Origin of the sequence: Allobosea eneae (assembly GCF_042657265.1) — a bacterium.
Taxonomy (GTDB): Bacteria; Pseudomonadota; Alphaproteobacteria; order Rhizobiales; family Beijerinckiaceae; genus Allobosea; species Allobosea eneae.
On record NZ_JBHSLW010000005.1, the window covers coordinates 168,223 to 222,371 of the forward strand.

The following is a 54,149-nucleotide window of genomic DNA, read 5'->3' on the forward strand; positions in this document are numbered from 1 at the left end:
GGCTTTGCTCGCAGCCGTGCGCGGTTTGACGCGTGAAGTGCTGGCGATCGCCTCCTGGGCGGCGGCGGCCGTCGTCGCCTGGATTTTCCATCCGCAGCTGCTGCCGCTGGCGCAGCAATACATTCCCAACAAGACCGTCGCGCTGGTCGCGGTGATCGCGGCGCTCTTCCTCGGCACGCTGATCGTCGTTTCGCTGATCACGGCCCGGATCTCGGATTTCGTGCTCGATTCGCGCATCGGCGCGCTCGACCGCACGCTCGGCTTCGTCTTCGGCGCCGCCCGCGGCCTGCTGCTCGCGGTCGTCGGCTATCTCTTCTTCACCGCGCTGGTGCCGGAGAAGATGCAGCCGGCCTGGGCGCGCGATTCGCGCTCGAAGCCACTGCTGGAGGAAACCGGCCGCAGCCTGCTGACAATGCTGCCGCAGGATATCGATTCCGAGTTCGTCAAGAAGCTGCTGCAGCCGAAGCAGGCCGAGCCGACCGAAGCGCCGGCCGAAGAACCGCGGACTCCGGGCGCCACGCCGCCCGCTGGCACCGCCCCGGCCGACCCGCAGCGCCGTACCCAGGCGCCCGCCACCGACCGGCAGGCGTTGCAGCGCGTGATCGATTCGACCGCTCCGGCCACCACCGGCGCAACGCCCGCGCCGGCGCAACGCCGGCCCTGAGTGGAACCTGAGCATGGTCCCATCACAAAAACGGCATCCGTTCTTGTGATGAGGCGATGCTCCAACAAGTAGTTGGCAAATTCTTCCCGTTAGGCCGGCCCGGCTGAACGGAGAGCGTACCGAAGCCGCGATGGAGCCTGCGATGAGCCTGATCCACGATGCCGACGCCGTGTTCGATCCGAATGCCGATCGCCTGCGCGAGGAGTGCGGCGTTTTCGGCATCTTCGGGCATGAGGACGCGGCGGCGCTGACCGCGCTCGGCCTGCACGCTTTGCAGCATCGTGGCCAGGAGGCGACCGGCATCGTCTCCTTCGACGGCAAGCGCTTCCACACCGAGCGTCAGCTTGGCCTGGTCGGCGACGTCTTCTCCGACGCCAGCGTGATCGAGAAGCTCAAGGGCAAGCAGGCGATCGGCCATGTCCGCTACTCGACGACCGGCGAGACCATCCTACGCAATGTCCAGCCGCTGTTCTCCGAACTGCATGGCGGCGGCTTCGCGGTCGCTCATAACGGCAACCTGACCAACGGCCTGACGCTGCGGCGCAACCTCGTCCGCGACGGCGCGATCTACCAGTCGACTTCGGACACCGAGGTCGTGCTCCACCTCGTCGCCCGCAGCCGCAAGCCGAAATTCATCGAGCGCTTCATCGATGCGCTGCGCCAGATCGAGGGCGCCTACGCCTTCGTCGGCATCACCAACAAGAAACTGGTCGGCGCGCGCGATCCGCTCGGCATCCGCCCGCTCGTGCTCGGCGAACTGAACGGCTGCCCGATCCTGACCTCCGAGACCTGCGCGCTCGACATCATCGGCGCCAAGTTCGTCCGCGAGATCGAGAATGGCGAGGTCGTCGTCATCTCCGAGCAGGGCATCGAGAGCCACAAGCCCTTCCCGCCCGTGCCGGAGCGGCCTTGCGTCTTCGAATACATCTACTTCGCCCGGCCGGATTCGATCGTTAAGGGCCGCAGCATCTATGAGCGGCGCAAGGCGATGGGCGCACAGCTCGCGCTGGAAGCCCCGACCGAGGCCGACGTAATCGTGCCGGTGCCGGATTCCGGCGTGCCGGCGGCACTCGGCTATGCCCAGGCGAGCGGCATTCCGTTCGAGCTCGGCATCATCCGCAACCACTATGTCGGCCGCACCTTCATCGAGCCGACGCAGAAGGTGCGCGAGCTCGGCGTGCGCCTGAAGCATTCGGCCAATCGCAGCGTGGTCGAGGGCAAGCGCATCGTGCTGGTGGACGATTCAATCGTGCGCGGCACCACCTCGCTGAAGATCGTCAAGATGATGCGCGAGGCCGGAGCGCGCGAGGTGCATTTCCGCATCTCCTCGCCGCCAATCACCCATCCCGACTATTACGGCATCGACACGCCCGACCAGGCGAAGCTGCTCGCCGCGACGCATACGCTCGAGGAGATGCGCCAGTTCGTCGGCGCCGATTCGCTCGCCTTCATCTCGGTCGACGGGCTCTACAAGGCGATGGGCCATGAGCGGCGCGACCCGGCCCGGCCGCAATTCACCGACCATTGCTTCACCGGCGAATACCCGACCTCGCTGACCGATGTCGTCGGCGAGAGCGCCAAGCAAGAGATGTCGCTGCTGGCCGCCGGCTGAGCCTTTCGATGGGACTTCAATGAGCAAGCCTCTGGAAGGGCGCATCGCGCTCGTCACCGGTGCGTCGCGCGGCATCGGCCGCGCCGCTTCTCTCGCCTACGCCGAGGCCGGCGCCCACGTCATCGCCCTGGCGCGCACCACGGGCGCGCTGGAAGAGCTCGACGACGAGGTCCGGGCGATCGGCGGTAGCGCGACTTTGGTGCCGGTCGACCTCGCCGACGCCGCCGCGATCGAAAAGTTGGGCCCTGCCCTGCTGGAACGCTGGGGCCGGCTCGACATCCTGCTCGCCAATGCCGGCATCCTCGGCCCGCTGGCGCCACTGACCCATGTCAGCCCCAAGGAATGGTCCGAGGTCTTCGACATCAATGTCAGCGCCAATTGGCGGCTGCTGAAATCGGTCGAGCCGGCGCTGAAGGCCTCCGAATCCGGCCGCGCGATCTTCCTGTCGTCCGGCGCGGCGCATAAGGGTCTGGCCTACTGGGGACCCTATGCGGTCTCCAAGGCGGCGCTCGAGGCGATGGCGCGCAGCTACGCCGACGAGACCCGGAGCACCAATCTGCGGGTCATGCTGGTCAACCCGGGCCCTCTGCGGACCCGCATGCGGGCCCAGGCGATGCCGGGTGAGGATCCGATGACGCTGAAGACGCCTGAAGATCTGGCGCCGCATCTGGTCGAAATCGCCGCGCCGGGCTGGAGCGAGACCGGCAAGATCTTCGACTTCCCGCAGGGCAAGGTCCTGACGCCGCAAATGCCGGCGTAAGCATGCCCTGACAATCGGCTGAACGAGGCGAGCACCAGGACAAATGCTGCAACGCGCTCTCTCGCCGCTGCCCGCCCTCGCCGCTTTCGGTTTATCGATCGTCGTGATGACGGCGGGGCACGCCGTAGCGGACAGCACTCGCATCAGCCCCGATCCCGCTCTGGCCGAGGAACTGCGCCGAACCTGTCGCTCGGGCGGCGCGTTGTCGTTGGCCGGCCCCCCGGCCGATGCGCAGGAGATCATCACGCGTCACGATAACGCTGTCGCAGCCTGCACGCGGCTGATCGACAGCGGGAGGCTCACGGGCCGCGAGCTCGCTGCCGCTCTCCTCGATCGCGCAGATCTTCTGGCGCCGGGGACAGGCGACGCTTACACCCGGGCGCTCGCCGATTACGACCGGGCCATCGCCCTCGAGCCGACGGTGGCCATTGCATTCTCCAAGCGCGGGAAGGCCCATCTGCTGTATGCGCGAAACCTCAAGCTCGCGCTACGCGATCTCGATGCCGCCATCCGCCTCGACCCGTCGCAGGCGGACTTCTTTGTCACGCGCGCATCGATCCAGGCCTGGCTCAAACAGCCAGACAGGGCTCTTGCCGATCTCGATCGAGCCGTCGCCCTTGCGCCCACGTCCGAGAAGGCCCGATCCGTTCGCGGCCTGACCCATCTCGACCAGGGTCGATTTGCCAAAGCCATCGCCGATTTCGATGAAGCCATTCGCCTGGCGCCGAACGCCGGCGAGAATTTCAGCTTCCGCGCTGCGGCCAGACGTGCGGCAGGCGATCCGGACGGGGCGCGCTCGGACGAGGCCCAAGCACGCGCGCTGACGTCTTCAGGCCAGACTCCGGCACAGCGCTGAGCGACGGCGGATCTCCCGGCGCCTCAAGCGACCTCCTCCGGCAAGGGGGGACGGGAAGCGGCGCGAGCATGATGCAGCTCTACCTTACAGCCGCATACTCCCGCACCACCGCGATCAGGTCCGGAACCGTTAAATTCGGCAGCGCCGCCATCTCGTCGAGCGAAAACCAGCCGATCCGGACATGCTCGTCGGTGAGGTTCTCCGCCTCGCCGCCGTCCCAGCCCGAGACGACGTAGATATGGTGCAGGGCCGCGCCGTTGCGCGCGGGGAAACGTTCCTCGGCGGAGAGCATCAACCGGTAGGTCGTTGGCGTCAGCCCAACCTCCTCTCGGCATTCGCGGACAAGCGCGGCATCCAGCGCCTCGTCCTGCTCAACCCGGCCGCCGATCGCATCCCAGTGGTCCGCCCAGGCGCGCTTCCAGGAGGCGCGCAGGGCCAGCAGCACCCGCCCGTCGGCGCGCAGGAAGAGCGCGCTGACGGTCTCGAGCATCAGCCCTTTGCCTTGTCGTACGGGTTGTTGCCGCCGCGGGTATGGAGCCGCACAGGCGTTCCCGGCAGCTCGAAGGCCTCGCGCAGATTGTTGGTCAGATAGCGCAGATACGACACCGGCAGATGCTCGAGCTGGTTGCCGAACAGCGCGAAGGTCGGCGGACGCGCCTTGGCCTGCGTCATGTAGCGAATCTTGATGCGGCGACCAGCGACGGCCGGCGGCGGATGGGCCGAGAGCACGCCTTCGAGCCAGCGATTGATCCTCGCCGTCGAGACGCGGCGGTTCCAGACGTCATAGGCGCGGAAGACCGCCTGCATCAGCCGGTCGATGCCCTCGCCGGCGATGCCGGAGAGCGGCACGATCTCGACGCCGCGGATCTGCGCCAGCAGATGGTGCGCCTTCTCCTTGAGCTCGGCGAGCAGGCCCTGCTTGTCGGCGACGAGGTCCCATTTGTTCAGGCCGATGACGACCGCACGGCCCTCGCGCTCGGTCAGGTCGGCCAGCGCAAGGTCCTGCTTCTCGAAGGGGATGGTTGCGTCGAGCAGCACCACGACCACCTCGGCGAAGCGGATGGCGCGCAGCGAATCCGCCACGGCGAGCTTCTCCAGCTTCTCGTCGATACGGGCGCGCTTGCGCATGCCGGCGGTGTCGAACAGCTTCACCGGCCGGCCGCGCCACTCCCATTCGACCGAGATGGTGTCGCGCGTGATGCCGGCCTCGGGACCGGTCAGCAGGCGCTCCTCGCCGATCATCCGGTTGACCAGGGTCGACTTGCCGGCATTGGGGCGGCCGATGATGGTGACGCGCAGCGGCCGGTTGGGGTCGACATCCTCATCGTCCGCAACCGCGGCAGGCGCATCGGCCCAGGCTTCTTCTTCGTCTTCCTCCGGCTCGTCGGAAATGTAAGGTGCCAGGGCCTCCAGCAGATCGGCCGTGCCCTCGCCATGCTCGGCCGAGAACGGCACGGGATCGCCCAGGCCGAGCGAATAGGCCTCCATGACCCCGTCCTTGCCCTTGTTCCCCTCGGCCTTGTTGGCGAGGAGGATCACGGGCTTGCCTGAACGGCGCACCAGGTCGGCAAAAGGCTGGTCCATCGGCGTCAGGCCGAGCCGGGCGTCGATCATGAACAGGATGACGTCGGCCTGCTCGATCGCGGTTTCGGTCTGGGCGCGCATGCGGCCCGCGAGCGAATCCTTCTCGGCCTCCTCGAGGCCTGCGGTATCGATCACGGTGAAGTTGAGATGGCCGAGGCTGGCCTCTCCCTCGCGGCGGTCGCGCGTGACGCCGGGCTGGTCGTCTACCAGTGCCAGCTTCTTGCCGACGAGCCGGTTGAACAGGGTCGACTTGCCGACATTGGGCCGGCCGACGATGGCGATGATAGCGCTCATGATCCGTCTTTAATGCAGCATCGGACCCGCGCCGAAAAGTGGCCCTCCACTTTCCGGAGCGAATCCGATGCTTTTGCTTTGGCGAGTCCGTCGACTGCGACGGCCCCGATGTCAGTTCTTGATGGTGACGGGCCCGCCGCGCACCAGCGTCAGATAGAGCTCGACGCGCTGGCGCAGCACCTGCGGCGACTGCGGGTCGGCGACGACGGCGTCGAACCAGCGCCCGGCATCCTCGAAGAGATTGGCTTTGAGCGCTGAAATGCCGAGGAATTCGCGGGCCGAATGGCGCCAGAGCCCGGTCGGCGTCGCCAGCGGCTCGAGTTCCTTGCGCAGTTCGGCGTAAGGAACGAGGTCGACGCGCAGCAGGCCGGCGCGTAGGCGGGCGAGATCGCGATAATACTGGTCGAGCGAAGCGTCGTTGGCGAGGGCGTCGAAGGCGGCCGCGCCCGCGGTCGCATCGCGCTTGCCGACCTCGGCTGCGAGGCGGAAACGCGAGAGCTGGCGATAGCCGGCGGGCGCATTGGCGGCGAGCTCGGTCAGCGTCGCCTCGGCGGTCGTGGCGTCATTGTCGCGCGAGGCGCGCACCGCCGCTTCGAACCTGGCGCCGACGGCCTCGGCCTTCTTGCGCTCCTGCTGCTGCCAGAACTGCCAGCCGCCGACGCCGGCGACCGCCAGCACGGCGATGGCGATGAAGACATTGCCATATTTCTTGAGGATGGCGCTCGCCTTGTCGCGGCGAACCTCCTCGTCGATCTCGCGGAAAATATCGGACATGACGCCTCGAAACTGATTTCGCCTGCCGGGTAGCACCTTTGCCGGCAGAATGCGAGCCGGAACGGCCGCACAGAGCCGTCAGCGCCGGCTTATTGCTGCGGAAGCACCGGAGCCGCCAGGCCAGCGAGCACGGTATCGATCAGCTTCCGCCATTCGCCGGAGTCGGCACCACCGGCAATGGCGAGCGCAGCGCGGTCGTAAGCCGCGCCGAGCAGCTGGGAAGTCGGTGCCAGCGGCAACTCCCGCAACGCACCGGCCTGCATCGCCGCCGCGAGCCCTTCGCGCAGGGTCCGCCCGCCATGGCGCGCGTCGATGGCGTCGAGTTCCTCACGGCCGAGCACGGCGGCAGCATCGATCAGCAGCAATTGGGTCCGGCCCGGGACCTGCATCGCCTCCAGAAAGGCCGCACCGCCCTTGCTGAGCGCCTTCAGCGGCGCCAGGCCAGGCCGGGCCGCGCTCTCGATCTCATGCGCGACCGCCGCCGACTCCGCTTCGACCACGGCCCGGAACAGCGCCCGCTTGTCGGCGAAGTGATGGTAGAGCGCGCCGCGCGTCACGCCCGCCTCGGCGACGAGCTCCGGCGTGCCGGTCTCGGCATAGCCGCGGCTGACGAAGAGCTTGCGCCCCGCCGCGATCAGCGCGGCGCGGGTCGCTTCGGAGCGGTCCTTGTTGGATCGGCGCGTCGCCCATTGCATACGTGCAGCCTGTATGTTAATTCACTGAAACATGCAGATTGTATGTTTATGATGAAAGGCAGGCAAGCCCATGAAAGTCACCAGCTATTACCCGGTGATCATGACCGAGAAGGTCGCGCAGACCGCCGCCTTCTATATCGCGCATTTCGGTTTCGAGGCGCTGTTCGAGGCCGACTGGTACGTCCATCTGCAGTCGACGGTGGACGAGCGGGTGACGCTGGCGGTGCTGGACGGCAGCCATGAGACCATCCCCCTCCCCGGCCGCGGACGCGTTTCGGGGCTGATCCTGAATTTCGAGGTCGACGATGTCGATGCCGAACATGCACGCCTCAGGGCCGCCGGCTTGCCGATCCTCCAGGACCTGCGTGACGAATGGTTCGGCCAGCGCCACTTCATCACCGCCGATCCGAGCGGCGTGCTGATCGACGTGATCAAGCCGATCCCGATGAGCGCGCCGCCCGAAGGCCATGCTTGATCGGGCTGTCCAAGGAATGGCAGAGGCACAGTGCCGCCGCGTCCGGCGAAGCAGCGCTCAGGCTCCAGCGTCGGCCCGGAACAGCAGGCTGCCATCGCCATAGGAATAGAAGCGATAACCCTCGGCGATGGCGTGGGCATAGGCGCGTTTCATCACATCGAGCCCGCTGAAGGCGCTGACCAGCATGAACAGCGTCGAACGCGGCAGGTGGAAATTGGTCATCAGCAGGTCGACGGCGCGGAAGCGATAGCCTGGTGTGATGAAGATCGCGGTGTCGCCCGAGAACGGCTTGATGATGCCGTCCTCAGCCGTCGCGCTTTCGAGCAGGCGCAGCGAAGTCGTGCCGACTGCAACGATGCGGCCGCCGGCGGCGTGAACCGCATTGAGCGCGTCGGCCGTCGGGGCGCTGACCGTGCCCCATTCGGCGTGCATGCGGTGTTCGTCCGTGTCCTGCGCCTTGACCGGCAGGAAGGTGCCGGCGCCGACATGCAGTGTGACGAAATGGCTGGAGACGCCGCGCTGCCTCAGCGCCGCGAACAGCTCCGGCGTGAAATGCAGGCCTGCGGTCGGCGCGGCGACGGCGCCCTCCTCGCGGGCATAGGTGGTCTGGTAGTCGCGGGCATCGGCCTGATCGGTCGCGCGCTTGCCGGCGATATAGGGCGGCAGCGGCAATTCGCCGAGCCGGGCGATCGCCTCGTCGAGATAGGGGCCGCTCAGCGAGAAGCGCAGGCCGATATCGCCGCCCTCGCCCTTGTCCTCGACCTCGGCCTGCAAGCGGGCGAGTTCGCAGGCATTGCCGGCGCCGTCGCTGTCGAAGACGATCGTCTCGCCGATGGCGAGCTTCTTGGCCGGACGGGCGAAAGCGCGCCAGCGATCACCCGCCGCGCGCTTGTGCAGCATGACCTCGATGCGGGCCGAGGCCTCGCCGCGATGGCGCCGACCCCAGAGCCGGGACGGGATGACGCGGGTGTCGTTCAGCACCAGCGCGTCGCCCGGCTGGAGCAGTTCGACGAGGTCGCGGATGCCGCGATCCGCGAAAGGCTCGGTCGCGCCGGGGCGGACGACGAGCAGCTTCGCCGCATCGCGCGGGCTCACGGGCCGCAGCGCAATGCGCTCCTCGGGCAGGTCGAAATCGAAGAGGCCGACGTCCATGGACCGTTTCCCGTCATTGCGAGCGCAGCGAAGCAATCCAGGAAGACGTAGAGCTCTGCCGCTCCTGGATTGTTTCGTCGCTACGCTCCTCGCAATGACGAAGGCTCGGAACGCCTCAGGCGTCCGCCTGAACCTTCAGCGAGACGATGGAGTCGGGATCGCGCACCGGCTCGCCGCGCTTGATCCTGTCGATATTCTCCATGCCCTCAACGACCTGGCCCCAGACCGTGTACTGCTTGTCGAGGAAGCGGGCGTCGTCGAAGACGATGAAGAACTGGCTGTTGGCCGAGTTCGGGTTCTGGGCGCGCGCCATCGAGCAGACGCCGCGGACATGCGGTTCGGCGTTGAATTCCTGGGCGAGGTCCGGATAGCTCGAGCCGCCGGTGCCGGTGCCGTGCGGGCAGCCGACCTGCGCCATGAAGCCGTCGATGACGCGGTGGAAGACGATGCCATCATAGAAGCCCTCGCGGGCGAGCAGCTTGATGCGCTCGACATGGTTGGGGGCGAGGTCCGGCCGCAGCTTGATCACCACGCGGCCCTTGGTGGTCTCCATGACGAGGGTGTTCTCGGGATCGAGCGACATCAGACTGATCTTTCGTTGGTCGGCACACGGCCGAAGAAGCGGATTGTAATCGGGCGGCCTGCGATACTCCCTCCAAGCCCCGGCGACAACCTCATCGGCGTACAATCGCGCACGGCGCGCATCAGCGTGTCGGTGAAGCGCTCGCGCAGGCCGGGCGGCGAACGCCGCATCTCCCAGGTGACGCGCGGCTGGCCGAAGAGCGTGCCGTCGCGGCGCAGGCTGAAACGGACGCTGGCGGCCGCGCTGTCGCCGGCCTGAAGCGCCGGCGGCTTCCAGCAGCGCCGCAGCGCCGGGCCGATCTGATCGAGCCGGTCGACGGTCTCTTCGCCGAGACCGATCGTCTCGGGGTTGACGGTGCCGATGACGCCGCGATCGACGCCGGGAGTCGGCGACGGCCCCGCCGGGCGGCGGGCGCCCTCGCCGAAGGGGCCGCCGATGCCCGGCATGTAGCGCTGGCCCGATTGCGGAGGCAGCACCGGGTTTTGCGAGCCGGACGGCGGCGGCAAGACGGGGTTCTGGAAGCCGGAGGCCGGCGGCAGGCCAAGATCGCGCGTATCCTGCGCCCGCGCCATGCCGCCGGCAGAGGCCAGAAGCAGGAGAACTAGCACAGGAACGCGCGAGCACCGCATCGGCTTACTTGGCGTCGGCCAGCAGGCGCATGCGGATGATCTTGTCCGGACCGCTCACCGCGCCATTGTTGGCGCTGCTGCCCTTCTTGATCTTGCGCACGGCGTCCATGCCGGAGACGACCTCGCCGAACAGGGTGTATTGGCCGGTCAGCGAGCCGCAGCCTTCGAAGCAGATGAAGAACTGCGAATTGGCCGAGTTCGGGCTCTGCGAACGGGCCATGCCGACCGAGCCGACCTTGTACGGGGTCGGGGTGAACTCGGCCGGGATGTTCGGCAAGTCGGAGCCGCCGGTGCCGTCGCCCTTCGGATCGCCGGTCTGGGCCATGAAGCCATCGATGACGCGATGGAAGACGATGCCGTCATAGAAGCCACGCTTGGTCAGGGCCTTGATCTGCTCGACATGCTTGGGCGCCAGGTCCGGCCGCAGGCGGATGGTGACGCGCCCGTCCTTGGTGTCGAGCGCCAGGGTGTTCTGCGGATCGAGATTGGCCGGTGCGGGAGCCTGAGCGTGAGCCAGGCCGATCGAAGCGGAAACTGCCAGCGCGGCGAACGTGGTGCGAAGCATCGAAAAACCTCTCCTGACCGCCGGAACGGCCCGGCGCATCTCAGCCAGCGAGGTAGCGGCATCCTATGACTGGAACAAGGCGCTGAATCTCTGCCGGAGCACAATGTTGCACCGCACAAGAGCAATCTGGAATAAATTTGCAAAAAGTTCGATCGCGAGCTGCCTAAACAGGTGACAACATTATTGCAATCCGCTAATCAATTCAGCGCTGGGCTCGCCCGACCGTTTTCCGGGCGCCGCGGACCAGGTCTCGGGAGGAACAAACAGCTGCTAGTATATGAGTGCGCGGGAATAACGGCGCGCCGATACTACAGTAAAAAACAGACTTTCAAAGGCAGGGCGCGAGCCTTGCCTTTTGTTTTGGTTGATACACTGGATTGTACTTGACCCCGTTCAGATATCGAACTGGGTCCAGATATACCAGACGATGCCGAAAACGATCGCAGCGATGACCGTCGTCGCGACCGCCTTCTTGGCGAGGCCGGGCAGGACCGGCGCTCCGGGGTCGGTCCCCGTCTCGACAGAGCCGCTTTCCGCCTGGCTGCGCACGCCGAAAGGCAGCGTCACGAACAGCACCGTCCACCAGATCACGAAATAGACCGCGAGCCCGCCGCCGATCGTCATGACGGCCTGTCCTCGTCAGCCAGGGCAATGCACGCGAACGCGACCTTGGCATCGGTCGGCACGCCGAAGCGCGCCGTGTGCCGAGCCGGCAAGCCATTCGGGAAATGCTTCACATATTCGGCGTTGCAGGCGGCATAGTCGCCGGGATCGGTGATCAGCATCGTCATCTGCACGACGCGCTCAAGGCTGCTGCCGGCCTCGGCCAGGATGGCGGCGACATGCGCCAGCGCCTGCCGCACCTGCTCGGCCGGCGTCTCTCCCCGCACGATACCCTTCGCCGGCTCATGGGGCGCCGACTGGCCGGAGACGAAGACGAGGCCGCCGGCCCGCGTCGCGAGGCTGAAGGGACGCGGTGAGCCGGGTTCCGGCTCGCCGAAGAATGCGATCTCGGAGATCATGGCTCAGGCCTGCTCCAGCTCGACGAGCGTGCCGCAGAAATCCTTGGGGTGCAGGAAGAGCACAGGCTTGCCATGGGCGCCGATGCGCGGCTCGCCCGAACCGAGCACGCGCGCACCCTGCGCTTTCAACCGCTCGCGCGCCGCGAGGATGTCGTCGACCTCGTAGCAGATGTGGTGGATGCCGCCGTCGGGATTGCGCTCGAGGAACTTGGCGATCGGCGAATCCGCGCCCATCGGCTCCAGCAGCTCGACCTTGGTGTTCGGCAGTTCCACGAACACGACGGTGACGCCATGCTCCGGCTGCGGCAGCGGCTGCGAGACCCGCGCGCCGAGCGTGTCGCGATAGAGCGCGGTCGAGGCGGCGAGATCCTTCACGGCGATGGCGACGTGGTTGAGGCGTCCGATCATTCCCAGAGCTCCGTTCAGGCGCAGCGTTCAGCGGGCGATATGCCCGATCCTACACCGCGATCACCAGTGCGTTCACCAGCGGCTTCTTGCCCCACTCCTCGTTGACGGCGCTACGAACCCCGCGTTCGAGTGCATTGCGCACGGCCTCGGGATCGCGGCGCTTGCCCCTGGGCATTCCCTCGATCAGGTCCTCGACCGCATCGGCGACGATATCGTCGAAGGGCGTGCCGTCCTTGGCATTGAGCGGCAGGCCGATCAGCGCGACCTCCGGGTCGCCGGCAAGTTCGCCTTTCTCGTCGAGCGCGACCGCGATCGAGATCACCCCGGCAAAGGAGAGCTTGCGGCGCTCGGGAATGGTGCGGTCGAGCGCGCCAATCAGGAGCTCGCCATCCTGGTAGAGCCGGCCGTGCTGGACTTCCGAGAGCTTGCGGGCGCCGTCCTCGGCGATCACAACGACATCGCCATTGCCTGCGCGCAGCACATGCTTGACGCCGAGGCTGCGGGCGAAGGTGGCGTGCTCGGTCAGGTGCAGGTCCTCGCCATGGGCGGGGATCGCGATCTTCGGCTTCAGCCAGCCATAGAGCCGCGCCAGCTCCTCTCGCCGGGGGTGGCCTGAGACGTGCACCAGATGAGTGCGGTCGGTAATGATCTCAATGTTGTCGCGCGCCAGCCGATTGAGGATGGCACCGACCGCCTTCTCATTGCCGGGGATGGTGCGCGAGGAGAAGATCACCCGGTCGCCCGGCGAGAGCGCGATCTCGGGATGGTCGTCGGCAGCAATCCGCGAGAGCGCGGCGCGCGGCTCGCCCTGGCTGCCGGTCACGAGCGCGACGACCTTGTCGCGCGGCAGATAGCCATAGGTCTCGACGCCGCGGAAAGCGGGAATGCCGTCGAGGAAGCCGCATTCGCGGGCGACGTCGATGACGCGGTCCATGGCGCGGCCGACAACGACAACCTCGCGCTGATTGGCCATCGCAGCCTCGGCGACGGCGCGCAGACGCGCCACATTCGAGGCGAAGGTGGTGACGGCGACGCGGTTCGGGGCGGAGGCGACCAGCTCCTTCAGCTTCGCCGCGACATCGGCCTCGCTCGGGCTGATACCGTCGCGCAGGACGTTGGTGGAGTCGCAGACCAGCGCCAGCACGCCCTCCTCGCCAAGCTCGCGCAGGCGGGCCTCGTCGGTCGGCAGGCCGACGCGCGGCGTCGGGTCTATCTTCCAGTCGCCGGTATGGACGACGAGGCCGGCAGCGGTGCGGATCGCCAGCGCGTTCGATTCCGGGATCGAGTGGGCGACCGGCACGAACTCGATGTCGAAGGGCCCAAGCGTGAAGCGCCCACCCTGGGCAACGATGTTCATCTCGACCTTGGGCGCACCCGGCTCCGACAGGCGCCGGGTCGCCAGGAGGCCGGCGGCAAAGCGCGTGCACCAGACCGGCACGCGCAGCGAGGGCCAGAGCGCGGCGAGCGCGCCGATATGGTCCTCATGGGCGTGGGTGATGACGATGCCGAGCAGGTTGGCCCGATCCTGGATGATGTAGCTGAGGTCGGGCAGGACGATGTCGACGCCCGGCGCCTCCGGCCCGGCGAAGGAGAGCCCGCAATCGACCAGGATCCATTTGCGCTTCTTTTCCGGCCCGAAGCCGTAGAGCGCGGCGTTCATGCCGATCTCGCCGAGGCCGCCGAGCGGAACGAAGACAAGCTGGTCGCTGGAACGGGTCACTGGCAATCCTAACGTTCTATGCTGAAGCTGGCGAGGCGGCCGGCGGCAGGCCTAGCATGCTCTCTGGCGCGCCTCCATAGCGGCAGGAGCAGGCAGAAGCGTTGCCTCAACCTGTCGGGGCGCCGGACATGGGCGCCGTGCCGAAATAGAGGTCGCCGGCATCGATCAGCCGCCGGCCGGCTTCGGTTTCGAGTTCGAGCCGCCCGGAGGCATCGAGGCCGAGGAAGCGGCCGGAGACCGGCCCCTCCGGCAGGCGCATGGTGATGGTCTCGCCGAGATAGGCAGCGCGCTCCAGCCAGGCGGCCCGGATCGGGCCGAAGCCGCCCGGCAGCGACCAGGCCGAGAAGCGCTGGTGCCAGGCATCCGAGAGTGCTGCCAGCAGGCGCTCGACGGTCGCCTCGGCCGCATGCGCGGAAAGGTGGGCGGCGGGGTAAGGCGTCCCCTCCGGCGCAGAGGCCACGTTGACGCCGAAGCCGATGACGACGCTGAAGCGCCCTGCCCGGTTCTCGCCCTCCAGCAGCAAGCCCGAGGTCTTGGCGCCGCCGATCAGCAGGTCGTTCGGCCATTTCAGGGCGAGCGCCGGATAGGACAGGCCGGTCACGGCGGCAGCCGCATCGTGCAAGGCAAGGCCCGCAACGAAGCCGAGCTGCGGCGCCAGCGCCGGCTCGCAGGGAGTGGCCAGCAGCAGGCTGGCATAGAGATTGCCGGGCGGCGAACCCCAATGCCGGCCATGCCGGCCGCGGCCGGCGTTCTGACTTTTCGCGACGATCCAGAGCCGCCCTGGATCGCCATCGCCGAGCGCCCGCCGCGCCTCCTCCATGGTGGAGGCGACCTCGTCGCGGACGATCAGGCGATAGCCGGCGGCGCGAGCGCCTTCGCCGAGCACCAAGGCGCTCAGAACAGCGACTTCGCCGCCGCGGCAGCGGAGTCGAACAGCGGCGCCGGCAGGAAGGACAGCACCAGCACGAACAGCGCCGAGATCAGCAAGACGCCGCCCACGCCGGCGTCGCCCTTGTCGAAGGCCGGCTTGGCGTCGTCGAAATAGATCACCTTGACGATGCGCAGATAGTAATAGGCGCCGACGACGCTGGTGATCACGCCGACGACGGCGAGCACATAGAGCTTGGCCTCGATCGCGGCGAGGAAGACGTACCACTTCGCCCAGAAGCCGGCGAGCGGCGGGATGCCGGCGAGCGAGAACATCATCATCGACATCGCGAAGGCCATCCAGCCATTGGTGCGGGACAGGCCGGCGAGCTCGCCGATATCCTCGACCGGCTTGCCGTTGCGATTCATCATCAGCACGCAGGCGAAGGCGGCGAGCGTGGTGGCGAGGTAGATCGCCATATAGGTCATCACGCCCTGGACGCCGGCCGGGGTGCCGGCAGCGAGGCCGACCAGCGCGTAGCCCATATTGGCGATCGAGGAATAGGCGAGCAGTCGCTTGATATTGGTTTGGCCGATCGCGGCGAAGGCGCCGAGGGCCATCGAGGCGATCGCCATGAAGACGATGATCTGCTGCCAGTCATGCAGCGCGCCCGGGAAGGCGCCGACGAAGATGCGCACGGTCATCGCCATCGCCGCCATCTTCGGCGCCGAGGCGAAGAAGGCTGCGACCGGGGTCGGGGCGCCCTCATAGACGTCCGGCGTCCACATATGGAACGGCACGGCCGAGATCTTGAAGGCGACGCCGGCGGCGACGAAGACGAGGCCGATGATCAGGCCGATGCCGGGATGGCCGCCCTTCACCGCTTCGGCGATGCCGGCATAACTCACCGTGCCGGTGAAGCCGTAGACCATCGACGAGCCGTAAAGCAGCATGCCCGAGGAGAGCGCGCCGAGAACGAAGTACTTCAGGCCGGCCTCGGTCGAGCGCGGATTGTCACGGTCGAAGGCAGCGACGACGTAGAGCGCGAGCGATTGCAGCTCCAGGCCAACGTAAAGACCGATCAGGTCATTGGCCGAGATCATCATCATCATGCCGATGGTGGCGAGGACGACGAGGATCGGGAATTCGAAGCGCATGGCCCCATCGCGGCGCAGGAAATCGGCCGAGAGCACGATCGCGGCCGCGGCGCCGATCAGCGTCAGCACCTTCATGAAGCGGCCGAAGCCGTCGGCGATGAAGGCGCCGTTGAAGGTGACGACCTTGCCCTCGCCGCGCAGGACGAGCACCAGCGCCAGCGCGAAAAGCGCGAGCGCCGCGATCTCGAGCGTGCGCGTCGAGCGCTCGCCCTGGATTGCACCGTAGAGCACCATGGCGATGGCGCCCAGCGCCAGGATGATTTCCGGAAGCGCGGGACCGAGAGCGGGCAAGGTGGTCATCGGAGCAGCCTTACTGGACGACCAGCATCGCCGTCTTCGCGGCGGTGATGGCGGCCTGATAGTTCTTGATGAGGGCTTCGGTCGGCGCCGCGAAGGCGTCGAGGATCGTGCCGGGCGCGATGCCGTACCAGATCGTCAGCAGGACGAGCGGCACGAAGATCGCGATCTCGCGGGCGTTGAGGTCGGTGATGTCCTTGAGCTCGGGCTTCGTGAGTTCGCCGAAGACGACGCGGCGATAGAGCCAGAGCGCATAGCCCGCCGACAGGATCACGCCGGTGGTCGCCAGGAACGCCACCCAGGGATTGGCCTTGAAGGCGCCCATCAGCGTCAGGAACTCGCCGACGAAGCCGGCGGTGCCGGGCAGGCCGACATTCGCCATGGTGAAGATCATGAACACCACCGCATAGAGCGGCATCCGGTTGACCAGGCCGCCATAGGCGGCGATCTCGCGGGTGTGCATGCGGTCGTAGATCACGCCGACGCAGAGGAAGAGCGCGCCCGAGACCAGGCCGTGGCTGACCATCTGGAACATGGCGCCCTGGATGCCCTGCGGCGTCAGGGTGAACAGGCCCATGGTGACGAAGCCCATATGCGCCACCGAGGAGTACGCGATCAGCTTCTTGATGTCCTCCTGCATCAGCGCCACGAGCGAGGTGTAGATGATGGCGATGACGGAGAGCGCGAAGACCAGCGGCGCGAACATCGCCGAGGCGTCCGGGAACATCGGGATCGAGAAGCGGATGAAGCCGTAGCCGCCCATCTTCAGCAGGATCGCCGCCAGGATGACGGAGCCGGCGGTCGGCGCCTCGACGTGCGCGTCGGGCAGCCAGGTGTGGACCGGCCACATCGGCATCTTCACCGCGAAGGAGGCGAAGAAGGCGAGCCAGAGCCAGGGCTGCATCTGGACCGGGAACTTGTGCGCGAGCAGCGTCGGGATGTCGGTCGTGCCCGCGTTCCAGTACATCGCCATGATGGCGAGCAGCATCAGCACCGAGCCGAGCAGCGTGTAGAGGAAGAACTTGTAGGAGGCGTAGACCCGGCGCTTGCCGCCCCAGATGCCGATGATCAGGAACATCGGGATCAGGCCGGCTTCGAACAGCAGGTAGAACAGCACGAGGTCGAGCGCGACGAAGACGCCGATCATCAGCGTCTCGAGGATCAGGAACGCGACCATGTACTCGCGCACCCGCTTCTCGACCGAAGCCCAGGACGCCAGGATGCAGAACGGCATCAGGAAGGCGGTCAGGACCACGAAGGGGAAGGAGAAGCCGTCGACGCCGAGCTTGAACTTGATGATGTCCGAGACCCAGGCATGGCTCTCGACCATCTGGAAGCCGGGATTGGCCGGGTCGAACCGGCCCCAGGCGACCAGCGCCAGGATGAAGGTCGCGACCGTCGCGATCAGCGCCGCCCAGCGGGCGTTGGAGTTGACCGAAGCCTCGTCGCCGCGCTGCGCCAGGATGAAGGCGGCGCCGACCAGCGGCAGGACCAGGAGACCGGTGAGGATACCGAAGCCGAACATCATCTCACCCGCGGGCCATGAGGTACCAGGTCACCAGCCCGGCGACGCCGATCAGCATGGCGAAGGCATAGTGGTAGACATAGCCGGTCTGCAGCCGCACGACCCGGTTGGTCACGTCAACGACACGGGCCGAGACCCCGTCCGGGCCGAGACCGTCGATGACGGCGCCGTCGCCCTTCTTCCAGAGGAAGCGGCCGAGCCACATCGCCGGCTTCACGAACAGGAAGTCGTAGATCTCGTCGAAATACCACTTGTTGAGCAGGAACTTGTAGAGAACCGGATTGGCAGCGGCGAGCTTGCCGGGGACGTCCGGGCGCAGCACGTACATGTAGAGCGCCAGCAGAAAGCCGATCAGCATCGCGACGAAAGGCGACCAGACCACCCATTTCGGCACTTCGTGCATGGCGTGCAGGATGTGGTTGTCCTTGCCGGTGAACAGCGCCGTTTTCCAGAAGTGCTCGTAGTCATGGCCGATGAACGCCTCCTTGAAGGCGAAGCCGGCGGCGACGGCGCCGAGCGACAGCACGGCGAGCGGGATCAGCATGACGAGCGGGCTCTCATGCGGCGTGTGATCGTGACCATGGCCGTGGCCGTGATCATCGTGGCCGTGCGCGGCATGGGCGTGATCGTCAGCCTTGTGGCCATGCGCGTGGTCGTCGTGGCCGTGCGCATCGTGCCCGTGGCCGCCCCAGCGCGGCGCGCCCTCGAAAGTCATGAAGTAGAGGCGCCAGGAGTAGAACGAGGTCATCAGCGCGGCGACGACCAGCAGCACGAAGGCATAGGAGCTGGCGAAGCCGCCATGCGGCACTGAGGCATAGGCGCTCTCGATGATCGCGTCCTTGGAGAAGTAGCCGGCGAAGAACGGGAAGCCGGTCAGCGCCAGCGTGCCGATCGTCATCGCCGCCGCGGTCAGCGGGATGTGCTTCCTGAGGCCACCCATGTTCCGCATGTCCTGCTCATGGTGCATCGCATGGATGACCGAGCCGGCGCCCAGGAACAGCAGCGCCTTGAAGAAGGCGTGGGTGAACAAATGGAAGATGCCGGCCGAGTAGGCGCCGACACCCATCGCCACGAACATGTAGCCGAGCTGCGAGCAGGTCGAATAGGCGATGACGCGCTTGATGTCGTTCTGCACCAGGCCGACGGTCGCGGCGAAGAAGGCGGTGGTTGCGCCGATGACGACGACGACGGTCAGCGCGACCGGCGCGTATTCGAAGATCGGCGACAGGCGCGCCACCATGAAGACGCCAGCGGTGACCATGGTCGCGGCATGGATCAGCGCCGACACCGGGGTCGGGCCTTCCATCGCGTCCGGCAGCCAGGTGTGCAGCAGGAACTGCGCTGATTTGCCCATGGCGCCCATGAACAGCAGCAGGCAGGTCAGCGTCAGCGCGTTCCAGTCATAGCCGAGGAAGCGGAAGCTGCGCTCCGTGAGACCGGCGATCTGCGGGAAGATGCTGTCGAAGGCGACCGAGCCGGTCAGCACGAAGACCAGGAAGATGCCGAGCAGGAAACCGAAATCGCCGACGCGGTTGACGACGAACGCCTTGATCGCCGCGGCGTTGGCCGAGGGCTTCTGGTACCAGAAGCCGATCAAGAGGTAGGAGGCGAGACCGACGCCTTCCCAGCCGAAGAACATCTGCACGAGGTTGTCGGCCGTCACCAGCATCAGCATGGCGAAGGTGAACAGCGACAGGTACGCGAAGAAGCGCGGCCGCGACGGGTCCTCGTGCATGTACCCGATCGAATAGAGGTGCACGAGCGAGGAGACGGTGTTGACGACGACCAGCATGACCGCGGTCAGCGTGTCGATGCGGAAGGCCCAGTCGACGCGCAGGTCCGCCGAGGCCAGCCAGGTCGCGACCTGGACGCGTGTGGTGCCGGAACCAAAGCCGACCTGGATGAAGGCGACCCAGGACAGCGCCGCTGAGATCAGCAGCAGCGTGGTGGTGACGATCTCCGAGGCGCGCGCGCCGATCAGCCGGCCGAAGAGGCCGGCGATCAGGAAGCCGATCAGGGGGAGGAAGACAATCGCTTGATACATGGCAGGTTACGGGCGCGTCGCCGCGCTCAGCCTTTCATCATGTTGATGTCTTCCACCGCGATCGTGCCGCGGTTGCGGAAGTAGACGACGAGAATGGCGAGCCCGATCGCGGCCTCGGCAGCGGCGACGGTCAAAACCAGCATCGCGAAGACCTGGCCGACGATGTCGTTCAGGAAGCTCGAGAAGGCGACAAAGTTGAGGTTGACCGAGAGCAGGATCAGCTCGATCGACATCAGGATGACGATGACGTTCTTGCGGTTGATGAAGATGCCGAGCACGCCAAGCGTGAACAGGATCGCGGCGACTGCCAGATAAGAGCCAAGCCCGACCATCACGCCATCTCCTCGGGAACGCCGGCGCGCGACGGCACCTGCTTCACATCCATCGCCGCAGCCTTGGTGCGGGCGTTCTGCGTCGGGATATCCTGGCGCTTGATGCCCTTGCGATCGCGCAGGGTCAGCACGATCGCGCCGATCATCGCGACCAGCAGCACGAGGCCGGCCGCCTGGAAATAGTAGATGTACTTGGTGTAGAGCACCTGGCCGAGCGCGGCGGTGTTGGTGACGTTGGCCGGGATCGCCGCGACGGGCGTACGCACGATCTGCGGATCGATCACCCAGGCGCCAACGACCAGCAGCAATTCGACCGCGAAGATCAGGCCGATCAGGCCGCCGATCGGCAGATACTGCAGGAAGCCCTGGCGCAGCTCGGCGAAGTCGACGTCGAGCATCATCACCACGAAGAGGAAGAGCACCGCGACCGCGCCGACATAGACGACGACCAGCAGCATCGCCAGGAACTCGGCCCCGAGCAGCAGGAACAGGCCCGCCGCGTTGACGAAGGCGAGGATCAGGAACAACACCGAATGCACCGGGTTGCGCGCCGAAATCACCATCAGCCCCGAGGCGATGGTGACGCCTGAGAAGAGATAGAAGAAAGCCGCTGCGGCATTCATCTTCGCCAGCCTTTCCGCCCTTTCGGGCGGCCCTCGTTTCATCAAGCGGCGGGCCCGAGTCCCGCCGCAGTTTGGAGCGTCTATAGTCAGGCCCGCCCAGCGCGACAACCGCGCGACAGGCCGCAATCCTCAGCGATACGGCGCGTCCATCGCGATATTGCGCGCGATCTCGCGTTCCCAGCGGGCGCCGTTATCGAGCAGCTTGTCCTTGTCGTAGAACAGCTCCTCGCGCGTCTCGGTGGCGAACTCGAAATTCGGGCCCTCGACGATGGCGTCGACCGGGCAGGCCTCCTGGCAGAAGCCGCAATAGATGCACTTGGTCATGTCGATGTCGTAGCGGGTCGTGCGGCGGGTGCCGTCATTGCGGCGCGGGCCGGCCTCGATCGTGATCGCCTGCGCCGGGCAGATCGCCTCGCAGAGCTTGCAGGCGATGCAGCGTTCCTCGCCGTTCGGATAGCGGCGCAGCGCGTGCTCGCCCCGGAAGCGCGGCGAGAGCACGCCCTTCTCGAAGGGATAGTTCAGCGTCGCCTTCGGCTTGAAGAAATAGCGCATCGACAAGGCGAACGCGCCGACGAACTCCTTGAGGAGCAGTCCCTTGGCGGCTTGCGCGAGTGACATCCGTCTCGTCCTTCTCGTCTCAGCCGAACAAGGCCCGGCCGATAAAGTAACCGACGATGGGCAGCCCGCCCACCGATAGCACCAGCACCGCCGCCTTGAGCAGGCGGATGCGCCGTTCGTAATCATCCTTCTCGGCCGGCGTCTTCGAGCTGTCGGTGCGACGTAAGCTCGCAACCACAACACCCGTGACGAGCCGATACTCGATCAGGCCGACGACGAAGCCGATCAGGGCTCCGATCAGGCCGGCCTGACCCGCCATCAGGGAGCGGGGCCCCAACCGGTGATCTGCAGCACCGCCGCCACGATCACGACGCAAGCCAGCGACAGCGGCAGGAAGACCTTCCAGCCCAGCCGCATCAGCTGGTCATAGCGGTAGCGCGGCACGAAGGCCTTCACCATCGCGAACATGAAGAAGACCAGCATGACCTTCAGCACGAACCAGACCACGCCCGGCAGCCAGGTGAAGGGCGCGATCGGGAACGGTGGCAGCCAGCCCCCAAGGAAGAGGATCGTGGTCAGCGAGCACATGGTCATGATCGCCACGTATTCGCCGAGCATGAACAGCAGATACGGGGTCGAGGAGTACTCGACCATGAAGCCCGCAACGAGCTCCGATTCCGCCTCGGCCAGGTCGAAGGGTGGCCGGTTCGTCTCGGCCAGCGCCGAGATGAAGAAGACGATGAACATCGGGAAGAGCGGCAGCCAGTACCAGCCGAACATGCCGGCCCTGGTGTTCTGTGCCTCGACGATCGCCGACAGGTTGAGCGAGCCGACGCAGAGCAGCACGGTGACGATCACGAAGCCGATCGAGACCTCGTAGGACACCATCTGCGCCGCAGAGCGCAGCGCGCTGAGGAACGGGTACTTCGAGTTCGAAGCCCAGCCGCCCATGATGATGCCGTAGACGCCGAGCGAGGAGATCGCGAAGATGTAGAGCACGCCGACATTGATGTCGGCGATCGCCCAGCCTTCTGCGATGGGGATCACCGCCCAGGCCGCAAGCGCGAGCAAGCAGGTGACCAGCGGCGCCAGCAGGAACACGCCCTTATTGGAGCCCGACGGGATGATCGGCTCCTTGAAGACGAATTTCAGGAGGTCGGCGAAGCTTTGGAACAGGCCGAAGGGCCCGACGACGTTCGGGCCGCGCCGCAGCTGCACCGCAGCCCAGACCTTGCGGTCGGCCAGCAGCATGAAGGCGATGAAGATCAGCAGCGCGACCAGGAGCAGCAGGCTCTTGCCGGCGATGATCGCAAGATCGAGGACGAGGTCCCAGTTCATCGAGGCTTACTCCGCCGCCTGGCGCATGCGGCCGGAGGCCAGCGCCGAGCATTCCGCCATCACCGCCGAAGCGCGGGCGATGGGGTTCGTGGTGTAGAAATCGGCGACCGCCGGAACGAAACCGGCCTTCTCGGTCGCGCCGCCCTGCCCCGCCAGCTTCGCCAGCCCGGCGCGATCGCTCTGCGCGACCGTATCGACCGCAGCGAAATGCGGATGGGCGGCGTAGAGCTCGCGGCGCAGCGCGGAGAGCGAGTCGAAGGGCAGCGGCTTGCCGAGCGAAGCGGAGAGCGCCCGCAGGATCGCCCAGTCCTCCTTGGCATCGCCGGGCGGGAAGGTGGCGCGGGCCGCCATCTGCACCCGCCCTTCCGTGTTGACGTAGGTGCCGGACTTCTCGGTATAGGCCGCGCCCGGCAGGATCACGTCGGCGCGGTGGGCGCCCTTGTCGCCATGGCTGCCCTGGTAGATCACGAAGGCGCTCGCCGGCACCTCGATCTCGTCGGCGCCGAGCAGGAAGAGCACGTCGAGCGCGCCCGCCGCCGTCATGCCCGCGACATCGAGGCCGCCCTCGCCGGGGACGAAGCCGAGATCGAGGGCACCGACGCGGGCAGCGGCCGTGTGCAGCACGCCAAAACCGTTCCAGCCGTCTTTGAGCGCGCCGAGCACCTCGGCCGCCTTGGCCGCAAGCGAGAGCACGGCGGAGCCGTCCTTGCGTGACAAAGCGCCCTGCCCGACCAGCACCATCGGCCGCTCGCCGGCCGCACCGGCGCGCTTGACCAGATCGGCCAGCGTCTCCGGGCCGGCGCCGAGATAGTCATAGGCATAGGTCAGGTCGACCTGCTCGCCGATCAGCGAGACCTTGAAATCGCCGCGCAGCCAGCGCTTGCGGATGCGGGCGTTGACGATCGGCGCCTCGCGGCGCGGGTTCGAGCCGATGATCAGCAGCGAAGTGGCATCCTCGATCCCGGCGATGCCGGTGTTGAGGATGTAGCTAGCCCGGCCGAAGGCCGGCTCGAGCTTCGCCCCGTCCTGGCGGCAATCGAGATTGGCCGAGCCGAGGCCGGCGATCAGCGCCTTGAGCGCATAGATCTCCTCGACCGCGGCGAGGTCGCCGGCGATCGCACCGATGCGCTCGGGCTTGGCAGCCTTGAGCCTGGACGCGACCAGCGCGAGCGCCTCGGTCCAGCTCGCGGCGCGCAGGGCGCCGTTCTCGCGGATGTAAGGGCGGTCGAGACGCTGGGTCCGGAGGCCGTCGGCGATGTGGCGGGTCTTGTCGGAGATCCACTCCTCGTTCACCGCCTCGTTGATGCGCGGCAGAACGCGCATCACCTCACGGCCGCGCGAGTCGACGCGGATCGCCGAGCCGACCGCGTCCATCACGTCGATGGATTCGGTCTTGGTCAGCTCCCAGGGCCGGGCCTTGTTCTGGTAGGGCTTGGAGGTCAGGGCGCCGACCGGGCACAGGTCGACAACGTTGCCCTGCAGCTCCGAGCTCATCGCGTGCTCGAGATAGGTGGTGATCTCCATGTCCTCGCCGCGGCCGATCGCGCCAAGATCCGAGGCTCCGGCGACCTCGGTGGTGAAGCGGACGCAGCGCGTGCACTGGATGCAGCGCGTCATCGAGGTCTTGACCAGCGGGCCGATATACTTGTCCTCGACGGCGCGCTTGTTCTCGGCATAGCGCGAGGTGTCGACGCCGTAGGCCATGGCCTGGTCCTGCAGGTCGCACTCGCCGCCCTGGTCGCAGATCGGGCAGTCGAGCGGGTGGTTGATGAGCAGGAACTCCATCACCCCTTCGCGCGCCTTCTTGACCATGGGCGACTTGGTCATGACGACCGGCGGCTCGCCGTTCGGGCCGGGACGCAGGTCGCGCACGCCGATGGCGCAGGAGGCCTGGGGCTTGGGCGGGCCGCCCTTCACCTCGACCAGGCACATGCGGCAATTGCCGGCGATCGAGAGCCGCTCATGGAAGCAGAAGCGCGGCACCTCGGCGCCAGCCGCCTCGCAGGCCTGGAGCACGGTGTACTCCGGCGGGACGTCGACCTCGATGCCGTCGATCAGAAGCTTGGTCATGGTCTCACTCCGCCGCCATGAGCCTGACCGGCTCGCCATGCGGGTTGGCGGCATAGTCGTCGATGCGCTGCTCGATCTCGTGACGGAAATGGTTGATCAGGCCCTGGATCGGCCAGGCGGCAGCGTCGCCCAGCGCGCAGATGGTGTGGCCCTCGATCTGCTTGGAAACGTCGAGCAGCATGTCGATCTCGCGCTTCTGGGCGCGCCCTTCCGCCATGCGGTTGACGACGCGCCACATCCAGCCGGTGCCCTCGCGGCAGGGCGTGCACTGGCCGCAGCTCTCATGCTTGTAGAAATAGCTGATGCGGGCGATGGCGCGGATGATGTCGGTCGACTTGTCCATGACGATCACCGCCGCCGTGCCGAGGCCCGACTTCAGCTTCGAGAGCGAGTCGAAATCCATCGGCGTATCGATGATCTGCTCGGCCGGCACCATGCGCACCGACGAGCCGCCGGGAATGACCGCCTTGAGATTGTCCCAGCCGCCGCGGATGCCGCCGCAATGGCGATCGATCAGCTCGCGGAAGGTCAGGCCCATCGCCTCTTCGACATTGCAGGGCTTGTTCACATGGCCCGAGACGCAGAACAGCTTGGTGCCGACATTGTTGGGCGTGCCGATCGAGGAGAACCAGCTGGCGCCGCGGCGCAGGATGGTCGGCGCGACAGCGATCGACTCGACGTTGTTGACGGTGGTCGGGCAGCCATAGAGGCCGACATTGGCTGGGAAAGGCGGCTTCAGCCGCGGCATGCCCTTCTTGCCTTCGAGGCTCTCCAGCAGCGCCGTCTCTTCACCGCAGATATAGGCGCCGGCGCCATGATGCACATAGAGATCAAAGGGATAGCCATGCTTGTTGTTCTTGCCGATGAGGTTAGCCTCATAGGCCTCGTCGACGGCGCGCTGCAGGGCCTCGCGCTCGCGGACATATTCGCCGCGGATATAGATGTAAGCGGCGTGCGCGCCCATGGCGAAGGAGGCGATCAGGCAGCCCTCGACCAGCGTATGCGGGTCGTTGCGCATGATCTCGCGATCCTTGCAGGTGCCGGGCTCCGACTCGTCGGCGTTGACGACGAGGTAGTGCGGGCGCCCGTCGCTCTGCTTGGGCATGAACGACCATTTCAGCCCGGTCGGGAAGCCGGCGCCGCCGCGCCCGCGCAGGCCCGACTTCTTCATCTCGTCGATGATCCAGTCGCGCCCCTGATCGAGCAGGAACTTGGTGCCGTCCCAGGCTCCGCGCTGGATGGCGCCCTTCAGCCCGGCATCGTGCAGGCCATAGAGGTTGGTGAAGATGCGATCGCGATCAGCGAGCATGGCTCTCTACCTCACTCTTCCGACTTGGGCTTGGCAGCCCGCTTGCGCGCCGGAGCCTTGGCGGGGGTATCCTTGATCGCTTCGCTCGTCGCGGACGGCGTGTCCTGCGCTGCGCCGGCGGGCTGTTTCGGCTCGGAGGGCTCGGGGCGCCCAGGCGTGGCCGCTTCCGGCGGCGGCGCGGTCTTGACGTCGGTCGGGCCGGCCTTGGCGGTCGCGGCGGCGGTCTCGGCTTCCGCCTTGGCCTTGGCCTCGGCCGCGGCCTTCTCGCTGGCGATCCTGATCGCGTCTTCGCGCTGGGTCGTAATGCGCTTCTGCCAGTCGCCCAGGCCGATCATCGAGCCGTCGAACAGGGCCGGATCCTTCAGCGTCTCGCCACCGCCGAGCGGCTCCGAGCAGGAGCGGTCGACCTGCGGGCCGGGCTTGGTCGGGCGGCCGTGGCGCAGATCGTCCAGCAGCTTGCGGAAATTCTCGGGCGTCAGGTCTTCGTAATAGTCGAAATTGATCTGCGCCATCGGGGCGTTGCAGCAGGCGCCAAGGCATTCGACCTCGAGCCAGGACAGCTTGCCGTCGGCCGTGACGGTCGATTGCGGGCCGATCACCTCCTCGCAGACCTTCTTCAGCGCCTCGGCGCCGCGCAGCGCGCAGGGCGTCGTGCCGCAGAGCTGGACGAAGTGCTGGCCCACCGGCTGCAGGCTGAACATGGTGTAGAAGGTCGCGACCTCCAGCACCCGCATCGGCGCCATGCCGAGCTTGTTCGCGACCGTCTCGATCGCGGCGCGCGGCAACCAGCCGTCATGCTGCTCCTGCGCCTTCCACAGGAGCGGGATCACGGCCGAGGCCTGGCGGCCTTCCGGGTATTTGGCGATCTGCTGGTCGGCCCAGTTCTCGTTCGCCGCAGTGAAGGCGAAGGTGGCAGGCTGAACGTGATCGGGCGCGAGACGACGGACGGACATCAGCGGTCCACCTCACCAAAGACGATATCGAGGGAGCCGAGGATCGCGGAGACGTCGGCGAGCATGTGCTTGCGGCACATGAAATCCATGGCCTGGAGATGGGCGAAGCCCGGCGCCTTGATCTTGCAGCGATAGGGCTTGTTGGTGCCGTCGGAGACGAGATAGACGCCGAACTCGCCCTTGGGCGCCTCGACAGCGGCGTAGACCTCGCCCTCGGGCACCTTGTAGCCCTCGGTGTAGAGCTTGAAGTGGTGGATCAGCGCTTCCATCGAGCGCTTCATCTCGCCGCGCTTGGGCGGCACCATCTTGCCGTCGAGCGAGGAGACCGGGCCACCGCCATCGGCCGAAAGCAGCTTCTCGCAGCACTGCTTCATGATCCGCACCGACTGGCGCATCTCTTCCATGCGGATGCAGTAGCGGTCGTAGCAGTCGCCGTTCTTGCCGACGGGGATGTCGAATTCCATCTCCTCGTAGCACTCGTAGGGCTGCGACTTGCGCAGGTCCCAGGGCGCGCCGGAGCCGCGCACCATCACGCCCGAGAAACCCCATTTCCAGCAGGTTTCGAGATCGACGACGCCGATGTCGACATTGCGCTGCTTGAAGATGCGATTGTCGGTGAGCAGGCCTTCGAGGTCGTCGCAGACCTTGAGGAACGGGTCGCACCACTCGCCGATGTCGTGGATCAGCGAGGTCGGCAGGTCCTGGTGGACGCCGCCCGGCCGGATATAGGCCGCATGCATGCGCGCGCCGCAGGCCCGCTCATAGAAGATCATCAGCTTCTCGCGCTCCTCGAAGCCCCAGAGCGGCGGGGTCAGCGCGCCGACGTCCATCGCCTGCGTGGTGACGTTGAGGATGTGCGAGAGGATGCGGCCGATCTCGGAATAAAGCACGCGGATGAGCTGGCCGCGGCGCGGCACGGTCACGCCCATCAGCTTCTCGACGCCGAGCGCGAAGGCATGCTCCTGGTTCATCGGCGCGACATAGTCGAGCCGGTCGAAATAGGGCACGGCCTGGAGATAGGTCTTGTGCTCGATCAGTTTCTCGGTGCCGCGATGCAGCAGGCCGATATGCGGGTCGACGCGCTCGACGATCTCGCCGTCCAATTCCAGCACCAACCTGAGAACGCCATGCGCTGCAGGATGCTGGGGACCGAAGTTAATCGAGAAATTGCGGATGTTGTGCTCTGACATCGCCCAGTCCGATCAGGCCGTCTTGGCCTTTTCATCGCCCGGGAGGACGTATTCCGTCCCTTCCCAGGGCGAGAGGAAGTCGAAGTTACGGAATTCCTGGTTCAGCTTAACCGGCTCGTAGACGACGCGCTTCTGCTCGTCGTCATAGCGGACCTCGACGAAGCCGGTCAGCGGGAAGTCCTTGCGCAGCGGATAGCCCTCGAAACCGTAATCGGTGAGGATGCGGCGCAGGTCCGGGTGGTTCGCGAACAGGATGCCGTAGAAGTCGTAGGCCTCGCGCTCATACCAGTTCGCCGCCGGGAACACCTCGATCACGGACGGGACCGGGGTCGCCTCATCAGCCTGAACCTTGACGCGGATGCGCCGGTTATGGCGCGGCGAGAGCAGGTGATAGATGACCTCGAAGCGCTTCTCGCGCTGCGGATAGTCGGCGCCGGCGATGTCGGTGAAATTGACGAAGCGGAAGCGCGGATCGTCGTAGAGGGTCTTCAGCACCCGTACGATCTCGGACACCTCGGCCAGCACCGTGATCTCGTCGAAGGCGACGACGATATCGGTCACCGCGCCGGGCAGCGCCGCCTTGATCTCTTCGCCCAATGTCACGAGCGCTTCGCTCATCGCATCACCTTCGCAAGCCACCGGTCCACGCGCGCCTCAGCGCTCGATCGTCCCGGTTCGCCGGATCTTCTTCTGCAGCAGCAGCACGCCGTAGAGCAGCGCTTCCGCGGTCGGCGGGCAGCCCGGCACATAGACGTCGATCGGCACGATGCGGTCGCAGCCGCGCACCACCGAATAGCTGTAGTGATAATAGCCGCCGCCATTGGCGCAGGAGCCCATCGAGATGACGTAGCGCGGCTCCGGCATCTGGTCGTAGACCTTGCGCAGGGCCGGAGCCATCTTGTTGGTCAACGTGCCGGCGACGATCATCACGTCCGACTGGCGCGGGCTGGCGCGCGGGGCGAAGCCGAAGCGCTCGACATCATAGCGCGGCATGGAGAGCTGCATCATCTCGACCGCGCAGCAGGCGAGGCCGAAGGTCATCCACATCAAAGAGCCGGTGCGGGCCCAGTTGATCAGGTCGTCGCTTGCCGTGACGAGGAAGCCCTTGTCGGCCAGCTCGTTGTTGATCTCGACGAAGTAGGGATCGCGGGCGCCGAGCGGCTTGCCGTCCGGGCCGAGCAGGCCTCTGGGTGCCTGCGCGACGAGCGGATCACCGCGATCGATCGCTGTCATGGCCATCAGTTCGAACCTTTGGGTTTCGTCGAATGTAAGAATACGGACAGGAGCGTATCAGGTCTCTGCGACAAAGCGATCAGTCCCACTCGAGCGCGCCCTTGCGCCACTCGTAGACGAAGCCGACCGTCAGCACGCCGAGGAAGACCATCATCGACCAGAAGCCGAGCCAGCCGAGACCGCCGAAGGCGACCGCCCAGGGGAAGAGGAAGGCGACTTCGAGATCGAAGATGATGAAGAGGATGGCGACGAGATAGAAGCGCACGTCGAACTTCATGCGCGCATCGTCGAAGGCGTTGAAGCCGCACTCATAGGCGGAGAGCTTTTCGGCATCCGGCTTGGAATAGGCCACGGCGAAGGGCGCGATCAGCAGCGCCAGGCCGATCACCAGCGACAGGCCGATGAAGATCACCAGGGGCAGATAGTCCGACAGCAGGGACTGCACAGGAAGAGCTTGCATCTGTCACCCCGCTTCAACCCGGCGCCGCGACTGGCGCCCTCAATCTCGCCAGTCGATTAGACCCTGCTTTAGAATCACGCAAGGGTTCGCCGCGCCGCACAACGCGGCTGTCGCCATGTCTTTGCCGCATATCTGGAGCCAACCAGCGAAACTGTCACGATTCCCGGCCGTTTCGGCTCCGATTTTCGCGATCGGCGACGCGGGGCGCAAGGCGGTTGTCGCGGCGCGCCGAAGCATGGCAAACCGGGACGGAATGTCAGTCTTCGGCGCCGGCACGATTCGTCGGCAAACACTGCCGATGCGTCAGGAGAGCCGTTGCGGAACATGCTGAAGCCGACAACGCATCGTGATCGCGCATCGCTCGCTTCTGCCCCGCCATCGGCCGCCGACGCTGCATGAGCGCGATGAGACGGGTCGTGCTGGTCGGGTCCTGTGCCGCTGCGATGGCGCTAAGCGCTCCGGCGGCGGCGCAGATGATGCTCGCGCCATTGCCGCCGGAGCGCCCGTTCGATCTCGACCTGCAGATCAAGCCGGGCGCGCCGCCGATCGTCGTCGTCCCGGCGCCTCCAGTCGAAGCCAGCCTGGCGACGAAGCCAGGGCCGGCGCCTACCCTCGCCCAGCCCGAGCCCGATGACGACGAGGGGCCGGAGTGGCCGCAGCGCACCCCAGGACAGACCGCCGAGGAGCCCCCCTTCGACCCCAATGAGAAACCTGACAGGCCGGGCATCTCGACCGATCCGGGAACCTCGATCGTCTGCCTGCCGCCGGTACTGAAGGCGATCCTCGTCAAGATCTCCGACAAATACGGAGCGGTGAAGGTGACCTCGACCTGGCGGCCGCCCTGGCGGGCCAGGCGCGGCTCCTATCACAAACGTTGCGAGGCGATGGATTTCCGCGTGCCCGGCGTCAGGCCGCGCGCCGTGCTGGAATGGGCCCGGACGCTGCCCGAGGTCGGCGGCCACAAGGTCTACTGGAACGGGCTAATCCACATCGATACCGGGCCGCGCCGGCCCTGGTGATCGGCTGCGGCAGCACGCGTCGGTTTCAACACGTTCGGGCTCGAAAATCGCGTTCGTTCGGACGCTTGGTGATCTAGGCCAGCCGATTGCGCCAATCGCGCAGCGCTTCAAGAAGCTGGCGGATGAAGCCGGCCGTGGCCTCGTCGGTCAGCTTGCCAGCCTCGTCGAATTTGGTCTGAGCGGCGCCGATCATCACCTCAGGCTTGTTCAGCGGGAAGGCGTTGAGGAAGATCAGCATCTGCCGCAGATGATATTGCGCCCGCGCCGTGCCGAGGATGCCGCCGCTCGCGCCCATGATCGCCACCGGCTTGTTGTCGAAAGGCTGGCTCGGCGGGCGCGAGGCCCAGTCGATCGCGTTCTTGAGCACGCCGGGGATCGAGTAGTTGTACTCCGGCGTCACGAACAGGATCGCGTCGGCAGCCGCGAGCTGGTCGCGGAAGCGCTGGACCTGAGGCGGATAGCCGGCGACGCGGACATCGTCGTTGTAGAGCGGCAGGTCGCCGATCTCGGCGATCTCGATCGTCATCCCCTCCGGCGCCAGCGCGGTCGCTGCTTTCAGCACGGCGGCGTTGTAGGATCCGGCGCGCAGGCTGCCCGAAATCCCGACGACCCGGATCGGGCCTCCATCCTTAGCCATGTCTTGTCTCCTGAAACGCTTGGTCGATTGCCGGGCTCAGCCCTGGCGCTTGATGAAGCCGGTGATCGTGACGCGATCCCAGATGCCGGCGGCGTGGAACGGATCGGCGGCATTGAAGCGCTCCACGGTCGCAAGGTCCACCGCCTCCACGACGAAGAGGCTGCCGATCATGGTCACGCCGTCCTCGGCGACCAGGGGGCCCGACATCACGATCCGGACACCTCGCGCTGCAGTGTCCGACAGGAAGGCCTTGTGGGCATCGTAGTTGGCGAGACGGGCCTGGAGTGCGCCAAGCTTGTCGAGGGCGTGGATCACGAACAGCATGTGGTGAGGCTCCTATGGGCGGCCGGACCATGCGCCGGCCGCCTCGGGCGCGGTTCAGATTATTTGCTGGCGAGGGCCGCCGCCTCGCTCCAGCTCGGGCAGCTGCGCGATTCCAGCGGGCTGTCATAGGGCTGGAAGTTGGAGGCGTTCACGACGGTCGGCTTCAGCACCACCTCGGTGACGATCGGCTCCTTGCGCAGGGCCCGGATCGCGACAAGCGTGCCGATGCAGCCCTGCAGGAAGCCGTTATAGTCGCCCGAGGCGAGCAGCTTGCCAGCCTTGATGGCGTCGACAGCTTCCTTGGTGCCGTTGATGCCGATGACCTTGGCCTTGCGATTGGCGCCGTCGAGGGCTTCGATCACGCCGATCGCCATCGCATCGTTGGCGGCGAGCACGCCGTCGATCTGCGGATGCGACTGCATCAGGTTCTCCATCACCTGCAAGCCCTGCAGGCGCTGATAGTTGGCCGGCTGGCTGGCGAGCAGCTTGACGTCCTTGAACTCCTTGATCGCGTCGTTGAAGCCGCGCACCCGGTCGATATTGGTCAGGGAGCCCTTGACGCCCTCGAGGATGACGACATTACCCTTGCCGCCGATCTCCTTGAGCAGGAAGCGCGCGGTCTCCAGGCCGAGGCTGTAATCGTCGGCCCCGACGAAGGCGAGGAACTTGCCGCCGGCGCTCCGGTCGGTGACGTTGACGATCGGGATCTTGGCATCGTTGATCTGCTCGACGCCCGGCACCATCGCCTTGTAGTCGACGGGGACGAAGACGATGGCGCTCGGCTTCTTGACGATCACATCCTCGACCTGGCTGAGCTGCTCGGGGATCGAATCCGGCTTGGTCGGGATGTAGTGCACCGCCTTGGCGCCGAGCGACTTCGCCACGACCTCGGCGCCGACCCGCACTGTCTGGAAATAGGGGTTGGTCTGGTTCTTGGTGAAGACCGCGATCGTCTCGCCGGCGGCGAGCGCCCCGGTGGAGATCAGAATCGCGGGCAGCGCTGCGACGAGAAATTTCGACTTGGGCATGGTTTCCTCCCTTGGTTTTCTGCTTGGTTGGTTCAATTGCGCCGGCGGCCGACCATGTCGAACCAGACGGCGAGGATGACGATCAGTCCGGTGACGAGCGGCTGCCAGTTGGCGTTGACGGCGAGCAGGTTCATGCCGTTCAGCACCAGCGTCAGGATCAGCGCGCCGATGAACGTGCCGAAGACGCTGCCGACGCCGCCGAACAGCGAGGCGCCGCCAATCAGCGCTGCGGCGATGGCCGGCAGCGTCATCGCCTCGCCGATATCGCCCTCGGCCGAGTTCAGCCGGGCGAGGAAGACGATCGAGGCGACGCCCGCCATGGCACCGGAGAAGGCGTAGACCAGGATCAGGCGGCGATCGACCGGAATGCCGGTGAGGCGGGCCGCGACCGGATTGGCGCCGATGGCGTAGATCTGCTGCCCCCAAATGGTGCGCTGGGCGAAGATCGTGCCAGCCAGCAGGAAGCCCAGCATCAGATAGACCGGGATCGGCACCCCCAGGAAATAGCCCGAGCCGATCTGGCGGAAGCCGGGCGGGAAGCCGTGGATGGTTTCGCCGGCCATGTAGTAATAGGTGATGCCGTGCAGCACCCAGAGCATGCCGTAGGTGGCTATGAAGGACGGGATCCTGAGCTTGGCCACCATCAGCCCGTTGCAGATGCCGATCACGAGCCCGGTGGCGAGGCCGGTCAGCGTGCCGAGCACCGGCGAGCCGGTCGCCTTGATCACCGTCGCCGCGAAGCAGGCGGAGAGGCCGATATTGGCGCCGACCGAGAGATCGAGGCCGCCGGTCAGGATCACCAGCGTCAACCCTGACGCCAGGAAGAAGAGCAGGCTCGCCTGCCGGAGCACGTTGAGGATGTTGTTGGCGGTGAAGAAGGCCTCGGTCGCGACGCTCAAGGCGAGGCAAAGCAGCGCCACCGCGAGCAATCGATAGGCGAGCTGCCGCGTCTCGCGCGAGAGATGGAAGCCGGCGGGGCGAGTAGCGGCGTCGCTGGCGATGCTCATGACCGTGTGCTCCGCAGGCTGTCGACGAGAAGGGCGGCGATGACGAGGGCGCCGATGCAGGCGACCTGGACGGAGGATGGAACGGCCATCAGGTTGAGGCCGTTGCGCAGCACGCCGACGGTGAGCACGCCGAGCAGCGTGCCGAAGAGCCAGCCATTGCCCTTGTCGAAGGAGGTTCCGCCCAGCGCCACCGCGGCGATGGCGTCGAACTCCAGGCCGATCGCCGCGGTCGGGTGGCCGGCATTGATGCGCGCGGTCATCAGCAGGGCCGCGACACCGGCCATCGCGCCGCCGAGCATGTAGACGGCGACGAGCAGGCGCTTCCAGGCGACGCCGGCGAGCGTCAGCGCATCTCGGTTGCCGCCGAGCGCGCAGACATAGGTGCCGAAGCGGGTGTGGTAGAGCAGGATGTGAAAGAGCGCGTAGAAGCCCGCGCCGATCAGGATCGGCGTCGGGATGCCGAAGGTCTCGCCGGAATAGACCAGACGGACGAAGCGCGGGATGCCGACGACGCTCTGGCCGTCGCTGACCACGAGCGCGAGGCCCTGAGCAGCCCCGAGCGTGCCCAGCGTCGCGACGAAGGGCGGGATCGAGAGCCCAGCGATCAGCCAGCCATTGACGAGGCCAAAGGCAAGGCCGACGGCGAGTGCGCCGATGAGGCCGAGCGCCAGCGACTGCGTCGCCACCACGATCAGCGCCAGCACCAGCGAGGCCAGCGTCAGCACCGCGCCCATGGAGAGGTCGAGCCCCTCGGTCATGATGATCAGCGTCATCGGCAGGGCGAGCAGCAGCAGGATGACCGATTGCACCAGCACATTGGAAAGGTTGCCGGCGGTGAGGAAGCCGGGGCTCGCCAGCGCAAAGAGCAGCGAGAGCCCGGCCAACGCGACGGCGACGCCCGGCACGGCCGGGAGGCGCGGCAAGGGAGAGGAGATCGCCTGATCAGTCATGGTGCATCCCCATTCGGACGATGTTCTCTTCGGAGAGTTCGGAGCGGGAGAGTTCGCCGACGAGGCGCTTGCCGCGCATGACGTAGGCGCGGTCGCAGACATGAACGATCTCGGCCTGTTCCGAGGAGATCATCAGCACCGCTGCGCCATCGGCGACGAGCTGGTCGATCAGCGCGAAGATCTCGGACTTGGCGCCGACATCGATGCCCCGCGTCGGCTCGTCGAAGATGAACAGCCTGGTGCCGGCGGCGAGCCATTTGCCGATCACCACCTTCTGCTGGTTGCCGCCGGAGAGCAGCGCGACGCTCTGGTTCGGCGAGGGCGTCGCGATCCGCAGCCGCTTGATCAGCTCCTCGGCCGAGCGCCTTGCCTGAGCGGGCGAGAACAGCTTGTTCGGAAAGAGCTTGGGCAGCCCGGCGACGGCGAGATTGTCGGAGACGGTGCGGATCAGCGCGAGCCCTTCCGTCTTGCGGCTTTCCGGGATGAGGCCGACGCCAGCCATGGTCGCTGCGTCCGGCCCTCCCCGCCTCGCCTTGCCGAAGATGCTGATCTCACCGGCCGTGACCTCGTCGGCGCCGAAGATGGCGCGGGCGACCTCGCTCCGGCCGGAGCCGACCAGGCCGCAGAGGCCGACGATCTCGCCGGCGCGCACGGTCAGATCAATGTCGCGGATGCCGTTCTTGGCGCAGAGGCCCTTGACCTCAAGCACGACCTCGCCGGGCTTCTCCGCGAAATTGCGCGGATAGCTCATGTCGACATTGCGGCCGACCATCATGCGCACGAGCGCGTCCGGCGTGGTCTGCCCCGGACTTGCTCGGCCGACGAGCTTGCCGTCGCGCAGCACGGTGATGCGGTCGCCGAGCGCGAAGACTTCCGCCATGCGGTGCGAGATGTAGACGATGGCGACGCCCTTCTCCTGCAACTGGCGCATTACTGCGAAGAGTCGCTCGGTCTCGCGGTCGGAGAGCGCGGCGGTCGGCTCGTCCATGACGAGGATGCGCGCGTTCTGCGACAGGGCCTTGCAAATCTCGACCATCTGCTGCTGGGCGACGCCGAGCGTATGGACCTTGGTCCTGGGATCGATGTCGAGGCCGATCAGGTCGAGGACACCTTGCGCCTCGCGATAGAGCCGCCGGCGGTCGATCAGCCCCGGAATGCGCGAGCGGAATTCGCGGCCGAGGAAGATGTTCTGCGCCACGTCGAGATAGGGGACGAGCGAGAACTCCTGGAAGATCACGGCGATGCCGAGCTTGCGGGCATCGGCGGGCGAGCGGATCTCGACCTTCTCGCCCTTGTGGAGATAGTCGCCGGAATCGGCCTGATAGGCGCCGCACAGCACCTTCATCAGCGAGGATTTGCCGGCGCCGTTCTCGCCGACCAGCATGTGCACCTCGCCCGGCCAGAGTGCGAACGAGACGTCGTCGAGCGCCTTCACGCCGGGGAAGGTCTTGGAAATGCCCCTCAGCTCGAAGAGCGGTGTGCCTTCGGCCGTCGCGGGCGGCGGCGAGGTCGTGTCGAAGTCGGGCTTGATCGCCATCAGCGCGCTCATCGGGCGCCTCCCATCTGCGCGGACGAGCGGAAGATCTTGCCGGGGTTCATGATCCCCAGCGGATCGAGCGCCTGCTTCACCAGGCGCATGGCGTCGACGGTCTCGCCGAGTTCCAGTTCGAGGAAGTCGATCTTGCCGAGGCCGATGCCGTGCTCGCCGGTGCAGGTGCCGTCGAGCGCGATCGCCCGCCTGACCAGGCGTTCGTTGAACGCCTTCACCCGGGCGACCTCCTCGACGCTGGCGGGATCGTGCAGGACGAGCAAGTGGAAGTTGCCGTCGCCGACATGCCCGACCACCGGGGCGACGAGGCCGCTCTCCGCGATGTCGGCAGCGGTGGCGACGAGGCATTCGGCCAGGCGCGAGATCGGCACGCAGACATCGGTGACCAAGGCGCGCGCGCCCGGCCGCAAGGCGAGCCCGGCATAGAGTGTGTTGTCGCGGGCCTGCCAGAGACGGCTGCGCTCCTCAGGCGCGGTCGCCCAGGCGAAATCCTGCCCGCCGAACTCGCCGGCGAGCGCCTGCGCGGTCTCCGCCTGCTCGGCGACAGAGCCCTTCGAGCCGTGGAATTCGAAGAAGAGATGCGGTGCTTCCGGCAGTCCTAGCTTCGCGTGCAGGTTCATGCCGCGCATCATCACCGCGTCGAGCAGTTCGATGCGCGCCACCGGGACGCCGGACTGGATCACCGCGATCGCCGTGCCGACCACCGACTTCAGATCGGGAAAGGCGCAGACGGCCGAGGAGATGGCCTCCGGCTGCGGGTGGAGCTTCAGCGTCACCTCGGTGATGACGCCGAGCGTCCCTTCCGCGCCGACGAGCAGGCGGGTCATGTCGTAGCCGGCGGCGGATTTGCGGGCGCGCCGGGCCGTGCGTATCACGCGGCCGTCGGCGAGCACCGCCTCGAGCCCAAGCACATTGTCTTTCATCGTGCCGTAGCGCACCGCCATCGTGCCGGAGGCGCGGGTCGAGGCCATGCCGCCGATCGAGGCGTCGGCGCCGGGATCGATCGGGAAGAACAGGCCGGTGTCGCGCAATTGCGCGTTGAGCTGCTTGCGGGTGATGCCGGGTTGGACGCGGACATCCATGTCCTCCGGGCTTGTCGCCAGCACCTTGTCCATGCGCGACATGTCGATGCAGACACCCCCATGCGGCGCCGAGGCATTGCCTTCCAGCGAGGTGCCGGCGCCGAACGGAATGATCGGCAGCCGCAGATCGCGGCAGATCGTGACGATGCCGCGCATCTCCTCGGTCGTTTCCGGGAAGACGACGAGATCGGGCGGCGAGGCCGCATGATAGGCCTCGCTGCGGCCATGGTCGGCAAGGACACCGGCGGCGCGGCTGACGCGCGGGCCGAGCATCTGTGCGAGCCGCGTCAACGCCGTTTCCGTGGCGCCGCCATCCGGAGATGGTCTGGTCAACATGTTTTCTCCCTCCGCGATGGCCCGCTGGCCGGGCTCTCTCGATTTGCGGTCGATGGTCGGCGCCTCAGGCGGCGCGGTGCGCAGCCTCCGAAGCCGGGTTGAGCTTGAAGTCGTAGGTGAGCCGGCACCACGGCCGGTCGAGCGTCCGTCCGTCCGGGGCGGTGCCGGCCGGCTGCTCTGTGAAGTCGCTGATCAGCGAATCCTTCACGCCGAAGACGGCGTCGGAATCGAGATACTGGTCGCCGGCGACGAAGACATGGGTCACGAGTTTTTCGTGGCCCGGCGCCGCGATCATGAAATGGACATGGGCCGGTCGCCACGGATGGCGCCCTTGCGCCTCCAGCATCTTGCCGACCGGCCCATCATGCGGGATCGGATAGGCCGCCGGCTTGATCGACCAGAAATGGAAGCGGCCCTGCACATCGGTGCGAAAGCGCGCCCTTGCGACGAGATCGGCCGCATCCTCCGAATGCTGGACGTCGTAATAGCCGTCCTCGTCGGAATGCCAGACATCGACGATCGCCCCCGCAAGCGGGCTACCATCGGCAGCGGCGACCGAACCGGAAACATACATGGGCTCACCTGGCAGATCGCCCGATATGTCGCTGCCCAGCGCCGCCTCGGGCGGCCCCTCGACATAGAACGGGCCGAGCACAGTGCTCTCGGTGACGGCGCCCTGATGGTCGTGGTTGATCGCATCGACCAGCATGGAGACGCCGAGCGTATCGGAGAGCAGGATGAACTCCTGCCGCGCCCCGGTGCACATCTGGCCGGTATCGGTCAGGAAGGCGATGCCCTTGGCCCATTCTTCCTGGGTCGGGCGGATTTCGCGGACGAAATCGTGGAGGTGGCGGACCAGGGCCTCGCTGATCTGCCGCGTGCGCGTGTCAGGAGCGGCGGCAACGCGTTCGAGCACCGCCTGGGTGATGCTGTTCTGGTCGAAGTTCCTCATGCGAGCCTCCCTTCGTCGGTATCGAGGTCGGGCTCGCCGAGCCCGGCGAGCCATTCGGCGAGGCGCACGGTCGAGATGAAATCGGCCTCGCCCTCGCCGCGCCCGATCAGGGCGCCGTAGGTCTCGCGCGTGAGGCTCGCCAAAGGCAGCGCCATCTCGGCGGCCTGGCCGGCGCCGATGATAAGGTCGAGATCCTTGGCCATCTGCCGGCAGGAGAAGGTCGGCGAGAAATCGCGCGTCTCGAGGCTCTTGGCCTTGTAATGGACCATGGGCGAGCCGACGGCGCTGTTGGTCAGCACGTCGAGAATGTCCTGCCAGGCGAGGTTGCCCTTGCGGGCCAGCACGATGCTCTCGCCCATCATCGCCGCCGAGACCGCGATCATCAGGTTGACGGCGAGCTTGGCGAAGCGGGCTTCCTCGGCCTCGCCGAGATATTTCTGGGCGCGGGTGAAGTCCTGCGCGATCGGGAGGACCGCGTCGAAGGCGGCGCGCGGCCCCGAGACGAAGCAGGTCAGATTGCCGGTATGGGCGATGGCGGCGTTGCCGGAGACCGGCGCACGCAAATAGGCGACGCCGCGCCGCGCGGCCGCCTGCGCCACCTGTGCCGAGATGGTCGGGCTGACGGTCGAGGTCTCGACCAGGACCGCGCCTTCGCGCATCGCGTCGAACAGCCCGCCGGACAGCGCGACGGCGGCGAGTACCTTGTCGTCCGGCAGCGAGGTGAAGACGATGTCGCGTCTCGCCGCGTCGGCAAGCGTGGCGGCTGGCTTCACTCCGCCTTCCACAGCCTCGGCGATGCGCCGCTGGTCGCGGTCGAAGCCGGCGATGTCGTGTCCGGCCGCCGCCAGGCGGGACGCGATGGGCAGCCCCATCTTGCCGAGCCCGATCCAGCCGATGGTGTGGGTGTCGCTCATTGCGTTGTCCTCAAGCTGCCCGGTGCCCGCGGCGAAGCCCTTCGACGATCCGCGCGCCCGAGGCGGCGAGCCGGGCGAGCTTGCCCTCCAGCCCTTCGGCCAGCAGCTTTCCATCCCGCTTGACGAAGCGGCCGGCAATCATCACCGCCTCGACGTCGCCGCGCCCGGCCTGCATGACCACGGCGGCGGCGGGATCGTGCAGCGGCTGCAGATGCAGCGCGCGGGCGTCGATGAGCGTGATGTCGGCCTGCTTGCCTGGTGCGAGCGAGCCGATGCGATGGTCGAGGCCGAGCATTTTCGCGCCCTCGATGGTGATCCAGGACAGCGCCTGCCGGACAGGGATCGTCGAGGTCGGCGGAATCGCGCCGGTCTTGCGCCGGCTCTCGGCATTGTCGAGCGCGCGCTGCATGCCGAGCGCGATGCGGGCAACGCCCATCATGTCGCCGGCGAGCACGGATTCGAGATCGACGCCGAGCGAAGGCGCCACGCCGCGCGCCAACAGCCGCCCGGTGATCGGGAAGCCGTGGCCTTGAGCCATCTCGTTCTCCGGCGTCACCGAGAAGGAGGCGCCGAGATCGAGCAGTTGCCCCAACAGCTCGTCCGGCAGGTCGTTGCCGTGCACGATGTTGATGCCGGGCCCGACCAGCCCCTCGGCGATCAGCTGCTCCCAGCCGCCCGGCGTCTTCGCCGCGCCGCCGCCCTGATGCATCGAGGCGACCAGGCCGAATTCGCGCGCCAGGCGGAAGTCGGTGCACGCGACCTCCATCGTCGCATAATGCGGGCCGAGAATGGCGAGGCCGAGCGTCAGCAGGCCGTCATTGCCGGCGAAGCGGCCGCGCCGCAAACGCTCGATCTCGGCGCGCGGATGCGGCACCTCCGAGAAATGCGGCTCGCCGGGCTTGGGATCGGGCTTGGGCGAGCCGTGGAAGAACGCGGCGCGGATACCGCTCTCGGCCAGCGCCTCGACCGCGGCATCGGTATGCGCAGGCGTCGGATTATTGTGGCACCAGTCGACCAATGTCGTGGTGCCGGCATCGATCTGGCCGAGCGCGCCAATCAGCGTCGCGATGCCGATATCGTCAGGCTCGAACAGCGTCGCGAGCCCGGCATGGATCCAGCGGAAATATTCGAGCAGCGTCCAATCGGCCGCGAGCCCGCGCAGGCCGGTCTGCCAGCTATGCATATGGGCGTTGACGAAACCCGGCACGGCGATGCGCCCGGCCGCGTCGACGCGCTCGGCATCCTCGGCCTCGATACGGGGTGCGATCGCGGCGATCCTGCCATCAACGACGAGGATGTCGCCCCGCTTCAGGTCGCCTATGGCTGCGTCCATCGAGAGGATGGCAGCGCCGGAGATGAGGATGCGGCGGGCCATAGCTCAGGCCGCCTCGTCTTCGGTGGCGGCAGCGCGAGGCCGCTCGCCGGCAAAGGCCCTGGCAACCAGGTCGCGGATGCCGCCTCGGGTCACGGGGCGCGGATTCCAGTAGGGATTTTCGACCGCGATGTCCGCCGCTTTGTCGATACCGCTCTCGGGCATGCCGAGCTTGGCCAGCGACAGCGGCACGCCGAGCGCCCGCACCAGATCATAGAGCCCCTGCGCCGCATCGGGCGCGCCGAGCGCCCGGCTGATCGCGGCCATCGCCTCCGGCGCGGCCGGCGCGTTGTAGGCCACCGCATGCGGCAGCACCACGGTGTGCGTCTCGGCATGGGGCAGGTCGAAGCTGCCGCCGAGCGTGTGGCAGAGCTTGTGATGCAGCGCCATTCCGACCGCGCCGAGGCAGCAGCCGCAGAGCCAGGCGCCGTAGAGCGCATGCGAGCGTGCCTCGATATTGGCCGGCTCATGCACCAGGATCGGCAAGGCCGAAGACAGCGTGCGGATGCCGTCCTGCGCCATCAGCGAGATGATCGGATTGCGGTCCCTGGCATAGAGCGCCTCGACGGCATGAGCCATGGCATTGACGCCCGAGGTCGCCGACAGCATCGGCGGCAGGCTGAGAGTCAGGTCGACGTCGTAGATGACCGTCTCGGGCAGCACGTCGAGCGAGCGGATCGTCGTCTTGCGGCCGCCCTCCGTCTGGCCGAGGATCGGCGTCATCTCCGAGCCGGCATAGGTGGTTGGGATCACGACCTGCGACACGCCGGAGCGCAGGGCGAGCGCCTTGCCGAGCCCCGTGGTGGAGCCGCCGCCCAGCGCCACCACGCAATCGGCTCCGGTCTCGCGCAAAGTGTCGAGCGCCCGCTCCGTCACCTCGACCGGCGTGTGCATCGTCGCGTCGTTGAAATATCCCGCCAGGGCGGAGCCGAGCAGCGCACCGAGGCGCTCGCCCGCGGCCGCCTGCTGCGGCGTCGTCAGGACCAGCGCCCGCCGGGCGCCGAGACGGTCGACCTCCGCTGCCACCTCCTTGATCGTGCCCCGGCCGAAGCGCACCCGCGACGGCAGAGCCTCATAGGCAAAGGTCTCGATCATCGAAGGCTCCTGGCGGATCAGGCGTTGATCGGGCGGCGCCGGCTCACTCGCCGGCAACGATTTCCTGGCGGTGATGCAGACCGCTTGCGGCGAAGACGGGAACGTCGCTATCGGCGAGATAATCGACCTGGAAGCGCGCGATCCGGAGATCGGCGAGCTCCTGCCGGACCCTCAGATGCTCGGGATGGCTGCCATAGGCTTCGAGCGCAGCCCGATCGGCGAACTCGCTGACCAGCACGACGTCGCAGGCATAGTCGACGCCGCTGACGTCGGCGCCGATCTCGATATGGGTGAGCCCTTCGATGCGGCCCCGCAGCCCCTCGAAGGCGGCCTTGACCTTGGCGCGGGCATCGGCGCGCTCCGTCGGCGTGTCGCCGCGCAAGCGCCACATCACGATGTGGCGGACCGGACCTGGCATAGGCGTTTCCTCGACCTTCGGCCGTCATTCTTGGGCCGTCATTGTCCCGAGAGTTAAGACTTGCGAAAGTCGGAAATAAAGCCGAGCTTCAGGAACTCTCTTTTACGCAAATCGGAAATATGGACCGCTTCACGCAGATCGAGGTGTTCGTGAAGACGGCGGAGCTGCGCAGCCTGTCGCGTGCGGCGGAAGCGCTCGGCATGTCGAACGCCGCCGCCAGCCGGCACCTCGCTGCCCTGGAGGAGCGCCTCTCCGCCAGGCTGGTGGAGCGCAATACGCGCCGTCTCTGGCTCACCGAGGCAGGAGAGCAGTTCTACCAGCGCAGCGGCGCGCTGCTGGCCGAATTGAGCGAGGCGGAAGAGGCGGTGAACGTCCATACGCTGGCGCCGCAAGGCGTGCTGCGCGTCACCAGCTCTCTCTCCTTCGCCACGATCTATCTGGCGCCGATGCTGCCGGCCTTCCGCCGTCTCTATCCCAAGCTCAGCGTCCACATCGCCGTCGCCAACCGCTATCTCGACTTCATCGAGGCCGGCATCGACGTCGCCATCCGCACGCGCCTGCATGAGCCCGACAGCAACATCGTGGTGCGGCGGCTCGGGCGCATGCGCCGCGTCCTCGCCGCCTCGCCGGCCTATCTGGAAGAGCGCGGGCGCCCGGTCGCCCCGGCCGACCTCGCCCAGCACGACATGCTGGTCTACAACCTCGCCGCCGATCCGTTCTCGCTGCGCCTGACCAAAGGCGACAGCGAGCGGATCGTGCGGATCGGGGCGGCGCTCGACTGCAATGACGGGCAGGTGATCCGCCAGGCCGCGATCGCAGGGCTCGGCATCCTCATCCAGCCGCTCTACATCGTGCAGGACGATCTCGACGCCGGGCGTTTGGTCCCGGTGCTGCTCGACTGGCAGCTGCCGACGCTGACCATGAACATCGCCTATCAGAACCGCGATCATCTGCCGGCCAAGATCCGGGTGTTCAACGAGTTCCTCGTCAATCACGTGCGGTCCACCTCGAACAGCCAGATCTGGTCGGCATAGCCGCCTGTCCGCGCTTCACGCAGATTGCCGGCGCCGGCACATCGCGGCGCGGCGCTCGACCTTGGCCGCGAGCACAAGGCTCGCGACGAGCAGAAGCGCGCCGTTGAAGGGATGAAACGAGAGCAGCGCAGGCTCGCCCCTGGCCGCCAGCGCCACCTGGATCAGGTAGAGCAGGACGACCAGCCCCGCCCACCAGCGAAAGCCCCGCAGCCGCGCGATGACGATGGCTCCGACGAGCAGCGCCGCCGCCGGGAGGGCCAAGGCTCCGCCGAAGCTCGCATGCAGCCCCCACAAGCCGCTGTTCCCGAACAGGGACGCGCCGGCGCTGAGGAACTGGACGAGGATACCGAGGGGCAGAGTCCGCGCGGCGACGGCAAACCAGCGCGGCGTGCCGCGATCGAGCTCGGCGAATGTATCATGCTCGGTCTCCATGGCCTCACGCTGCCTCCCGGCCGGTGGTCGCGGTGGCGGCGATCCAGTCCTCAAGCCTGGCGATATAGGCGGCGGCAGCCGCTTCGAGCGCATCGGGCAGAAGCTTGTCCGCCTCGTAGACGATGAACGGGTCGCTCCAGGGCAGGCCGCAGCGATGGGCCGTGGCGCGCAGCGGCGCCAGAAGATCGATCATGGCGAACATGTTGCGGCCGCCGGGACGATAGGCGTCGGGGACGTTGCCGGCGGTCGCCGCCAGCATTAGCGGCGTGCCCTCCAGCGCCCTGCCCTCGGCTTCGTAGGCGAGATAGAACATGCGGGTGAGCACCGCGTCCTGCCATGCCTTCAGCAAGGCCGGAGTTGAATACCACTGGATCGGGAATTGCAGCACGACGCGCTCGGCGGCGAGCAGCCGGGCGGCCTCGCGCTCGCCGTCGCGGACCATGTCGATGCCATCGGGATAGAGCGCCTGCATATCGACGACCTCGACGCCCGGGATGCCGCCGGCGGCCGCGGACAAGGCTGCATTGGCCTTGGATTGCGAGAGATCGCGGTGGAACAACAGAATGAGTGTCTTGGTCATCGTCGCCTCCTGGTCTGACCAGGCGACGATGCCGGCATGCAATAAATTGCTCCAATCGATTATCGATCTATACTATTATCCACCTCATGAATTTAAGAGCACTTGACCTCAATCTCCTCGTCGTTCTCGACGCCCTTCTCGACGAGGCGCATGTCAGCCGCGCAGCCGACCGGCTCGGCCTGTCGCAACCCGCGGCCTCCGCGGCGCTGCAACGTTGCCGGCATCTGTTCCGCGACGAGCTCCTGGAACGTGGCCGCGGCACCATGTACCTGACCGCCAAGGCTGAAGCCTTGCGCGCTCCGCTGAAATCGCTCCTCGCTGGGGTGACCGAGCTGGTCGACCCGCCGCAGGTGCCACTTGCAGAGATGCGGCAGACGCTACGGATCACCACGGCAGACTATCCTGCGCTGATCGTCATTGCGCCGCTGCAGCAGGAACTGCAGCGTGCGGCGCCCGGCATCGACCTGGTGATCCAGCCCTGGCATGGCGCGGATGCCGCCCGTGCCGCCCTGATGGATGGCTCCAGCGATCTGGCCATTTCAGTACTCCCGCCGGCCGAGGACGACCTCCATCGCGAGGAGCTGCTGACGGAGCATTATCTGGCCGCCATGCGGATCGGCCATCCCGCCGCAGATGGCTTCGATCTCGAAGCCTGGCTCGCCTACCCGCATATCCTGGTCTCGGGGCGCGGCGACACGCGCACGCCGATCGATGCCGAACTGGCGAACCGGGGATTGTCGCGGCGCGCCGGCCTGGTCGTGCCGAGCTTCCAGATGGTCCCGGAGCTGCTGCGGGGCTCGGACATGATCGCCCTGCTGCCGTCGCGGGTCCTGGCCGAATTTGCGGGGCTCGCCTCCTTCCCGCCGCCGCTTCCCACGCCCGGCTTCACGCTGCATCTGGCATGGCATCGACGGCGCGCAAAGGACGCCGCTTTGCAGTACGTCGCCGGAATCCTTGTTCGATTGCTGCGGTAATTCCGCAGCCCATCAGCGAAAAGTGCGGGGCGATCAGGTAGTGGCCCGACGCGTGCTGGCGCCAGCAGGCAGGCGCGATAAGCTTTCAGCGGATAAGGAAGAGGTCTGTCAGCACAGGACGGCGCGATGTTTCTTTTCGATGGTCCCGACAATGCCGGAACCACCATCCTGCTGGCCCATGGGGCCGGGGCCCCGATGGATTCGCCGTCGATGGCGGCGGCCGCCAAGGCGCTGGGCAGCGCGGGCTTCCGCGTCGCCCGCTTCGAGTTCGACTACATGGCGGCGAGGCGTACCGACGGGCGCCGTCTGCCACCTCCCCGAGCCGAAAAGCTCAATCCGCAATACATCGCCGTCGTCGATGCCCTCGCAGCGAAGGGCCGCCTCATCATCGGCGGCAAGTCGATGGGCGGCCGCGTCGCCAGCATGGTCGCCGACGAGCTTCTCGCCACTGGCCGGATCCATGGGCTTCTGTGCCTGGGCTACCCTTTTCACCCGCCCGGAAAGCCGGAGCAGTTGCGGACCGCTCATCTCGCCGCTCTGAGGACGCCAACGCTCGTCACCCAGGGAACGCGAGATGAATTCGGCACCAGGGACGAGGTCTCGGCCTACACGCTGTCTCCGCAGATCGAGCTTCTATGGCTCGAGGATGGCGATCACGATCTGAAGCCGCGCAAGAGCCTCTCCGGCTTTTCGCCGGCCGACCATCTGAAGACCATGGCCGAGACGGTTTCCGATTGGGCCGGGCGCGTGATCGGCCACCCTGGCTGACGACGATCTCCGTCCTCGGCGCCATGAAACCCAGCTACCGCGGCGGCGCCTGAAGGCCAGGTCACTCGCTCACGGCAGGCAATATCGCCACTGTTCCTGACGCCGCTGCACGCGCCGGGCTGGCCGGCCGAAACTCGAACCGAAGAAGCCGCTGCCGACAATGTTACGGGGGAAAGTAATCGAAGACCGCCTATTCCAGCTAAGTCTTTGATTTTAATGGCGCGGGCGACGGGGCTCGAACCCGCGACCTCCGGCGTGACAGGCCGGCACTCTAACCAACTGAGCTACGCCCGCGCGGGCGGCTGAGGAACTCGTCCCCGGCGGCGTTGGGATTATGGCTCCCGGCCCTGACTGTCAAGCACCGAAGCCGTCAAAATGTTGATGACCTCCAAACTCCGGGGAAAGAGATTGAACCCTGCAGTTTTTCGCACTTCCCGCGGGCGGCGCACGGCGCGATCCATGGCAAGGCCGCACGAGCAAGGCGAATCCCCACGCCCACGCATTCAGCAGCGCCACCCCTGCCGGGTGCAGCTCAGATGGTTAGGGTGCTCGCCCGTCATATCGGCGGCCGTGGGTTCGAGCCGCGGCGCCCTCGCCATTTTGCGTCACGACGGGGCAAAGCTTCGCAAGTTCGCCTCCTGCGGCTTGCGAAGCCGGCCCGGTGGTCGTAAACGGCGGGCAAGGGCGGTTAGCTCAGTCGGTAGAGCGCTTCGTTTACACCGAAGATGTCGGCGGTTCGAGCCCGTCACCGCCCACCAGCCTTTCCTTGGAGTTGCTTACGCCGGCAGCATCCAGAGCGTGTGGACCTTTCCGTCCTGGCCGAAGCCGATCCCGCATTGCAGGGCACCCTTGGCGAACTGCGCCTCGTAGACATCGACCCCGTCCTCGCCGATGCGGCGCAGTGTCAGCTGCTGGAGACCGCCCTTCGATTCGAGCTCGGCGCTGACGATCGGCTGTTGCTCGCGCACGATGTCCGCCAGCTCGTCGCTCAGAAGCTCGAACGACATGGTGCCGCGCTGCTGCTCTTCGAGGAACTCGCGCAAGGTCTCCTCGCTGCGCGGATGCGGAACCCGATCGCGCACCCGCGCGCCGAGCTCGTCTTGCTGGCGCTTTGCTTCCGCCTCGTCGATGCGCGTGGCGAGAGCTTCGTAGCCCCCCTGATGCAGGGTCAAGGATTCCGCCCGGCCGTCCCCGGCGGGCGCGAAGGCGAGCTGGGCCGGTACGACCTTCAGGAAGAAATTGCTATCGCTTTCGGCAAAGAGCTCGACTTTGGGCTGGCCTGTCAGCTGCAGGAAGAAGCGATCGCCTTCCAGGGTCACGGCCAAGATCTGGCCAGCGGGGTGTCGGTAGAAGCCGATGTAGCGCTCGAAGCGGCGCGGATCGAGCTTGATCTCGGTGCGCGGCCGCGCCTGCTCGTAGCGCCGCCAGGCGACGGTATCGGTGTTGTTCTCAGTCATGTTGGTCTCCTTCGCGAGCCGAATCAGTTCGTCGGCGGTGAGGGAGGTGCCGGTGGCGAGCTTGGCCTGCGCAGCGCGGACGAGCGCAAGCCCCTGCTCGGCCCGCTCGCGCTGCTCGGCGAGCAGATCGTGCTGGATGCCGAGGATCCCCGCGAGATCGATGGCTTTGCCCTGCAGCAGCGCGGTGATCCGCTGCAGGCTCAGGCCCAGCCGCTTCAGCGCCAGGATCTCGTGCAGGCGGGCGATCTCGTCGGCGCCATAGAGACGCCAGCCCTTCTGCGTCCGCCGCGGGCGGATCAGGCCGTGCTCCTCGTAGAGCCGCAGAGCCCGCTTCGACAGCCCGATCCGGGCCGCGCACTCATTGGCTTCCAGCCAGATCTCACCCTTGCTGCGCATGCTCATCGGCACCTCCTGAAGCAGCGCTAGGCTATGACGCAGGGTGCGGCTCAAGGGCCTGCCGAGAAAAAAGGCCGCCGGCGGGTGCCGGCGGCCTCTTCATTCGCGAGCGCGGGGCTCAGTGAGCGACGCTGGCCGCAGCCGTGTCGTCCTCACTGCCCTTAGGCACGGGTGCCTTCAAGTCCTCTTCCCAGACGATCGGCGTCGGCTGGCGCACCAAAGCGTGCTGCAGCACCTGGTCCATCCGCGAGACCGGGACGATCTCCAGCCCGTTCTTCACGGACTTCGGCAGATCGGCCAGATCCTTGGCGTTGTCCTCCGGGATCAGCACCTTCTTGATGCCACCGCGCAGAGCGGCGAGCAGCTTCTCCTTGAGGCCGCCGATCGGCAGCGCCCTGCCCCGCAGCGTGACCTCGCCGGTCATGGCGACGTCGCGGCGGACCGGGATGCCGGTCATGATCGAGACGATCGCCGTGGCCATGCCGATGCCCGCCGACGGACCATCCTTCGGGGTCGCCCCCTCGGGAAGATGGACGTGGATGTCGCGCCGGTCGAACAGCGGCGGCTCGATGCCGAAATCGATGGCGCGGGAGCGGACATAGGACGCCGCCGCCGAGATCGATTCCTTCATCACGTCGCGCAGGTTGCCGGTGACGGTCATCTTGCCCTTGCCGGGCATCATCACGCCTTCGATCGTCAGCATCTCGCCGCCGACCTCGGTCCAGGCCAGGCCGGTGACGACACCGACCTGATCCTCGGTTTCCGCCATGCCGTAGCGATAGCGCGGCGGACCGAGATAGTCCTCCAGCACCGCCGGCGTGACCGCGACCCTCTTCTTCTTCGACAGCACGATCTCCTTCACCGCCTTGCGGACGGTGTTGGCGATCTCGCGCTCGAGGTTGCGAACGCCGGCCTCGCGGGTATAGCGCCGGACCAGCGTCGTCAGGGCCTCGTCGTCGATCGACCATTCCTTGGACTGCAGGCCGTGCTTGGCGATCGCCCCCGGGATCAGGTGGCGGCGCGCGATCTCGGCCTTCTCGTCCTCGGTATAGCCGGCGATGCGGATCACTTCCATGCGGTCCAGCAGGGCCGGCGGGATGTTCAGCGTGTTCGCCGTGGTCACGAACATCACGTTCGACAGGTCGTAGTCGACCTCGAGGTAATGGTCGTTGAAGGTCGAGTTCTGCTCGGGATCGAGCACCTCGAGCAGGGCCGCCGACGGATCGCCGCGGAAGTCCTGGCCCATCTTGTCGATCTCGTCGAGCAGGATGAGCGGATTCGAGGTCTTGGCCTTCTTCATCGACTGGATGATCTTGCCGGGCATCGAGCCGATATAGGTGCGGCGGTGACCGCGGATCTCGGCCTCGTCACGCACGCCGCCGAGCGACATGCGCACGAACTCGCGGCCGGTCGCCTTGGCGATCGACTTGCCGAGCGAGGTCTTGCCGACGCCCGGAGGGCCGACGAGGCACAGGATCGGGCCGGCGAGCCGGTTGGCGCGCTGCTGCACAGCCAGATATTCGACGATGCGGTCCTTGACCTTGTCGAGGCCGAAATGATCGTCGTCGAGCACCTGCTGGGCTGCGGCGAGGTCCTTCTTGATCTTCGACTTCTTGCCCCACGGAATCCCGAGCAGCCAGTCGAGATAGTTGCGCACGACGGTGGCCTCGGCCGACATCGGCGACATCTGCCGGAGCTTCTTGACCTCGGCGAGCGCCTTGTCGCGCGCTTCCTTGGTCAGCTTGGTCTTTGCGATGCGCTCTTCCAGCTCGGCCAGCTCGTCACGGCCTTCCTCGCCGTCGCCCAGCTCCTTCTGGATCGCCTTCATCTGCTCGTTGAGATAGTACTCGCGCTGGGTCTTCTCCATCTGGCGCTTGACGCGCGAGCGGATGCGCTTCTCGACCTGGAGCACCGACATCTCGCTCTCCATCAGGGAGAGCACCTTCTCGAGCCGGTGGGCGACGTTCATCACCTCCAGCACGGCCTGCCGGTCGGCGATCTTGACCGCGAGATGCGAGGCGACGGTGTCGGCGAGCTTGGCCGGCTCGTCGATCTGGGAGACCGCCGCGACGATCTCTGGCGAGATCTTCTTGTTGAGCTTCACATAGTTCTCGAACTCGCTGACGACCGAGCGGGCGAGCGCCTCGACCTCGACCTTCTTGCCGGCCTCCTCGGCGAGCGCCTCGGCCTCAGCCTCATAGAAGTTGTCGGTGGCGGTGTAGGTCGTCGCCTTGGCCCGGCCGATGCCCTCGACGAGCACCTTCACGGTCGAGTCGGGCAGCTTCAGCAGCTGCAGCACGCGGGCGAGCGTGCCGATTTCATAGATGTCGCCGGTGTCCGGATCATCGTCGCCGGCATTCTTCTGCGTGGCGAGCAGGATCAGGCCATCGTTCTTGACCACCTCCTCGAGCGCGCGAATTGACTTCTCGCGGCCGACGAAGAGCGGCACGATCATGTGCGGGAAGACGACGATGTCGCGCAGGGGCAGGACCGGATAGGTATCGGTCGTGCCGGGGACGAGCGGAGCGCGGGGCGTCGAGCCAGTCATGTCTAGTCCTTCAAGTTTTCGCCCGGCCGACCCCTGGATAGGCAATCGAGCGGACGTACCGCGCGGCGCGACCATTCGCGCCAGGCGCCCCTGCCGGCCGCGCCCTCGACAGGCACGCGACTCTTGCAGGTGATCATAAGGTGGATGCTTCGGCGCCGGCTTTCAAGCGACGCCTGACGCAGTCCACCGCCGCTTCTGCCGCAATCGCTGCACGAGACCGTGATGATCGCTGCAAGGTGGAGACAGTTTCAGGGCAACTGTTGTCACCGAGCCCGTAAGGCAAAACGCGCGCCGAAAGGCGCGCGTTCCGAACTGAACCAGAATCCGGTTTCGCTCAGGCCGAGGCCGACTTGGTCTCTTCCTCGCGGTCCGCATAGATGAAGAGCGGACGCGACTTGGATTCGACCGCCTCTGGGCCGATGACGACCTGCTCGACGCCTTCCAGCCCCGGCAATTCGTACATGGTCTCGAGCAGGATGCCTTCCATGATCGAGCGCAGGCCGCGGGCGCCGGTCTTGCGCTCGATTGCCTTGCGCGCGATCAGGCTGACCGCCTCGTCGGTGAAGGTGAGCTCGGTGTCCTCCATCTCGAACAGGCGCTGATACTGCTTGACCAGCGCGTTCTTCGGCTCGGTGAGGATGGTCTTGAGTGCCGCCTCGTCGAGGTCCTCCAGCGTTGCCAGAACCGGCAGGCGACCGACGAATTCGGGGATCAGGCCGAACTTGAGCAGGTCCTCCGGCTCGACCTCGCGGAAGATCGCGCCGGTACGGCGCTCGTCGGGAGACTTCACGGTCGCGCCGAAGCCGATCGAGGTGCCCTTGCCGCGGCCGGAGATGATCTTGTCCAGCCCGGCGAAGGCGCCGCCGCAGATGAACAGGATGTTGGTGGTGTCGACCTGCAGGAACTCCTGCTGCGGATGCTTGCGCCCACCCTGCGGCGGCACGGAGGCGACGGTGCCTTCCATGATCTTCAGCAGTGCCTGCTGGACGCCCTCGCCCGAGACGTCGCGGGTGATCGAGGGGTTGTCCGACTTGCGGCTGATCTTGTCGATCTCGTCGATGTAGACGATGCCGCGCTGCGCCCGCTCGACATTATAGTCGGAGGCCTGGAGCAGCTTCAGGATGATGTTCTCGACATCCTCGCCGACATAGCCGGCCTCGGTCAGCGTCGTTGCATCCGCCATGGTGAAGGGCACGTCGAGGATGCGGGCCAGCGTCTGCGCGAGCAGCGTCTTGCCCGAGCCTGTGGGCCCGATCAGCAGGATGTTCGACTTCGCCAGCTCGACATCGTTGTGCTTGGTCGCGTGGCTGAGCCGCTTGTAGTGGTTGTGGACCGCGACCGAGAGGACTTTCTTGGCGTGGTCCTGGCCGATGACGTAATCATCGAGAACCTTGCGGATCTCCTTCGGGGTCGGCACGCCGTCCTTGGATTTCACCAGCGCGGACTTCGATTCCTCGCGAATGATGTCCATGCAAAGCTCGACGCATTCATCGCAGATGAACACGGTCGGGCCCGCGATCAGCTTGCGGACCTCGTGCTGGCTCTTGCCGCAAAAGGAGCAGTAGAGCGTGCTCTTGGAATCGCCGCCGCTGGCCTTACTCATCGTGATTCTCCATCTCGGAGGACGAAATGCGCCACCGAAAAACGGCGACCTGATGTCGTCTCCCCGTCATAATAGGCGCTCAGATCGCGATTATTGGGTTAACGCGTCGCTCTGATGCAGGCGGCGACGAAACTGACCCAAAACCGGACCGCTTGAGCGCCTTGCCGCGCCCTTCCGCTGCCCCATGCAAACATGAGGCCTAGTCTCAAGGCAATATGGCCCTTCGAGAGCCGCTCGCCAACCCACAGGCGCGTGTCGTCTCGGTGACAGCCGTCAGGCCGCCGCCTCGTCCGCGCGCTTGTCGATCACCTTGTCGATCAAGCCGAATTCCTTGGCCTGGTCGGCGGTCATGAAATTGTCGCGCTCCAGCGCCGCCTCGATGTCCTCGTAGGAGCGGCCGGTGTGCCTGACATAGATCTCGTTCAGGCGCCGCTTCAGGCTCTCGACCTCGCGCGCATGAATGAGGATGTCGGTGACCTGGCCCTGGAAGCCGCCGGAGGGCTGGTGGACCATGATGCGGGCGTTCGGCAGCGCAAAGCGCATGTCCTTGGCGCCGGCGGTCAGCAGCAGCGAGCCCATCGAAGCGGCCTGGCCGACGCAGAGCGTCGTCACCGGGCAGCGGATGAACTGCATGGTGTCGTAGATCGACAGGCCCGAGGTCACCACGCCGCCGGGCGAGTTGATGTAGAAGGAGATTTCCTTCTTCGGGTTCTCGGCTTCGAGGAACAGCAGCTGCGCCACGATCAGCGAGGCCGAATAGTCCTCGACCGGGCCGGTCAAGAAGATGATGCGCTCGCGCAGCAGGCGCGAATAAATGTCGAAGGCGCGCTCGCCGCGGCTCGACTGCTCGACCACCATCGGGACGAGATTGTTGTAGGTCTCGATCGGGTCACGCATCATCGTCGGTCCTTGGGGTCAAAGCGGGCGGGAATCAGCCGATAGCGGCGAAGGCCCCACATAAGCATGCCGGCTGCGGCTGAAAAGGGAAGCGCCGCCCGACATGAGGCGGGCGGCGCAGAGATCGTCAATCAAGCGACGAGGATCAGGCCGAAGCCTCATCGGCCGCCTCGGTCGCAGCCTTCTTGGTCTTCTTCGCCTTGGCGGCCTTCGGCTTGGCCTCGGTGGCGGCATCGTCCTCGTCATCGGCGAAGAGCGCCTCGCGCGAGACCGACTTGTCGGAGACCTTCACCTGGCCGAGCAGATGGTCGACGACCTTCTCCTCGAAGATCGGGGCGCGAATCTCAGCCAGCGCCTGCGGGTTCTTGCGGTAGAACTCCCAGACTTCCTTCTCCTGGCCCGGGAACTGGCGGGCGCGCTGGATCAGGGCCTGCGTCACCTCGTCATCCGAGATCTGGACCTTGGCCTGCTCGCCGATCTCGGCCAGCACCAGGCCGAGGCGCACACGGCGCTCGGCGATCTTGCGGTACTCGGCGCGAGCCTCGTCCTCGGTGGTGTCCTCGTCGGCGAAGGTCTTGTTGGCGTTCTTCATATCCGCCTCGACCTGGCTCCAGACAGCGGAGAACTCCTGCTCGACCAAGGTCGGGGGCAGTTCGAAGCTGTACTTGCCGTCGAGCGCGTCGAGGAGGGCCTTCTTGACCTTGCGGCGCGACTGCTCGCCGAACTCGCGGCCGATCTGCTCGCGGATCGCGGTCTTGAGCGCATCGAGCGATTCCATGCCGAAGCCCTTGGCGAGCTCGTCATCGATCTTCAGCTCGCCCGGCGCCTGAACGTCGTCGACGGTGACGGCGAACTCGGCAGGCTTACCGGCGAGATGGGTCGCGGTATAGTTTTCGGGGAAGGTGACCGAGACGGTGCGCTGCTCGCCCTTCTTGACGCCTTCGAGCTGCTCCTCGAAACCCGGGATGAACTGGCCGGCGCCGAGCTCGAGCGGGATTTCCGAGCCGGTGCCGCCATCGAAGGGCTT

56 protein-coding genes and 2 tRNA genes (2 of these 58 only partly in view) are annotated in these 54,149 nt (G+C 66.6%); 10 read left to right on the forward strand and 48 right to left on the reverse strand.

All coding sequences use genetic code 11. The features are described from left to right. The 4 genes from ACFPOB_RS02170 to ACFPOB_RS02185 all read left to right on the forward strand — a co-directional run. Positions 1 to 664, forward strand: the 3' portion of a protein-coding gene (locus tag ACFPOB_RS02170) for a CvpA family protein (RefSeq protein WP_092154203.1). Its footprint begins 50 nt before the window's first position; only the last 664 of its 714 coding nucleotides appear in the window; its start codon lies beyond the left edge, outside the window; its stop codon occupies positions 662 to 664. Between the two features lie 142 nt (positions 665 to 806). Further along, positions 807 to 2,276 carry an amidophosphoribosyltransferase gene (gene purF, locus ACFPOB_RS02175; protein WP_377795557.1) on the forward strand — a complete coding sequence of 490 codons (1,470 nt, stop codon included), beginning with the start codon at positions 807 to 809 and terminating at the stop codon, positions 2,274 to 2,276. Between the two features lie 19 nt (positions 2,277 to 2,295). Beyond that, positions 2,296 to 3,036 (forward strand): SDR family NAD(P)-dependent oxidoreductase, encoded by a 741-nt coding sequence (locus ACFPOB_RS02180; protein ID WP_377795559.1) that lies wholly within the window; start codon positions 2,296 to 2,298, stop codon positions 3,034 to 3,036. Positions 3,037 to 3,079: 43 nt separating this feature from the next. Then, positions 3,080 to 3,892, forward strand: a complete 813-nt coding sequence (locus ACFPOB_RS02185; protein ID WP_377795561.1) for a tetratricopeptide repeat protein — start codon at positions 3,080 to 3,082, stop codon at positions 3,890 to 3,892. Positions 3,893 to 3,971: 79 nt separating this feature from the next. Here the strand turns inward: ACFPOB_RS02185 and ACFPOB_RS02190 are convergent, their stop codons facing one another. The 4 genes from ACFPOB_RS02190 to ACFPOB_RS02205 all read right to left on the reverse strand — a co-directional run bounded on the left by ACFPOB_RS02190 (position 3,972) and on the right by ACFPOB_RS02205 (position 7,239). After that, complete coding sequence (locus ACFPOB_RS02190; RefSeq protein WP_377795563.1) at positions 3,972 to 4,382, reverse strand: NUDIX hydrolase; 411 nt, start codon at positions 4,380 to 4,382, stop codon at positions 3,972 to 3,974. Further along, positions 4,382 to 5,770 (reverse strand): ribosome biogenesis GTPase Der, encoded by a 1,389-nt coding sequence (der, locus tag ACFPOB_RS02195; RefSeq protein WP_377795564.1) that lies wholly within the window; start codon positions 5,768 to 5,770, stop codon positions 4,382 to 4,384. Before der ends, ACFPOB_RS02190 begins: the two co-directional genes overlap by 1 nt. A gap of 111 nt (positions 5,771 to 5,881) precedes the next feature. Continuing rightward, entirely contained in the window at positions 5,882 to 6,544 is a 663-nt protein-coding gene (locus ACFPOB_RS02200) for a tetratricopeptide repeat protein (protein WP_377795566.1), read from the reverse strand. An 89-nt stretch (positions 6,545 to 6,633) separates the two neighbouring features. Next, positions 6,634 to 7,239, reverse strand: coding sequence for a TetR/AcrR family transcriptional regulator (locus ACFPOB_RS02205; protein WP_377795568.1), 606 nt, complete (start codon positions 7,237 to 7,239; stop codon positions 6,634 to 6,636). Positions 7,240 to 7,309: 70 nt separating this feature from the next. Here ACFPOB_RS02205 and ACFPOB_RS02210 point away from each other — a divergent pair, with 70 nt between their 5' ends. Next, on the forward strand, positions 7,310 to 7,714 hold the full coding sequence (locus tag ACFPOB_RS02210; RefSeq protein WP_377795570.1) for a VOC family protein: 405 nt from the start codon (positions 7,310 to 7,312) through the stop codon (positions 7,712 to 7,714). A gap of 57 nt (positions 7,715 to 7,771) precedes the next feature. On the opposite strand, the gene queA is transcribed toward ACFPOB_RS02210, so the two are convergent. The 24 genes from queA to ACFPOB_RS02330 all read right to left on the reverse strand — a co-directional run bounded on the left by queA (position 7,772) and on the right by ACFPOB_RS02330 (position 29,735). Further along, positions 7,772 to 8,866 (reverse strand): tRNA preQ1(34) S-adenosylmethionine ribosyltransferase-isomerase QueA, encoded by a 1,095-nt coding sequence (queA, locus tag ACFPOB_RS02215; protein ID WP_377795571.1) that lies wholly within the window; start codon positions 8,864 to 8,866, stop codon positions 7,772 to 7,774. A 115-nt stretch (positions 8,867 to 8,981) separates the two neighbouring features. Next, positions 8,982 to 9,449 (reverse strand): peptidylprolyl isomerase, encoded by a 468-nt coding sequence (locus ACFPOB_RS02220; protein WP_377795573.1) that lies wholly within the window; start codon positions 9,447 to 9,449, stop codon positions 8,982 to 8,984. Beyond that, a complete protein-coding gene (locus ACFPOB_RS02225) occupies positions 9,449 to 10,057 on the reverse strand; it encodes a hypothetical protein (RefSeq protein ID WP_377795575.1) in 609 nt (202 codons plus the stop codon). The genes ACFPOB_RS02220 and ACFPOB_RS02225 overlap by 1 nt, the downstream gene beginning before the upstream one ends. Before the next feature lie 25 nt (positions 10,058 to 10,082). Beyond that, positions 10,083 to 10,643 (reverse strand): peptidylprolyl isomerase, encoded by a 561-nt coding sequence (locus ACFPOB_RS02230; RefSeq protein WP_377795576.1) that lies wholly within the window; start codon positions 10,641 to 10,643, stop codon positions 10,083 to 10,085. Positions 10,644 to 11,036: 393 nt separating this feature from the next. Continuing rightward, positions 11,037 to 11,267, reverse strand: coding sequence for a DUF1467 family protein (locus tag ACFPOB_RS02235; RefSeq protein ID WP_377795578.1), 231 nt, complete (start codon positions 11,265 to 11,267; stop codon positions 11,037 to 11,039). After that, the gene (locus ACFPOB_RS02240; protein WP_336529094.1) at positions 11,264 to 11,665 is read right to left on the reverse strand and encodes a RidA family protein; all 402 of its coding nucleotides are present in this window, start codon (positions 11,663 to 11,665) and stop codon (positions 11,264 to 11,266) included. The genes ACFPOB_RS02235 and ACFPOB_RS02240 overlap by 4 nt, the downstream gene beginning before the upstream one ends. Before the next feature lie 3 nt (positions 11,666 to 11,668). Beyond that, positions 11,669 to 12,073, reverse strand: a complete 405-nt coding sequence (mce, locus tag ACFPOB_RS02245) for a methylmalonyl-CoA epimerase (protein ID WP_377795580.1) — start codon at positions 12,071 to 12,073, stop codon at positions 11,669 to 11,671. A gap of 49 nt (positions 12,074 to 12,122) precedes the next feature. Further along, on the reverse strand, positions 12,123 to 13,793 hold the full coding sequence (locus ACFPOB_RS02250) for a ribonuclease J (RefSeq protein ID WP_377795581.1): 1,671 nt from the start codon (positions 13,791 to 13,793) through the stop codon (positions 12,123 to 12,125). Positions 13,794 to 13,899: 106 nt separating this feature from the next. Next, on the reverse strand, positions 13,900 to 14,679 hold the full coding sequence (locus tag ACFPOB_RS02255; RefSeq protein WP_377795583.1) for a biotin--[acetyl-CoA-carboxylase] ligase: 780 nt from the start codon (positions 14,677 to 14,679) through the stop codon (positions 13,900 to 13,902). A gap of 8 nt (positions 14,680 to 14,687) precedes the next feature. Further along, positions 14,688 to 16,118 (reverse strand): NADH-quinone oxidoreductase subunit NuoN, encoded by a 1,431-nt coding sequence (gene nuoN / locus ACFPOB_RS02260; RefSeq protein ID WP_377795585.1) that lies wholly within the window; start codon positions 16,116 to 16,118, stop codon positions 14,688 to 14,690. Between the two features lie 10 nt (positions 16,119 to 16,128). After that, complete coding sequence (locus ACFPOB_RS02265; RefSeq protein ID WP_377795587.1) at positions 16,129 to 17,640, reverse strand: NADH-quinone oxidoreductase subunit M; 1,512 nt, start codon at positions 17,638 to 17,640, stop codon at positions 16,129 to 16,131. Between the two features lie 4 nt (positions 17,641 to 17,644). Continuing rightward, complete coding sequence (gene nuoL / locus ACFPOB_RS02270; protein WP_377795589.1) at positions 17,645 to 19,684, reverse strand: NADH-quinone oxidoreductase subunit L; 2,040 nt, start codon at positions 19,682 to 19,684, stop codon at positions 17,645 to 17,647. A gap of 26 nt (positions 19,685 to 19,710) precedes the next feature. Beyond that, entirely contained in the window at positions 19,711 to 20,019 is a 309-nt protein-coding gene (nuoK, locus tag ACFPOB_RS02275) for an NADH-quinone oxidoreductase subunit NuoK (RefSeq protein ID WP_091829440.1), read from the reverse strand. Next, complete coding sequence (locus ACFPOB_RS02280) at positions 20,016 to 20,639, reverse strand: NADH-quinone oxidoreductase subunit J (protein ID WP_377795591.1); 624 nt, start codon at positions 20,637 to 20,639, stop codon at positions 20,016 to 20,018. Before ACFPOB_RS02280 ends, nuoK begins: the two co-directional genes overlap by 4 nt. Before the next feature lie 129 nt (positions 20,640 to 20,768). After that, positions 20,769 to 21,257, reverse strand: a complete 489-nt coding sequence (gene nuoI, locus ACFPOB_RS02285) for an NADH-quinone oxidoreductase subunit NuoI (RefSeq protein WP_057192642.1) — start codon at positions 21,255 to 21,257, stop codon at positions 20,769 to 20,771. Positions 21,258 to 21,276: 19 nt separating this feature from the next. After that, positions 21,277 to 21,516, reverse strand: coding sequence for a hypothetical protein (locus tag ACFPOB_RS02290; RefSeq protein WP_377795592.1), 240 nt, complete (start codon positions 21,514 to 21,516; stop codon positions 21,277 to 21,279). Continuing rightward, complete coding sequence (nuoH, locus tag ACFPOB_RS02295) at positions 21,516 to 22,535, reverse strand: NADH-quinone oxidoreductase subunit NuoH (RefSeq protein ID WP_092154247.1); 1,020 nt, start codon at positions 22,533 to 22,535, stop codon at positions 21,516 to 21,518. Before nuoH ends, ACFPOB_RS02290 begins: the two co-directional genes overlap by 1 nt. Before the next feature lie 6 nt (positions 22,536 to 22,541). Beyond that, positions 22,542 to 24,605, reverse strand: coding sequence for an NADH-quinone oxidoreductase subunit NuoG (nuoG, locus tag ACFPOB_RS02300; protein ID WP_377795593.1), 2,064 nt, complete (start codon positions 24,603 to 24,605; stop codon positions 22,542 to 22,544). Between the two features lie 4 nt (positions 24,606 to 24,609). Further along, a complete protein-coding gene (gene nuoF / locus ACFPOB_RS02305; protein WP_377795595.1) occupies positions 24,610 to 25,914 on the reverse strand; it encodes an NADH-quinone oxidoreductase subunit NuoF in 1,305 nt (434 codons plus the stop codon). 11 nt (positions 25,915 to 25,925) lie between these two features. Further along, a complete protein-coding gene (gene nuoE / locus ACFPOB_RS02310) occupies positions 25,926 to 26,867 on the reverse strand; it encodes an NADH-quinone oxidoreductase subunit NuoE (protein ID WP_377795596.1) in 942 nt (313 codons plus the stop codon). Continuing rightward, positions 26,867 to 28,057, reverse strand: coding sequence for an NADH-quinone oxidoreductase subunit D (locus ACFPOB_RS02315; RefSeq protein WP_377795598.1), 1,191 nt, complete (start codon positions 28,055 to 28,057; stop codon positions 26,867 to 26,869). Before ACFPOB_RS02315 ends, nuoE begins: the two co-directional genes overlap by 1 nt. Before the next feature lie 12 nt (positions 28,058 to 28,069). Further along, the gene (locus ACFPOB_RS02320; protein WP_377795600.1) at positions 28,070 to 28,675 is read right to left on the reverse strand and encodes an NADH-quinone oxidoreductase subunit C; all 606 of its coding nucleotides are present in this window, start codon (positions 28,673 to 28,675) and stop codon (positions 28,070 to 28,072) included. 36 nt (positions 28,676 to 28,711) lie between these two features. Further along, a complete protein-coding gene (locus ACFPOB_RS02325) occupies positions 28,712 to 29,290 on the reverse strand; it encodes a NuoB/complex I 20 kDa subunit family protein (protein WP_091830506.1) in 579 nt (192 codons plus the stop codon). A 79-nt stretch (positions 29,291 to 29,369) separates the two neighbouring features. Next, entirely contained in the window at positions 29,370 to 29,735 is a 366-nt protein-coding gene (locus ACFPOB_RS02330; RefSeq protein ID WP_092154638.1) for an NADH-quinone oxidoreductase subunit A, read from the reverse strand. Between the two features lie 410 nt (positions 29,736 to 30,145). On the opposite strand from ACFPOB_RS02330, the gene ACFPOB_RS02335 reads away from it, so the two are divergent. After that, positions 30,146 to 30,769, forward strand: a complete 624-nt coding sequence (locus ACFPOB_RS02335; protein WP_377795602.1) for a YcbK family protein — start codon at positions 30,146 to 30,148, stop codon at positions 30,767 to 30,769. A 73-nt stretch (positions 30,770 to 30,842) separates the two neighbouring features. On the opposite strand, the gene ACFPOB_RS02340 is transcribed toward ACFPOB_RS02335, so the two are convergent. The 12 genes from ACFPOB_RS02340 to ACFPOB_RS02395 all read right to left on the reverse strand — a co-directional run bounded on the left by ACFPOB_RS02340 (position 30,843) and on the right by ACFPOB_RS02395 (position 42,433). Then, on the reverse strand, positions 30,843 to 31,406 hold the full coding sequence (locus ACFPOB_RS02340) for an NADPH-dependent FMN reductase (protein WP_377795604.1): 564 nt from the start codon (positions 31,404 to 31,406) through the stop codon (positions 30,843 to 30,845). A 36-nt stretch (positions 31,407 to 31,442) separates the two neighbouring features. Further along, a complete protein-coding gene (locus tag ACFPOB_RS02345; protein ID WP_377795606.1) occupies positions 31,443 to 31,730 on the reverse strand; it encodes a YciI family protein in 288 nt (95 codons plus the stop codon). Positions 31,731 to 31,789: 59 nt separating this feature from the next. Continuing rightward, entirely contained in the window at positions 31,790 to 32,758 is a 969-nt protein-coding gene (locus tag ACFPOB_RS02350; protein ID WP_377795608.1) for a sugar ABC transporter substrate-binding protein, read from the reverse strand. A gap of 32 nt (positions 32,759 to 32,790) precedes the next feature. Further along, positions 32,791 to 33,765 carry an ABC transporter permease gene (locus tag ACFPOB_RS02355; protein ID WP_377795610.1) on the reverse strand — a complete coding sequence of 325 codons (975 nt, stop codon included), beginning with the start codon at positions 33,763 to 33,765 and terminating at the stop codon, positions 32,791 to 32,793. Beyond that, entirely contained in the window at positions 33,762 to 34,715 is a 954-nt protein-coding gene (locus ACFPOB_RS02360; RefSeq protein ID WP_377795611.1) for an ABC transporter permease, read from the reverse strand. Before ACFPOB_RS02360 ends, ACFPOB_RS02355 begins: the two co-directional genes overlap by 4 nt. Beyond that, entirely contained in the window at positions 34,708 to 36,252 is a 1,545-nt protein-coding gene (locus ACFPOB_RS02365; RefSeq protein WP_377796044.1) for a sugar ABC transporter ATP-binding protein, read from the reverse strand. Before ACFPOB_RS02365 ends, ACFPOB_RS02360 begins: the two co-directional genes overlap by 8 nt. A gap of 8 nt (positions 36,253 to 36,260) precedes the next feature. Beyond that, positions 36,261 to 37,682, reverse strand: a complete 1,422-nt coding sequence (locus ACFPOB_RS02370; RefSeq protein WP_377795613.1) for an FAD-linked oxidase C-terminal domain-containing protein — start codon at positions 37,680 to 37,682, stop codon at positions 36,261 to 36,263. 64 nt (positions 37,683 to 37,746) lie between these two features. Next, positions 37,747 to 38,634, reverse strand: coding sequence for an intradiol ring-cleavage dioxygenase (locus ACFPOB_RS02375; RefSeq protein ID WP_377795615.1), 888 nt, complete (start codon positions 38,632 to 38,634; stop codon positions 37,747 to 37,749). After that, entirely contained in the window at positions 38,631 to 39,548 is a 918-nt protein-coding gene (locus ACFPOB_RS02380) for an NAD(P)-dependent oxidoreductase (RefSeq protein ID WP_377795617.1), read from the reverse strand. Before ACFPOB_RS02380 ends, ACFPOB_RS02375 begins: the two co-directional genes overlap by 4 nt. Before the next feature lie 10 nt (positions 39,549 to 39,558). After that, a complete protein-coding gene (locus ACFPOB_RS02385; RefSeq protein WP_377795619.1) occupies positions 39,559 to 40,923 on the reverse strand; it encodes an amidohydrolase family protein in 1,365 nt (454 codons plus the stop codon). 3 nt (positions 40,924 to 40,926) lie between these two features. After that, entirely contained in the window at positions 40,927 to 42,015 is a 1,089-nt protein-coding gene (locus ACFPOB_RS02390; RefSeq protein WP_377795621.1) for a maleylacetate reductase, read from the reverse strand. A gap of 43 nt (positions 42,016 to 42,058) precedes the next feature. After that, positions 42,059 to 42,433: a Dabb family protein gene (locus tag ACFPOB_RS02395; protein WP_377795623.1), complete on the reverse strand. Its 375-nt coding sequence runs from the start codon at positions 42,431 to 42,433 to the stop codon at positions 42,059 to 42,061. Positions 42,434 to 42,552: 119 nt separating this feature from the next. Between ACFPOB_RS02395 and ACFPOB_RS02400 the strand changes: the two genes are divergently transcribed. Next, positions 42,553 to 43,467: a LysR family transcriptional regulator gene (locus ACFPOB_RS02400; protein WP_377795625.1), complete on the forward strand. Its 915-nt coding sequence runs from the start codon at positions 42,553 to 42,555 to the stop codon at positions 43,465 to 43,467. A gap of 15 nt (positions 43,468 to 43,482) precedes the next feature. Here ACFPOB_RS02400 and ACFPOB_RS02405 read toward each other — a convergent pair whose 3' ends face one another. Then, the gene (locus ACFPOB_RS02405; protein WP_377795627.1) at positions 43,483 to 43,899 is read right to left on the reverse strand and encodes a DUF6220 domain-containing protein; all 417 of its coding nucleotides are present in this window, start codon (positions 43,897 to 43,899) and stop codon (positions 43,483 to 43,485) included. A gap of 4 nt (positions 43,900 to 43,903) precedes the next feature. Continuing rightward, positions 43,904 to 44,479 carry an NAD(P)H-dependent oxidoreductase gene (locus ACFPOB_RS02410; protein WP_377795629.1) on the reverse strand — a complete coding sequence of 192 codons (576 nt, stop codon included), beginning with the start codon at positions 44,477 to 44,479 and terminating at the stop codon, positions 43,904 to 43,906. A gap of 86 nt (positions 44,480 to 44,565) precedes the next feature. On the opposite strand from ACFPOB_RS02410, the gene ACFPOB_RS02415 reads away from it, so the two are divergent. After that, positions 44,566 to 45,453, forward strand: a complete 888-nt coding sequence (locus ACFPOB_RS02415; RefSeq protein WP_377795631.1) for a LysR family transcriptional regulator — start codon at positions 44,566 to 44,568, stop codon at positions 45,451 to 45,453. Between the two features lie 126 nt (positions 45,454 to 45,579). Next, on the forward strand, positions 45,580 to 46,221 hold the full coding sequence (locus ACFPOB_RS02420; protein WP_377795633.1) for an alpha/beta hydrolase family protein: 642 nt from the start codon (positions 45,580 to 45,582) through the stop codon (positions 46,219 to 46,221). 217 nt (positions 46,222 to 46,438) lie between these two features. Here ACFPOB_RS02420 and ACFPOB_RS02425 read toward each other — a convergent pair. Next, a tRNA-Asp gene (locus ACFPOB_RS02425) sits at positions 46,439 to 46,515 on the reverse strand. A 388-nt stretch (positions 46,516 to 46,903) separates the two neighbouring features. Between ACFPOB_RS02425 and ACFPOB_RS02430 the strand changes: the two genes are divergently transcribed. Beyond that, positions 46,904 to 46,979 (forward strand) — tRNA-Val (locus ACFPOB_RS02430). Positions 46,980 to 46,997: 18 nt separating this feature from the next. On the opposite strand, the gene ACFPOB_RS02435 is transcribed toward ACFPOB_RS02430, so the two are convergent. From ACFPOB_RS02435 to tig, 5 genes are all read right to left on the reverse strand, one after another. Further along, on the reverse strand, positions 46,998 to 48,080 hold the full coding sequence (locus ACFPOB_RS02435; protein ID WP_377795634.1) for a MerR family transcriptional regulator: 1,083 nt from the start codon (positions 48,078 to 48,080) through the stop codon (positions 46,998 to 47,000). 112 nt (positions 48,081 to 48,192) lie between these two features. Next, positions 48,193 to 50,622, reverse strand: coding sequence for an endopeptidase La (lon, locus tag ACFPOB_RS02440; RefSeq protein WP_377795636.1), 2,430 nt, complete (start codon positions 50,620 to 50,622; stop codon positions 48,193 to 48,195). A 334-nt stretch (positions 50,623 to 50,956) separates the two neighbouring features. Continuing rightward, on the reverse strand, positions 50,957 to 52,225 hold the full coding sequence (clpX, locus tag ACFPOB_RS02445) for an ATP-dependent Clp protease ATP-binding subunit ClpX (RefSeq protein WP_377795638.1): 1,269 nt from the start codon (positions 52,223 to 52,225) through the stop codon (positions 50,957 to 50,959). A 273-nt stretch (positions 52,226 to 52,498) separates the two neighbouring features. After that, positions 52,499 to 53,122 carry an ATP-dependent Clp protease proteolytic subunit gene (locus ACFPOB_RS02450; protein WP_092154646.1) on the reverse strand — a complete coding sequence of 208 codons (624 nt, stop codon included), beginning with the start codon at positions 53,120 to 53,122 and terminating at the stop codon, positions 52,499 to 52,501. A gap of 145 nt (positions 53,123 to 53,267) precedes the next feature. Further along, positions 53,268 to 54,149, reverse strand: partial view of a trigger factor gene (tig, locus tag ACFPOB_RS02455; RefSeq protein ID WP_377795639.1) — the 3' portion only. It continues 552 nt past the right edge of the window; 882 of the gene's 1,434 nt are visible here — the last part of the coding sequence; the start codon falls outside the window, past its right edge — the gene reads right to left on this strand; its stop codon occupies positions 53,268 to 53,270.

What these genes read in the sequence shown, in the direction of transcription:
- ACFPOB_RS02220 (WP_377795573.1), bottom strand. Translation starts at nt 9,449, where the DNA reads ATGTCGCTCGATCCCGAGAACACCCTCGTCATGGAGACCACCAAGGGC.
- ACFPOB_RS02335 (WP_377795602.1), top strand. Translation starts at nt 30,146, where the DNA reads ATGAGCGCGATGAGACGGGTCGTGCTGGTCGGGTCCTGTGCCGCTGCG.
- ACFPOB_RS02410 (WP_377795629.1), bottom strand. Translation starts at nt 44,479, where the DNA reads ATGACCAAGACACTCATTCTGTTGTTCCACCGCGATCTCTCGCAATCC.
- ACFPOB_RS02405 (WP_377795627.1), bottom strand. Translation starts at nt 43,899, where the DNA reads ATGGAGACCGAGCATGATACATTCGCCGAGCTCGATCGCGGCACGCCG.
- queA (WP_377795571.1), bottom strand. Translation starts at nt 8,866, where the DNA reads ATGGACGTCGGCCTCTTCGATTTCGACCTGCCCGAGGAGCGCATTGCG.
- ACFPOB_RS02190 (WP_377795563.1), bottom strand. Translation starts at nt 4,382, where the DNA reads ATGCTCGAGACCGTCAGCGCGCTCTTCCTGCGCGCCGACGGGCGGGTG.
- ACFPOB_RS02320 (WP_377795600.1), bottom strand. Translation starts at nt 28,675, where the DNA reads ATGAGCGAAGCGCTCGTGACATTGGGCGAAGAGATCAAGGCGGCGCTG.
- nuoI (WP_057192642.1), bottom strand. Translation starts at nt 21,257, where the DNA reads ATGTCACTCGCGCAAGCCGCCAAGGGACTGCTCCTCAAGGAGTTCGTC.
- ACFPOB_RS02435 (WP_377795634.1), bottom strand. Translation starts at nt 48,080, where the DNA reads ATGAGCATGCGCAGCAAGGGTGAGATCTGGCTGGAAGCCAATGAGTGC.
- ACFPOB_RS02345 (WP_377795606.1), bottom strand. Translation starts at nt 31,730, where the DNA reads ATGCTGTTCGTGATCCACGCCCTCGACAAGCTTGGCGCACTCCAGGCC.
- ACFPOB_RS02400 (WP_377795625.1), top strand. Translation starts at nt 42,553, where the DNA reads ATGGACCGCTTCACGCAGATCGAGGTGTTCGTGAAGACGGCGGAGCTG.
- ACFPOB_RS02325 (WP_091830506.1), bottom strand. Translation starts at nt 29,290, where the DNA reads ATGACAGCGATCGATCGCGGTGATCCGCTCGTCGCGCAGGCACCCAGA.
- ACFPOB_RS02395 (WP_377795623.1), bottom strand. Translation starts at nt 42,433, where the DNA reads ATGCCAGGTCCGGTCCGCCACATCGTGATGTGGCGCTTGCGCGGCGAC.
- ACFPOB_RS02390 (WP_377795621.1), bottom strand. Translation starts at nt 42,015, where the DNA reads ATGATCGAGACCTTTGCCTATGAGGCTCTGCCGTCGCGGGTGCGCTTC.
- ACFPOB_RS02265 (WP_377795587.1), bottom strand. Translation starts at nt 17,640, where the DNA reads ATGTTCGGCTTCGGTATCCTCACCGGTCTCCTGGTCCTGCCGCTGGTC.
- nuoE (WP_377795596.1), bottom strand. Translation starts at nt 26,867, where the DNA reads ATGTCCGTCCGTCGTCTCGCGCCCGATCACGTTCAGCCTGCCACCTTC.
- ACFPOB_RS02230 (WP_377795576.1), bottom strand. Translation starts at nt 10,643, where the DNA reads ATGCTTCGCACCACGTTCGCCGCGCTGGCAGTTTCCGCTTCGATCGGC.
- lon (WP_377795636.1), bottom strand. Translation starts at nt 50,622, where the DNA reads ATGACTGGCTCGACGCCCCGCGCTCCGCTCGTCCCCGGCACGACCGAT.
- ACFPOB_RS02450 (WP_092154646.1), bottom strand. Translation starts at nt 53,122, where the DNA reads ATGCGTGACCCGATCGAGACCTACAACAATCTCGTCCCGATGGTGGTC.
- ACFPOB_RS02340 (WP_377795604.1), bottom strand. Translation starts at nt 31,406, where the DNA reads ATGGCTAAGGATGGAGGCCCGATCCGGGTCGTCGGGATTTCGGGCAGC.
- nuoG (WP_377795593.1), bottom strand. Translation starts at nt 24,605, where the DNA reads ATGACCAAGCTTCTGATCGACGGCATCGAGGTCGACGTCCCGCCGGAG.
- der (WP_377795564.1), bottom strand. Translation starts at nt 5,770, where the DNA reads ATGAGCGCTATCATCGCCATCGTCGGCCGGCCCAATGTCGGCAAGTCG.
- ACFPOB_RS02385 (WP_377795619.1), bottom strand. Translation starts at nt 40,923, where the DNA reads ATGGCCCGCCGCATCCTCATCTCCGGCGCTGCCATCCTCTCGATGGAC.
- ACFPOB_RS02280 (WP_377795591.1), bottom strand. Translation starts at nt 20,639, where the DNA reads ATGAATGCCGCAGCGGCTTTCTTCTATCTCTTCTCAGGCGTCACCATC.
- ACFPOB_RS02360 (WP_377795611.1), bottom strand. Translation starts at nt 34,715, where the DNA reads ATGACTGATCAGGCGATCTCCTCTCCCTTGCCGCGCCTCCCGGCCGTG.
- ACFPOB_RS02375 (WP_377795615.1), bottom strand. Translation starts at nt 38,634, where the DNA reads ATGAGGAACTTCGACCAGAACAGCATCACCCAGGCGGTGCTCGAACGC.
- nuoL (WP_377795589.1), bottom strand. Translation starts at nt 19,684, where the DNA reads ATGTATCAAGCGATTGTCTTCCTCCCCCTGATCGGCTTCCTGATCGCC.
- nuoF (WP_377795595.1), bottom strand. Translation starts at nt 25,914, where the DNA reads ATGCTCGCTGATCGCGATCGCATCTTCACCAACCTCTATGGCCTGCAC.
- ACFPOB_RS02365 (WP_377796044.1), bottom strand. Translation starts at nt 36,252, where the DNA reads ATGGCGATCAAGCCCGACTTCGACACGACCTCGCCGCCGCCCGCGACG.
- mce (WP_377795580.1), bottom strand. Translation starts at nt 12,073, where the DNA reads ATGATCGGACGCCTCAACCACGTCGCCATCGCCGTGAAGGATCTCGCC.
- ACFPOB_RS02185 (WP_377795561.1), top strand. Translation starts at nt 3,080, where the DNA reads ATGCTGCAACGCGCTCTCTCGCCGCTGCCCGCCCTCGCCGCTTTCGGT.
- ACFPOB_RS02205 (WP_377795568.1), bottom strand. Translation starts at nt 7,239, where the DNA reads ATGCAATGGGCGACGCGCCGATCCAACAAGGACCGCTCCGAAGCGACC.
- purF (WP_377795557.1), top strand. Translation starts at nt 807, where the DNA reads ATGAGCCTGATCCACGATGCCGACGCCGTGTTCGATCCGAATGCCGAT.
- ACFPOB_RS02315 (WP_377795598.1), bottom strand. Translation starts at nt 28,057, where the DNA reads ATGTCAGAGCACAACATCCGCAATTTCTCGATTAACTTCGGTCCCCAG.
- ACFPOB_RS02180 (WP_377795559.1), top strand. Translation starts at nt 2,296, where the DNA reads ATGAGCAAGCCTCTGGAAGGGCGCATCGCGCTCGTCACCGGTGCGTCG.
- nuoN (WP_377795585.1), bottom strand. Translation starts at nt 16,118, where the DNA reads ATGACCACCTTGCCCGCTCTCGGTCCCGCGCTTCCGGAAATCATCCTG.
- ACFPOB_RS02240 (WP_336529094.1), bottom strand. Translation starts at nt 11,665, where the DNA reads ATGATCTCCGAGATCGCATTCTTCGGCGAGCCGGAACCCGGCTCACCG.
- ACFPOB_RS02370 (WP_377795613.1), bottom strand. Translation starts at nt 37,682, where the DNA reads ATGTTGACCAGACCATCTCCGGATGGCGGCGCCACGGAAACGGCGTTG.
- ACFPOB_RS02380 (WP_377795617.1), bottom strand. Translation starts at nt 39,548, where the DNA reads ATGAGCGACACCCACACCATCGGCTGGATCGGGCTCGGCAAGATGGGG.
- ACFPOB_RS02290 (WP_377795592.1), bottom strand. Translation starts at nt 21,516, where the DNA reads ATGGCGGGTCAGGCCGGCCTGATCGGAGCCCTGATCGGCTTCGTCGTC.
- ACFPOB_RS02210 (WP_377795570.1), top strand. Translation starts at nt 7,310, where the DNA reads ATGAAAGTCACCAGCTATTACCCGGTGATCATGACCGAGAAGGTCGCG.
- clpX (WP_377795638.1), bottom strand. Translation starts at nt 52,225, where the DNA reads ATGAGTAAGGCCAGCGGCGGCGATTCCAAGAGCACGCTCTACTGCTCC.
- ACFPOB_RS02200 (WP_377795566.1), bottom strand. Translation starts at nt 6,544, where the DNA reads ATGTCCGATATTTTCCGCGAGATCGACGAGGAGGTTCGCCGCGACAAG.
- ACFPOB_RS02350 (WP_377795608.1), bottom strand. Translation starts at nt 32,758, where the DNA reads ATGCCCAAGTCGAAATTTCTCGTCGCAGCGCTGCCCGCGATTCTGATC.
- ACFPOB_RS02415 (WP_377795631.1), top strand. Translation starts at nt 44,566, where the DNA reads ATGAATTTAAGAGCACTTGACCTCAATCTCCTCGTCGTTCTCGACGCC.
- ACFPOB_RS02355 (WP_377795610.1), bottom strand. Translation starts at nt 33,765, where the DNA reads ATGAGCATCGCCAGCGACGCCGCTACTCGCCCCGCCGGCTTCCATCTC.
- ACFPOB_RS02235 (WP_377795578.1), bottom strand. Translation starts at nt 11,267, where the DNA reads ATGACGATCGGCGGCGGGCTCGCGGTCTATTTCGTGATCTGGTGGACG.
- nuoH (WP_092154247.1), bottom strand. Translation starts at nt 22,535, where the DNA reads ATGAACTGGGACCTCGTCCTCGATCTTGCGATCATCGCCGGCAAGAGC.
- ACFPOB_RS02420 (WP_377795633.1), top strand. Translation starts at nt 45,580, where the DNA reads ATGTTTCTTTTCGATGGTCCCGACAATGCCGGAACCACCATCCTGCTG.